General features: G+C 38.1%; 40 protein-coding genes (1 of these 40 only partly in view). 21 read left to right on the forward strand and 19 right to left on the reverse strand.

Going from position 1 to position 46192, the window contains the following annotated elements; all coding sequences use genetic code 11:
- From hemN to ACE1OF_RS04725, 4 genes are all read left to right on the forward strand, one after another.
- Nucleotides 1-454 carry the end of an oxygen-independent coproporphyrinogen III oxidase gene (gene hemN / locus ACE1OF_RS04710; protein WP_448893086.1) on the forward strand. The gene continues 947 nt to the left of window position 1, outside the view, so only the last 454 of its 1401 coding nucleotides appear in the window; its start codon lies beyond the left edge, outside the window; its stop codon occupies nt 452-454.
- 231 nt (nt 455-685) lie between these two features.
- On the forward strand, nt 686-1735 hold the full coding sequence (locus ACE1OF_RS04715; protein WP_448893087.1) for an NAD(P)/FAD-dependent oxidoreductase: 1050 nt from the start codon (nt 686-688) through the stop codon (nt 1733-1735).
- A gap of 45 nt (nt 1736-1780) precedes the next feature.
- Nucleotides 1781-2992, forward strand: coding sequence for an NnrS family protein (locus ACE1OF_RS04720; RefSeq protein ID WP_448893088.1), 1212 nt, complete (start codon nt 1781-1783; stop codon nt 2990-2992).
- A gap of 118 nt (nt 2993-3110) precedes the next feature.
- Nucleotides 3111-3275, forward strand: coding sequence for a CCGSCS motif protein (locus ACE1OF_RS04725; protein WP_448893089.1), 165 nt, complete (start codon nt 3111-3113; stop codon nt 3273-3275).
- A 15-nt stretch (nt 3276-3290) separates the two neighbouring features.
- Here the strand turns inward: ACE1OF_RS04725 and ACE1OF_RS04730 are convergent, their stop codons facing one another.
- Nucleotides 3291-4697, reverse strand: a complete 1407-nt coding sequence (locus ACE1OF_RS04730) for a sensor histidine kinase (protein ID WP_448893090.1) — start codon at nt 4695-4697, stop codon at nt 3291-3293.
- The gene (locus ACE1OF_RS04735) at nt 4694-5353 is read right to left on the reverse strand and encodes a response regulator transcription factor (protein ID WP_448893091.1); all 660 of its coding nucleotides are present in this window, start codon (nt 5351-5353) and stop codon (nt 4694-4696) included. Before ACE1OF_RS04735 ends, ACE1OF_RS04730 begins: the two co-directional genes overlap by 4 nt.
- A gap of 290 nt (nt 5354-5643) precedes the next feature.
- On the opposite strand from ACE1OF_RS04735, the gene ACE1OF_RS04740 reads away from it, so the two are divergent.
- The 4 genes from ACE1OF_RS04740 to ACE1OF_RS04755 all read left to right on the forward strand — a co-directional run bounded on the left by ACE1OF_RS04740 (nt 5644) and on the right by ACE1OF_RS04755 (nt 10526).
- Nucleotides 5644-7011 (forward strand): ferredoxin reductase family protein, encoded by a 1368-nt coding sequence (locus ACE1OF_RS04740; protein WP_448893092.1) that lies wholly within the window; start codon nt 5644-5646, stop codon nt 7009-7011.
- A 132-nt stretch (nt 7012-7143) separates the two neighbouring features.
- Nucleotides 7144-7542, forward strand: a complete 399-nt coding sequence (locus tag ACE1OF_RS04745; protein ID WP_448893093.1) for a PepSY domain-containing protein — start codon at nt 7144-7146, stop codon at nt 7540-7542.
- Between the two features lie 152 nt (nt 7543-7694).
- On the forward strand, nt 7695-8177 hold the full coding sequence (locus ACE1OF_RS04750) for a DUF2271 domain-containing protein (RefSeq protein ID WP_448893094.1): 483 nt from the start codon (nt 7695-7697) through the stop codon (nt 8175-8177).
- Nucleotides 8178-8249: 72 nt separating this feature from the next.
- On the forward strand, nt 8250-10526 hold the full coding sequence (locus ACE1OF_RS04755; protein ID WP_448893095.1) for a PepSY domain-containing protein: 2277 nt from the start codon (nt 8250-8252) through the stop codon (nt 10524-10526).
- Nucleotides 10527-10691: 165 nt separating this feature from the next.
- Here ACE1OF_RS04755 and ACE1OF_RS04760 read toward each other — a convergent pair whose 3' ends face one another.
- The 3 genes from ACE1OF_RS04760 to ACE1OF_RS04770 form a co-directional block, all read right to left on the reverse strand.
- Nucleotides 10692-12086, reverse strand: a complete 1395-nt coding sequence (locus tag ACE1OF_RS04760) for a sugar porter family MFS transporter (protein ID WP_448893129.1) — start codon at nt 12084-12086, stop codon at nt 10692-10694.
- A 100-nt stretch (nt 12087-12186) separates the two neighbouring features.
- Entirely contained in the window at nt 12187-13266 is a 1080-nt protein-coding gene (locus ACE1OF_RS04765) for a FecR family protein (RefSeq protein ID WP_448893096.1), read from the reverse strand.
- Nucleotides 13259-13831, reverse strand: coding sequence for an RNA polymerase sigma factor (locus ACE1OF_RS04770; protein WP_448893097.1), 573 nt, complete (start codon nt 13829-13831; stop codon nt 13259-13261). Before ACE1OF_RS04770 ends, ACE1OF_RS04765 begins: the two co-directional genes overlap by 8 nt.
- Before the next feature lie 805 nt (nt 13832-14636).
- Here ACE1OF_RS04770 and ACE1OF_RS04775 point away from each other — a divergent pair.
- The 3 genes from ACE1OF_RS04775 (at nt 14637) to ACE1OF_RS04785 (ending at nt 20707) form a co-directional block, all read left to right on the forward strand.
- Nucleotides 14637-17483, forward strand: a complete 2847-nt coding sequence (locus tag ACE1OF_RS04775; RefSeq protein ID WP_448893130.1) for a TonB-dependent receptor — start codon at nt 14637-14639, stop codon at nt 17481-17483.
- Nucleotides 17484-17558: 75 nt separating this feature from the next.
- Complete coding sequence (locus ACE1OF_RS04780; protein ID WP_448893098.1) at nt 17559-18308, forward strand: DUF6445 family protein; 750 nt, start codon at nt 17559-17561, stop codon at nt 18306-18308.
- Nucleotides 18309-18442: 134 nt separating this feature from the next.
- A complete protein-coding gene (locus ACE1OF_RS04785) occupies nt 18443-20707 on the forward strand; it encodes an Orn/Lys/Arg family decarboxylase (RefSeq protein WP_448893099.1) in 2265 nt (754 codons plus the stop codon).
- A 68-nt stretch (nt 20708-20775) separates the two neighbouring features.
- Here ACE1OF_RS04785 and ACE1OF_RS04790 read toward each other — a convergent pair whose 3' ends face one another.
- Nucleotides 20776-21687 (reverse strand): LysR family transcriptional regulator, encoded by a 912-nt coding sequence (locus ACE1OF_RS04790; protein ID WP_448893100.1) that lies wholly within the window; start codon nt 21685-21687, stop codon nt 20776-20778.
- Between the two features lie 104 nt (nt 21688-21791).
- On the opposite strand from ACE1OF_RS04790, the gene ACE1OF_RS04795 reads away from it, so the two are divergent.
- The 8 genes from ACE1OF_RS04795 to ACE1OF_RS04830 all read left to right on the forward strand — a co-directional run bounded on the left by ACE1OF_RS04795 (nt 21792) and on the right by ACE1OF_RS04830 (nt 30141).
- Nucleotides 21792-22238, forward strand: a complete 447-nt coding sequence (locus tag ACE1OF_RS04795; RefSeq protein WP_448893101.1) for a VOC family protein — start codon at nt 21792-21794, stop codon at nt 22236-22238.
- Nucleotides 22225-22860 carry a glutathione S-transferase family protein gene (locus ACE1OF_RS04800; protein WP_448893102.1) on the forward strand — a complete coding sequence of 212 codons (636 nt, stop codon included), beginning with the start codon at nt 22225-22227 and terminating at the stop codon, nt 22858-22860. Before ACE1OF_RS04795 ends, ACE1OF_RS04800 begins: the two co-directional genes overlap by 14 nt.
- Nucleotides 22861-23421: 561 nt before the next feature.
- On the forward strand, nt 23422-23862 hold the full coding sequence (locus tag ACE1OF_RS04805) for a hypothetical protein (protein WP_448893103.1): 441 nt from the start codon (nt 23422-23424) through the stop codon (nt 23860-23862).
- 221 nt (nt 23863-24083) lie between these two features.
- Complete coding sequence (locus ACE1OF_RS04810) at nt 24084-24806, forward strand: response regulator (RefSeq protein WP_448893104.1); 723 nt, start codon at nt 24084-24086, stop codon at nt 24804-24806.
- 10 nt (nt 24807-24816) lie between these two features.
- On the forward strand, nt 24817-26184 hold the full coding sequence (locus ACE1OF_RS04815; protein ID WP_448893105.1) for an ATP-binding protein: 1368 nt from the start codon (nt 24817-24819) through the stop codon (nt 26182-26184).
- Nucleotides 26185-26354: 170 nt separating this feature from the next.
- Nucleotides 26355-28070 carry a phosphoethanolamine transferase gene (locus ACE1OF_RS04820; RefSeq protein WP_448893106.1) on the forward strand — a complete coding sequence of 572 codons (1716 nt, stop codon included), beginning with the start codon at nt 26355-26357 and terminating at the stop codon, nt 28068-28070.
- 17 nt (nt 28071-28087) lie between these two features.
- A complete protein-coding gene (locus tag ACE1OF_RS04825) occupies nt 28088-28477 on the forward strand; it encodes a diacylglycerol kinase (RefSeq protein WP_448893107.1) in 390 nt (129 codons plus the stop codon).
- A gap of 134 nt (nt 28478-28611) precedes the next feature.
- Complete coding sequence (locus ACE1OF_RS04830; RefSeq protein ID WP_448893108.1) at nt 28612-30141, forward strand: ShlB/FhaC/HecB family hemolysin secretion/activation protein; 1530 nt, start codon at nt 28612-28614, stop codon at nt 30139-30141.
- 48 nt (nt 30142-30189) lie between these two features.
- On the opposite strand, the gene ACE1OF_RS04835 is transcribed toward ACE1OF_RS04830, so the two are convergent.
- The 10 genes from ACE1OF_RS04835 to ACE1OF_RS04880 form a co-directional block, all read right to left on the reverse strand.
- Entirely contained in the window at nt 30190-30696 is a 507-nt protein-coding gene (locus tag ACE1OF_RS04835; protein ID WP_448893109.1) for a Clp protease N-terminal domain-containing protein, read from the reverse strand.
- Entirely contained in the window at nt 30689-30928 is a 240-nt protein-coding gene (locus tag ACE1OF_RS04840; RefSeq protein ID WP_448893110.1) for a helix-turn-helix domain-containing protein, read from the reverse strand. Before ACE1OF_RS04840 ends, ACE1OF_RS04835 begins: the two co-directional genes overlap by 8 nt.
- Nucleotides 30929-31455: 527 nt before the next feature.
- Nucleotides 31456-32961, reverse strand: coding sequence for an IS66 family transposase (gene tnpC / locus ACE1OF_RS04845; protein WP_448893111.1), 1506 nt, complete (start codon nt 32959-32961; stop codon nt 31456-31458).
- 85 nt (nt 32962-33046) lie between these two features.
- The gene (gene tnpB / locus ACE1OF_RS04850; RefSeq protein ID WP_448893112.1) at nt 33047-33397 is read right to left on the reverse strand and encodes an IS66 family insertion sequence element accessory protein TnpB; all 351 of its coding nucleotides are present in this window, start codon (nt 33395-33397) and stop codon (nt 33047-33049) included.
- The gene (tnpA, locus tag ACE1OF_RS04855; RefSeq protein WP_448893113.1) at nt 33394-33699 is read right to left on the reverse strand and encodes an IS66 family insertion sequence element accessory protein TnpA; all 306 of its coding nucleotides are present in this window, start codon (nt 33697-33699) and stop codon (nt 33394-33396) included. The genes tnpB and tnpA overlap by 4 nt, the downstream gene beginning before the upstream one ends.
- A 203-nt stretch (nt 33700-33902) precedes the next feature.
- Nucleotides 33903-36038 (reverse strand): TonB-dependent siderophore receptor, encoded by a 2136-nt coding sequence (locus ACE1OF_RS04860; protein WP_448893114.1) that lies wholly within the window; start codon nt 36036-36038, stop codon nt 33903-33905.
- 313 nt (nt 36039-36351) lie between these two features.
- Nucleotides 36352-39429, reverse strand: a complete 3078-nt coding sequence (locus ACE1OF_RS04865; protein WP_448893115.1) for an efflux RND transporter permease subunit — start codon at nt 39427-39429, stop codon at nt 36352-36354.
- Nucleotides 39430-39443: 14 nt separating this feature from the next.
- Nucleotides 39444-40562 (reverse strand): efflux RND transporter periplasmic adaptor subunit, encoded by a 1119-nt coding sequence (locus ACE1OF_RS04870; protein WP_448893116.1) that lies wholly within the window; start codon nt 40560-40562, stop codon nt 39444-39446.
- A gap of 156 nt (nt 40563-40718) precedes the next feature.
- Complete coding sequence (locus tag ACE1OF_RS04875; RefSeq protein WP_448893117.1) at nt 40719-41984, reverse strand: ABC transporter permease; 1266 nt, start codon at nt 41982-41984, stop codon at nt 40719-40721.
- On the reverse strand, nt 41984-42715 hold the full coding sequence (locus ACE1OF_RS04880) for an ABC transporter ATP-binding protein (RefSeq protein WP_448893118.1): 732 nt from the start codon (nt 42713-42715) through the stop codon (nt 41984-41986). Before ACE1OF_RS04880 ends, ACE1OF_RS04875 begins: the two co-directional genes overlap by 1 nt.
- A 76-nt stretch (nt 42716-42791) precedes the next feature.
- Here ACE1OF_RS04880 and ACE1OF_RS04885 point away from each other — a divergent pair, with 76 nt between their 5' ends.
- Nucleotides 42792-43382 carry a DUF3299 domain-containing protein gene (locus tag ACE1OF_RS04885; RefSeq protein WP_448893119.1) on the forward strand — a complete coding sequence of 197 codons (591 nt, stop codon included), beginning with the start codon at nt 42792-42794 and terminating at the stop codon, nt 43380-43382.
- 61 nt (nt 43383-43443) lie between these two features.
- Here the strand turns inward: ACE1OF_RS04885 and ACE1OF_RS04890 are convergent, their stop codons facing one another.
- Together ACE1OF_RS04890 and ACE1OF_RS04895 are read right to left on the reverse strand one after the other, a co-directional pair.
- Nucleotides 43444-44115 carry a DUF1826 domain-containing protein gene (locus tag ACE1OF_RS04890; RefSeq protein ID WP_448893120.1) on the reverse strand — a complete coding sequence of 224 codons (672 nt, stop codon included), beginning with the start codon at nt 44113-44115 and terminating at the stop codon, nt 43444-43446.
- A gap of 44 nt (nt 44116-44159) precedes the next feature.
- Complete coding sequence (locus ACE1OF_RS04895; protein ID WP_448893121.1) at nt 44160-44555, reverse strand: MerC domain-containing protein; 396 nt, start codon at nt 44553-44555, stop codon at nt 44160-44162.
- A gap of 225 nt (nt 44556-44780) precedes the next feature.
- Here ACE1OF_RS04895 and ACE1OF_RS04900 point away from each other — a divergent pair, with 225 nt between their 5' ends.
- Nucleotides 44781-45794 carry a CobW family GTP-binding protein gene (locus ACE1OF_RS04900; RefSeq protein ID WP_448893122.1) on the forward strand — a complete coding sequence of 338 codons (1014 nt, stop codon included), beginning with the start codon at nt 44781-44783 and terminating at the stop codon, nt 45792-45794.
- Between the two features lie 91 nt (nt 45795-45885).
- Here ACE1OF_RS04900 and ACE1OF_RS04905 read toward each other — a convergent pair.
- A partial coding sequence (locus ACE1OF_RS04905) for a hypothetical protein (RefSeq protein WP_448893123.1) occupies nt 45886-46192 on the reverse strand: 307 nt, incomplete at its 5' end.

Genomic DNA, 46192 nt, shown 5'->3' on the forward strand with positions numbered 1-46192 from the left:
CTACTCCACCCATGCTGATAGTGATCTCCTTGGTTTTGGCATGACCTCAATTGGTCAAATAAATGATTGTTTTATTCAAAATCAGGCAACAGAAGACGCTTACTTTGCCGATATTGATAGTGATGGTTTAGCGGTAACCAGAGGGTATCGTTTAAATAAAGATGATTGTATTCGTCGCGATATTATTCAGTCATTAATGTGCCAAAACAAGGTGTCTATCAATGAAATAAATAAGCAATACAATATTAATTTTTTTGACTATTTTGAAAAAGAAATTACGGCACTATTTCCTATGGTGGAAGATAAACTGCTTACCTTTAATGAAAAAGAAATTTCTATAACCCAAGCAGGTCAATTGCTACTGCGTAACATTGCTATGATATTTGATGCTTACATTGAACCTATTGATGATAAAACACTCAACAGTAATGTGATATTTTCTAGAACGATATAACAACATGGTAGATAAAATATTAAAATACCCATTCGATGTTAAAAAGACATCAGATGTGATTCATATAAACACGGTTATTGGTTAATTTATTTTTATAATATTTTATCTATATGATTTTATAGGCTTTTGAATTATGGCATAGCTTCTGCTATCTCTATTTCATAAGTGTGTTCTAGCAGTTATCTATAAAACAAATAGTCGGTGTACGCTAATAGTACCAAGGAGGTATTTATGAAAACTTTAACAACAGACGTGGTAATTATTGGAGCAGGCCCTGTGGGTTTATTTCAAGTGTTTGAACTGGGGTTACAAGGATTAACCGCTGTTGTTATTGATAGCTTGCCTGAAATTGGTGGTCAATGTAGTGAACTATATCCTGATAAGCCGATATACGACATTCCTGCATTACCTAACGCCAAAGCGAGCGATGTTATTAATAATCTTTGGCAACAAGCAGCAACCTTTGACCCTACTTTTTTATTGGGTGAACGAGTTGAAAACATAGAGAAAATTTCAGATAGTTGTTTCAATGTAACAACCCACAAAAACACTACCGTTAACTGTCGTGCTGTGATTATTGCCGCAGGTAATGGTGCTTTTTCACCTGTAAAACTAAAAGTGCCGCTCATTGACAAGTTTGAAGATACACAGCTTTTCTACCGAATAAGTAACTTAGAACATTTTAAAAATAAAAATGTGGTTGTTCTTGGCGGTGGCGATGCCGCGTTAGATTGGAGTTTAACCTTACAAAAAACAGCTAAGAGCGTATTGCTTATTCATCGCACAACAAACTTTAAAGCATCAACAGCCAGTGTAAATCAGATGTATGCCTTATGTGAACAGCTAAAAATGCAGTTTTTATGTGGGCAAATAAGCGATTTTCAACAACATGACGACAAGCTCATTGGGTTAACTATTACATCAAAAGATGGCATAAACCGTAAGGTAGAGCTTGATGAATTGGTGGTTTGTTTTGGTATGTCGCCTAAACTTGGACCAATAGATAACTGGCATCTTGATATGCATCAGCATCAAATTAAGGTAGACACACAATCGTTTCAAACATCGGTAGCAGGCATTTATGCGGTGGGTGATATTAATTATTACCCTGGCAAAAGAAAGCTTATTTTGAGTGGTTTTCATGAAGCAGCGTTAGCAGCATTTTCTATTGCTGAAACAGTTTTAGAAAAAGAGCGTATTCCCACGTTATACACAACAACTAGCCCAGTAGTGCATAAACGAATGGGCGTTACTCACTCCTTAAAAAGCATGTTGGATTGATTTTCATGTTAAGCGTTGCAAAAAGTAAAAAACGAGGAAAGAAAAATGTTACAACCCGAAATTTTAGAAAAAGAACAAGCGATACCGCCTGTACTGCGCTTAGCATTTAGACCTTTTTTTCTATTACCTGCGCTATTTTCTATTTTAGCTTTGCTCGCTTGGATTTGTGTATTACAAGGCAAACTAAATTGGAACAGTTTGTTACCTGCTAACATTTGGCACGGCCATGAAATGATATTTGGCTTTGCTGCTACTGTAGCTGTGGGTTTTCTTTTAAGTGCGGCACAAACTTGGACAGGAATTAGAAGCATTAATAGCTGGAAATTAGCGATGATTATTGTTTTTTGGTTGATCGCTCGAATTTCTTTGTTATCAAGCTCTTCAACTGTACTGATTATAGGCACTGCAAGTGAAGCCTTGTGGTGGGTTGGCTCTATTAGCTACCTTGCTTATATGGTGGTTAAATCAAATAACCGACGAAATTTAATTTTTATACCGCTATTAAGTTTGATAATGGGCTTAGATATCGCAACATTAATGTTTGCGTTTGTCGGCAATTATAGCTTATCTACTCACTTAGCTTATACCGCCGTGTTTATGATCACCTGCGTTGTAACTATTGTTGGGGGTAGAGTTATTCCCTTTTTTACAACTCGCGCACTGAATCTACCAACCATTAAAGGAAATATTGTTTTAGAGCGCATCATTGCACTGGCGATGATTGCCACTCTTATCACCTTTTTCAGCAGTTACTTTATTAACACAGCTACTATTTTAATATTCTTATTTACTAGCACTGGATGTTTACAGTTATTACGAATGGCTAATTGGCAAACGGTTAAAACATTTAAAACCCCCTTACTGTGGTCGTTACATTTATCTTATTTAAATATGGGGATTGGTTTTATTATTATCGGGCTTAGCTATATAAATTCAGACGTTATTACCACATCGATTAACTTTTCCTCAGCCGTTCATGTTATTACCGTTGGTACCATAGGCACTATGATAATAGCTATGATGTCGCGCGTATCATTAGGACACACAGGTAGAGCACTGCAAATAAATATGTGGATCAGCTGCTCCTTTATATTACTACTCAGTGCAACATTATTTCGTGTTGTGCTACCAACCCTCGGCTTATTTAGCATGGGTTATTTACTTGCTGCACTTTGCTGGAGTCTTGGCTTTGCCATCTATCTAATTTATTACAGCCCTAAGCTATTAACCGCCAGACCAGATGGTCGAAGTGGATAGTAGTTATAGAGCCATTACGACCCTATAACCGACGACCGAATCACTGATTCAACTATTACATTTAAACACAGATTAATTACTATTAACCCCAAACCCTAAAAACCGAAAGGAAAATATTATGTTTAATATATTTAAAAAAAATACAGAGCAAACTTCAAACGAAGCAGCATCATCAAAGCCTGATCAATTTAAGAGCGCAGTTGATGCTAACACCCCAATACCTGAAAAGAAAAAAGTTCATGGAGAAGATGGCGTATGCTGCGGCAGTTGTGGTGGCGAGTAAGGTAATAAACGCCTATTATTTGGCAACTTTATCATTGGGTTTGATCATTAGCGGAAAACTTACTTTCACTTCAAACCCTTCCTTTCTGCCTGATGCAGGCGAATTGAAGGTCATGCTTGCCCCTATGCCAGTAGCAATAGCATCGGCTATTGCCAAGCCAAGCCCTGAGCCTTGAACCGAGGTATTAGCTCTAACAAAACGACGTCGTAACTGTTTAAGGGGTTCTTCAGGAACAATTTCAGCTGCGTTAACGATACTCAGCACGCCTTGTTCTGAAAAACCTACCACAACAGGTTGATTTTTTGTGCCGTGTTTAATGGCATTATCCAGTAGGTTTTGCACTAAAATAGCAAAAGCATCGGGGTCAATAGTCGACATAAATACGCCACTTTTTGGTAGCGTCATATCAATAACCAAGCCAGAAGTAGCGTTGCAAGTAGCAGAAGATCGTTTCTTATCATCAACAATCAATTTAAGCAGGCTAATCAAGTTATGCTGTTCGGTAGATAAAAGCCCCCCGCCTTCTGCTTTAGCCAACTGCATTAATTTTTCTGACAAATCTGATAATTTTCGTAAGGAAGATTCAACGTTAATCGCTCGTTCTCTCGCTTTTCCTGTTGGAACTTCTTGTTGTAACCGTTCAATTTGCGCGAGCGCTATCGCGATTGGTGTACGTAATTCATGAGCACTGTTAGCGGTAAACGAACGCTCTGCTTCCAATGCTCGTCGTAAACGCTCTAACAGGTTATTAACGGACTCTGCGATAGCAAGAATTTCAGTTGGCAAACCATTCACGTTAATGGGTGAGAGATCGCCACTACCGCGAGATTCGATGGCTTTACGGTAGGCAATAATATAGCGCAAGCTGTAACGCACCAATATCCAAGTACCCAGCAAACAAAGCGGTACTAGCAATAATAACGGCCATAAAAAAGAGAGTGCTAACTCGATTATCGCTTCTTTTCTATCAATTAGTAGTTCGGCAACCTCAATGTGTAGGCTATTTTGTACCGCCCAAGCACCATAGAATCGATGGGTTGTCGAGGAGCTAAAACCTTCGAGTAAGGTTTGATTAAAATCAGTCGGCTCTGCGTTATGAGATTGTAGTAATATCTTTCCAAGATTATCTCGTACCAGATAAACCAGTTGTTCATCATGCGCGGCAAAAGACATAATGTTTTGTGGCTGGGTTATACCTTCTCTATTAAGAATTTCAACAACGGCTAGCGGCATAATACGTTGTGCAGTTTCGGCTAACGCACTATCAAATAAGTCATTCAGTTTGATTTGTGAAACAAACACAGCCACTAATAGCGCCAGCATCCACAAAAAAGTCATCCCCAAAGTTAAACTGATGCTGAGTTTTTTTTGCAGGCTTGTTGGCGATCTGCTTTTCTGTACTCTTCCTTTTAATAGTTTCATAGTGAATTCATTCGATATCCTTGCCCGCGCACTGTTTCTAACTGGTCGCTACCCAGTTTCTTGCGCAAGCGGCTAACATAAACTTCAATCGTATTGCTTTCAATTTCAGAGCCAAAAGCATAAAGGTGATCTTCTAATTGTGCTTTAGAAAGCAAGGTACCAGGTCTTTGAATAAACGCTTCAAGCAAGGCCCATTCACGCGCCGTTAAATTGATTGTTGCACCATCGCGATAAACCAAGTGTTTGGTTAGATCAATGCCTAATGCGCCTATGTTAACGATTGGATTGGGGTTGCCAGCATAACGTCTGGAAACTGCGGCGATACGAGCAGAAAGCTCTGATAGGTGGAAGGGTTTAACAAGATAGTCGTCAGCCCCTGCATTCAAACCTTTTATGCGGTCAGAAATTTGATCTCTTGCGGTTAAAATAATCACAGGAGTTGTTTTACTTGAATGCCGTATTTTGGTTAACAAATCAAGTCCATTACCGTCTGGCAGCATTAAATCAAGCAATATTAAATCATAATCAACTGAACGTAGACTCGCATCGGCATGAGCAATGGTTAACACCCAATCAACGGCATGACCTTCATCCGTTATTTGCTCTCGTATAACCTCGCCTAAGCCCTCGGTATCTTCTACTAATAATATTCGCATTTTTTTACCTTTACACTTATATCGCTAACAACGCCAATAATACCGCAAATACCTGACAATAAGCTGAAAAAAATCCCTGTTTAGATACTATTTTCAAGCAAAGACAATATCCTCTGTGTAGGGCGTAATTTATTACGCTGTGTCAAAATTAATTTAACCTACCTTATGATATTTCAAGTCTTTTTTGTTTTTTAAGGTTGCTGTCAGGAATGTTCAATACACTTATGCCAAATTAATTAAATGCTCAATCAATTAAGCATTAAACACATTATTTGAGGCATGGAGTTAAAATGAAACAACACAAACTCAGTATAACACTCGCATTAATCACCGTTAGCATTTTCATTGTCTGGGGTTGGAGTTATACAATGAATACCATGGCAGCTTCCTTGCCATGGGAGATTTATGATAATAGTCTCTATCTTAGTGGGTTGTTGTCTATTGCGTTAATGTCAATAACCATGATGTTGGCTACCCGTCCAGCTTGGTTAGAAGCGCCATTCAATGGTCTTGATAAAATGTATCGTCTGCATAAGTTGACGGGGATTTTAGCGGTTGTCTTTGCAGCCCTACATTGGCTGATAGAAATGGGTGATGATGTCATTAAGGCACTCTTTGGCCGAGGTGGTCGTTTACCTGAAGAAGATTTTTCAGGTCTTTATGAAATGATGAGAGATGTCGCTGAAGACCTTGGAGAATGGGCTGTTTATTTAGTTTTTGCCATGCTGGTGCTTACCCTGTGGAAACGCTTTCCTTACAATATCTGGCGCTATGTACACCGTGCAATGCCAATACTTTACCTAGTGCTCGTGTTTCATGCGGCTTTGTTAGCGCCGTTAGCTTGGTGGCAACAACCCGTAGGCTTGTTGATGGTGTTGTTGTTAACTGGGGGAAGCATTGCCAGCATACTCTCACTCACAGGAAAAATAGGACAATCGCGTCGAGTAAAAGGCAATATTCTATCCGTTTCAGCGCCAGCGGCAGGTATTATTGAAGTTAAATGTCAGCTAGAAAAAAAATGGCAAGGACATAGTGCTGGGCAATTTGCGTTCGTTACCTTTGATAAAATAGAAGGTGCTCACCCTTTTACCATTGCCAGTTCGGATCACGGTGACAACCAAGTAACTTTTCAAATTAAGGCGTTAGGTGACTATACCAAACGTTTGGATCACAAACTAAAAGTAGGGCAATCAATCACAATTGAAGGTCCTTATGGGCGCTTTAATTTAAAAGCGAAAAAAACGACTGCAGAACAAATATGGATCGCGGCTGGTATTGGTGTTACGCCCTTTTTAGCAAGGCTTGAAGCGCTGCAAAATCAGTCTGAACTATCTTCTACGACTCAAGCTAAGTCTCCCATTCAAGTACGAGCACAGGTTCAAATGCATTATTCCACCAATGATAGTTCAACAGACCCGTTTGTTAAGCGATTACAACAAGCTTGTCTCGGCCTACCTTATATTCAACTGCATATACATAACAGTAATGAAGGCAAAAAACTCACTACCGACAAACTCCTAAACCAAGAATCAAAAAAAGGAGCGATGGAAGTGTGGTTTTGTGGGCCGACTGGCTGGGCAAAAGAATTAGAAAATGAATTGCGAGAAAAATTACAAGGCTCACTACTTTTTCATAAGGAGGCATTTGAACTACGATAAAGCTAGCACTAAAACAGTAGTAATAAGAATGATAGATAAGGGCTTTCTTTCAGCTTAATGTCAGGAAACCCGTCTACTATATATGATGTAATAAGTAATCTAATAAACAGTATAATAAACAGGAGAAAACCCATGCAAAAAAAACTAACAACATTTTTAGTCGCCTCTTGTTTGCTCAGTGGCACCGCATTGGCTGACCACGATGACTGTAATGATCCGGTATCAGCGTGGCAACCTCGTGAGCAACTGCGATTAATGGTAGAAAACAAAGGCTGGCAGGTTAAGCGCATTAAAGTCGATGACGGCTGCTATGAAGTAAAAGGCTTCGATCGCAAAGGCAACCGCTTGAAAGCAACTTTTTCGCCTGCTTCACTGAAATTGAGGGAGCTTAGTATTAAATTTGGCGACTCGGGTGACGCCAGCGATTACTTAGATTTGGGAACGCCGCCAACGCCTCTAACAACGCAGCCAACAGAAAGTAATAAGCCCCAAAATAAGCATAAAAACAAACCTAAAGTGACTATCGATTAACAACTTGCTTAAGGCAATTCGCTCAAAAAAAGAGTTACATTTACTGTAGGCCGGAATTTATGCCGTCAATGCCTAAAACTATGGCCTAAAATGATAGGCTAAAGCCCAACCTACATTAGATATTTTAAATTTAAGAGTAAGGAAATAACACCATGAAAAATTTATCCAAAACCCTGTGCTTGTTTTGCACCCTATTTTTTACCGCAGTAATAAGCACACAGGCTACAGCGCGTGAAGTTACCCTAACAACCGAATTACAAAGCTATAGCGGTAACGGTGCTTACCTAGCCATTTATGTAACCAATGCCGCAGATCAATATCAAGAAACACTGTGGGTCGCGGGGCAAAAATCGAAATATTATAAACATTTAACTGGTTGGGCGCGTGCCAGTGGTTTACAAGCCAGTGAATATGACGGACTAACGGGCGCCAGCGTTACCAGTGGTAAAACACTCACCATAACACTTGATCTAGCTGATGCTTATATTGATGCGGGTTTTCAGCTTAAAATAGATACCTCGGTTGAAGACAAGCGCGACAATCGCAATGATATCGTGGTGCCATTAACCACGGCAGGTGCTGGTAAACCTTCCGCTGGACGAGGCTACGTAAAAACCTTTTCTTACGCATTTTAAACGGATTACTTAAACAAGTTATTTATATAATCAATTTAAACAGATTATTTAAACGTCATCAAAGGTTTAGTTATGTTACGTAAATTTCACTCTTGGTCTGGATTAATAGCAGCACTACTCGTTGTAATGCTTGCTGTTACTGGTGCCGTGCTCTCAATTAATCCTGCTTTAGAGCGTGCTCAAGCCAAAATAGCAGGAACCTCTTCGATAAGTGTTGCTGAGCTAACGGGTAAGCTAGCATTAAATTATCCTAATGCAGAGCAAATACAGCGAACGCCTTCAGGCACTGTTATAGTCTATTACACCGACAACGGCAATGCCGGCGCAGATTTAATCAATCCTATAACGGGTGAAACCCTTAGCGATTATTCAACTTCACCTGTTATGGTGTGGGTTAAAAACTTACATCGCTCATACTTACTTGACACACCAGGACGAGTTGGCGCAGGCATAACCGCTTTTTTTATGCTGCTATTAACTACTTCAGGTGCCTTCCTGTTAACCAAACGACTTGGCGGTTGGCGTCAGATTTTTCGCCCTATTCAGGGTGATTTTAAGCAGAAATTACACTGTAAGGTGGGACGATTAGCCGTGCTTGCATTAATGTTATCCGCTATTACTGGCCTGTATATGTCAGCCGTAACCTTTGAATTACTACCTGAATATCAAGCTGCTGAACCTGCCTTTCCCGCCAATGTTAAAGGAAATTTGCCAGCATCCATCGACACACTTACCGCTTTAAAGGCTATCCCAGTAAGTGAACTCAGAGAGCTAGTTTATCCATATAAAGGCGATAGCACTGATGTTTATTCAATTACCACGCAGCAAGGCAGCGGCTTTATCGATCAATCAACAGGGCAATTACTCTCCTTTCAGCCTTTTGGCAGTGATCAGAAACTGTATGAATTTATCTATATGCTCCATACGGGCGAAGGACTTTGGTGGCTAGGATTACTACTAGGCTTGAGCGCATTAACCGTACCACTAATGGCATGGACGGGTATTCAAATTTGGTGGAGTCGTCAACAGTCAGCCACAATTATTGATCATAATATCGCAGCTAACCTTGCCGACACGGTAATACTGGTGGGCAGCGAGAGCAATAGTACCTGGGGTTTTGCAAAAACGCTTCATGATGAACTGAACGTAACGGGATTTCTTGTGCACACTAGCGCAATGAACAGCCTTGCAAGCAATTATGCAAAAGCTAAACGGTTATTTATTCTAACGGCGACTTATGGCGATGGGGATGCACCTGCCTCAGCCGAGCAATTTCTTAAACGCTTGGCATTGATGAAGCATACTGCTCCTCTTCCTTATGCCGTGCTAGGTTTTGGCGATCGTCAATTCCCAGCCTTTTGCCAGTTCGCAAAAGAAGTTGAGACCGCACTAAGCGCCAAAGGTTGGCCACAATTACTGCCGTTAGATACCATTAATCGCCAGTCGACTCAAGAATTCGCCCGCTGGGGTGAATCAGTGAGCACGGTAATAGATGCTGACTTAACACTAGCGTACACACCTATTCATCCACCCAGCACTAGCTTGACTCTTGTCGAGCGCGTAAATTACGGCGTTGCCGTAAAGGCACCAACAGCCGTGCTGCATTTTAAGTTACCTGAAAATAGCCATAAAAATTGGTTAAATCGACTGTGGAAACGCTCAGGTTTACCAAAATTCGACGCTGGTGACTTAGTCGGTATTATACCGCCGGGAAGCAACGTACCGCGATTCTATTCGTTGGCCTCGTCTTCAAGTGATGGTGAGTTAGAAATTTGTGTACGCGAACATCGCGGTGGCCTGTGCTCAAGTTTCCTTTATGCACTTAATGTGGGCGACACTATTGAGGCGTTTATCAAGCTAAACCCAGGGTTTCGCCCTGCGCTTACTAGTATCAAAGCTAATACAGGAGTTAAGGCAATAACAAAAACTAAAGCACCGATAATTTTAATCGGTGCGGGTACAGGCATAGGGCCGTTAGTTGGTTTTATCCGTCACAACACAGTGCATAATACCGCACATCGCCCAATGTATCTTTATTGGGGTGGCCGTTGTCCAAAGTCAGACTTCCTTTACGAGCCAGAACTGAACACCTACCTTAAGGACAAGCGACTGACAAAGCTAAATGCGGTATTCTCAAGGGTTACAGAGGGTTGTTATGTGCAAGATAAAATAGCAGTAGATGGTGAAGAATTACGCCAATTAATCGAATCAGGCGCACAAATTCTAGTATGCGGTGGTAGAAGCATGGCAAACAGCGTTATGCTAGCAATAGACGAAATCATCGCGCCGCTTGCTACTGACGTTATCGCCCTCAAAGCGCAAGGACGATATCGTGAAGATGTTTATTAGCTGAAGGTTGGTCAATAGCGATGATTGCTCAACGCCCTATTTGAACCAAATACAAACTGATGGCTACTCTTTTTTATTTAGATAAATAAATTAACCAGTTAACAACACCAATTAACTGTGCAAATAACACACAGCCAATTTGAATGATATAAAAATAACTGCGAACTACATTGACTCTAAACTAACACCTCGTGTTTCTTTTATATAGTTAACAATAAAAAATATGCTGAAAAATGCTGATACTGCATATAAACCATAAGCACCAACCAACCCTACACTGCCTAATAAAATGGGGAAGGTCATAGTAATTGTAAAATTTGCAAGCCATTGAGCACTTGCCGCTACGGCTAACGCTGCGCCACGAATGCGATTATTAAACATTTCGCCTAATAACACCCAAGCAATTGGCCCCCAACTTAAACCAAAAAATACCACAAATAAGTTCGCCATAATTAAGGCTAATGTGCCCATGCTTTCTGTTAAGGCAAGTTTACCAAATTCATCAAAACCTGCTGTACCAAAGATAAAGGTTAATGCACCTAAACTGATAAACATACCAATACTGCCAATAAGCAACAGTGGTTTACGACCCACTTTATCGACTAAGGCTATAGCAATGAAAGTTGAGACAATATTGGTGGTGCCGGTGAGAACATTAATAAGCAAAGATTGAGACTCATCAAAACCAGCGGCTCGCCACAGTTCAGATCCGTAGTAAAAAACAACATTAATCCCGACAAATTGTTGAAATACAGAAAGCGCGATACCGACCCAAATAATTGGATGTATTTTCTTCTGTCCTTCAATGAACAGATCGCTAATGCTCGGTTTTCTATCGCCGTGTAATGATTTTTTAACGTTTTCTACTTGTTCGCTAGCATTCTCGGCTGATATTTTTGTAAATACCTTTTGTGCTTGTTCAATGCTCCCTTGGGCAACAAGATAACGTGGAGATTCAGGAATAAAGAATACTCCAAATAAAAACAACACCGCAGGAATGAGTTCTACCCAAAACATCCAACGCCATGCAGCGATATCAAACATAAAGATGCCCTCAGCGCCGCCAGCTTGAGTCGCTATGATGTAGTTACTCAAAAAGGCAGCAAACAACCCTAGGACAATAGCCAATTGTTGCAAGGTAGCCAGCCGACCGCGTATGGCTGCTGGGGCAACTTCTGCAATATAAGCAGGCGCCAAAACAGACGCTGCACCGATACCCAAACCACCAAATAATCGATAAAGAATAAATTCAGTAGAAGACGTTGCAAAACCAGAGCCAAAAGCACTGATAGCAAAAATAATCGCAGTAATGATCATAATTGCTTTACGTCCGTGTTGATCAGACAAAGGCCCTGCGGCTAAAGCCCCTAAAGCACAACCTAACAAAACAGAGGCAACATTAAAGCCCGTAGAAACATCGTTTGAATTAAAAGCATGGCCTAACGCAGTGACAGTGCCATTAATTACGCCGGAATCAAAACCAAATAAGAAACCACCTATCGCAGCGATTGACGCAATAAAAAAGACATAAAAAATTGAGTTTTGTTGTTCAGACGACACTTGAAACGCTTTGTTAAATTCTTCTGTAGAAAGAGTTTTCACTATTCTATATCCTTGTTGTTATTATTGTTGTTTGCACAAGCCCATTAAAAGCGACTAGTTAACCTGCGTAATTTAAAATAATTTTATCGTTGCTAACTCTTTCATAACGTATATTAAAATTATTGCTTAATACCTCAAGCAACCCTGTTACATCACCCGTTTTAAACATGCCCGCAACTTGCACATTTTTTAGCGCTTCATCATCAGACAATTCAAACTTCATATTGGTATAACGACTAATTTCAGCCATTGCCTCAGCTAGTGATTCACCTCGAAATATCAAGTTGCCTGTACGCCAAGATAATTTTGCAGCCACTTCTACAGGATCTACTTTTATCACTTTTTCAACCGCACTCCCCGTTAAATCTAAGTCGATTTGTTCTCCTTTAGATACAGCCATAGAGTTTTGCGGCAACCTTTTAGCAATGTCATCAATATTCATTGAAGCAATATCGTTCTTTCTAACCGCGACTAAGACCTTGCCATCGGTAACGATAAGCTCAACTAGCTCATTTCGTACCTCAACATTGAATGCAGTTCCTACCGCTTGAATTACTTTACCTCGGGCAAGAACACTTAGCGGCCTAGACGTGTCATGTGCTACATCAATATGAATTTCCCCCCGTTGCAAATCGATAATTCTTGCTGTTGGCGTATAACGGACTTGTACAAAACTATTGGTATTTAAAACAACTTTGCTGTGATCTGGTAAATTAATCGTGTTACTTTCACCAATCCCTGTTTGATAATTCATTTGCATGACAACTACAGCTGATTGATTTAATTGATTAAATATTGAAAAATTAAAACCACTTTGGTAAAAACCTATACTAAAGACCAAAATAACGGATGCCGCCAAAGCACTTAACCATGTTGGATATTTTTTAAGTACGCTTGGCGATGCTTGTGGAAATAAATCAGATAAGCGACTTAAATCATCCATTTTATCCCACAAATGCGCTACTTCTAATAACACCTCGGTATTTTTAGTATTTAATGATAACCACGTTTTAAGCGCCGTCATTTCTTGAGTAGTTAAATCTCTATCTATTTTTGCGATCCAGTCACTGGCTTCATCTAAACGCTTTGCTTCTTCGTCAATGATATTTTTCTCATGAATATGATGAATATTACTCATAAGTGCCTCCTGGAAAGGATTGCGATGATGTCGCACTTCCTTTGATAATTTTATTTTGGGTCTTACGCATGAACAAGGTGCAACGTTTCATGCCGATTGATATATGTTTTTCCACAGTACTTTCACTAAGATTTAATTGAGCAGCGATTTCACGCTGCGAATAACCATAAACTTTTTTTAATACAAACACTTTACGACATTGAACAGGTAATAGTCTAACGGCTTCACAAAAATGAGAAAACTCACTCTCGGTTAACGCATTTTCATACATTTCATCTGTATGATGATTTGATAATAATTGATCTAAAACCTCCATATTTTCTACACCATCAACAAGTCGAACATTGGCTTGTTTCTGAAAATCTAACGCTAAATTTTTCGCCGTTTTGTACATAAAAGATTTAGGTGATGTAATATTTTCTTTATTTTCTATTTGGCAAATACGAACATAAGTTTCTTGAACGATATCTTCAATTTCATGGGGTGGCACAATACGAGCCACTAGCCGAGAAATGCTTTTTCTCGACTTCAAATATACTTTATAAAATAATGTATCGTTCGACATTAATCCCCACTCAATCACGGTTTTATTTTGTTAACCGATCTAACAATTTATCTGGTATATAAAAAGGACGATTGAGCCCTAAAAATCCGCTAATTAAAATAAAATTAATTTTAGTCTACTTTGCAATAAATTAAATTATGAACAAGGTGAAAAGCTTGTAATCAACAGGAGAAGTGTAATATGGTTTTTGATAATGAAAATATCAACAACATAATTGCGAACATACAACGTCTAAGGTAACAATAAAAATAACCTTAATAACAAATAGTTAAATCACAAAGTAAAATAAACAGTCGTTGTTCTGTTTATAAAATAAATGTCAAAAAATAAAACTATAAAGGCATAAATAAACTTAAACATGATTAATCACCCGATAAAATTTATTTTAAAAATAAAACAAAAACTATGGAGGAAAATAAAAGGCCAGTCGTCTTTGTTTTGTGTATGGCGAAAATCTATACGCTCGGAATATCAAAAATCACCTTTGCAGATTATTACTTTTATTCTGATTTTTAGCCTATCAAGTCGTTGGGCTATTGCACAAGAAAGTACTGAAAAAGTGAAGTTTAATATTCCCAGACAAAGAGCCGACTTATCACTAATAAATTTTGCCGAGCAAGCGGATATAACCTTGCTTTTTCCACTAGATAAACTAGAGGGAAAACAAACTAATCCTGTATCTGGAGAGTATTCAATGATGAATGCGTTACAAATGATGCTCAAGGATACCGGCTTGAAAACTGAAATTAGCGAAAGTGGGCAGTTATCTATTTTAATAGATCCAAGTTTTGAGAGAAAAGACAACATGGCTAATTATAAAAAAAATAAAATTTCAAGTGCAGTACTTGCAGTACTAGCTACCGTGGCAGCCTTACCTGCAGCGGCAGAAACTGAAACAAAAGAAATAGAAATCATTGAAGTTAGGGGGATTAGAGGTGCGTTAGGTCGTGCCATGGATGCAAAAAGAGAAGCTGGTGGGGTAGTTGACTCTATTTCAGCTGAAGATATTGGTAAATTTCCTGATACTAACTTGGCAGAATCTTTACAGCGCATCACCGGGGTTTCTATTGACCGCTCTGGCGGTGAAGGGCAATTAATCACAGTGCGTGGCTTTGGTCCCCAATTTAATACGGTATTGGTAAACGGTCGTCAAATGGCCTCTGAAAATCAAAGCCGTGCCTTTAGCTTTGATACTGTCGCCTCAGAATTGGTTAAAAGTTTAGACGTTCACAAAACCTCTACAGCAACCATACAGTCTGGTGGTATCGGATCTACCGTCAATGTGGCAACAGCGCGACCTTTTGCTATTAACGGCTTCAAATTTGCAGGCAGTATTAAGGGCGTTATTGATGAAAATAGCGAAGAAACGACACCCCAAGTTTCAGCATTAATCAGCAACACGTTTAATGACGATTCTTTCGGTGTGCTATTTGCAGTATCTCACCAAGAGCGCAGTACCCGCTTGAACCAAGCACAAGTAGATGGCTGGTTAGAAAATGTGGGGGTGCCTAATCCTAAAACAGAAAATGGCCAAGCTTATACTGGCAATATTTTCTCACCGCGCGATTATGATCATAAAGTCACTACAGAAGATCGCACTCGTACAAATGCCAACTTAGTGCTTCAATACGCCCCTTCAGATGATTTAATTGTTACCGCTGACGCCTTGTATTCAGACTTTGATGTTGACAGCACAACAACTTCTTATGGTCATTGGTTTACTGCGCCAAATATGGAAGGTTTTGGGGATGCTGTAGGCCCAACGGTTGATGCTAACGGAACCGTCATTGATTTATACCAAGAAGTTGGCTTAGCAACAGATATGCACGCAAAGAAATTTGATCGCTTAACCGAATCAAGCGCATTAGGGTTAAATTTTGATTGGGATGTTAACAACAACTTAAACATGAAATTTGATTTAAGCCATTCAAGTGCCGAACGTGCAGCAAATAATGGCGGTGGAGATCAACTATCCTTAATAGGTTACGCCAACCGAGTTCGTTTCCAGATAGATGATAATATTCTGCCTTACTCAAGCGAATTTTCCTCAGCCAACCCAAATATATACAGTGGCCAACAAGAGATTGACGGCGTTGCTTATAATCCAACAGTGACACCGGATGGCGTGTCAGATCATTTAGACCCTGCGAACAGTCGTGCTCATGTTATGCTCCGCCGTGGCTGGGCGGTTAAAGATACAGTTGACCAATTTCGTTGGGATAGCACTTGGCTTGATGATGCTGACAGCGGCTTAGTTGCCGTTAAATTTGGTGCCATGTACTCGACTGAAACTAAAAATTTAGATCGTTGGGACAATGAAGGCGTCGGTATTCACTGTGCCTTTTGTGGTTACCCAGATTCTCCAAACATGGATAGCCTTTCCCAATATGTCTTTGACGCTGGTAGCGATTTTTTAAGTGATGTTAGCGGCAGTGGTCGGATGCCAACGTCATGGTTAGCTCATAATGGTGAAGCTAACTTTGCTTTCTTAGAGCAATATGCCGCATCGCAAGGTAATAGTATTAGTTTTGATGCGGTAAAACGTAATAAGTCATTTAAAATCACAGAAGAAACGGCATCACTCTATGTTGAATTCGATTTTGAAACCGAATTGGCTGGCATGCCGTTATCAGCAACAACTGGGGTTCGTTATGAGTCAACTGATGTTGATGTCAATGGCACTGATGAACCAGTATCTCAACTAAACATTCTTGATAAAACGGAAATGTTAGCAAGCTTCGGGGCTGCCGAATCAATCACCAAAACCGCTAATTATGAGGCAATACTACCTAGCTTGAGTGTTAAATTAGAAATCAATGACGACTTAATTGCTCGGTTTGCGGCGTCACAAACCATTACTCGCCCAACGTTAGATAGTATGTCGCCCGTAACAGTTATCACTACCACTCGACAAGGGGGTAATTTAACCTCTAACTCTGGTAACGCTGAACTTGAACCCTTCACTTCAGATAATTTAGATTTATCTTTAGAGTGGTATTACGCTGACGCCAGTTATATATCTGCTGGCTATTTTAGAAAAAATGTAGCTAATTTCATTGTTAATTCAACCGAAGATCTGACCTTTGAATTAGCTAATGGCGGCTTACTAACAGACCCATCTACTGGTAATGATGTCGACAACCCTGACAGTGCAGATTCAGTGGCTGTATTTACCAACACCCTACCTAACAATAGTGAATCAGCCATTGTTGATGGTTGGGAAATTGCGTTGCAACATACCTTTGATAGCGGTTTTGGTTTTATGGCGAATGCAACACTCGTTGATAGTGATGCAGAACTTGAGCCTGCAGATATTACTCAAAAATTTGCGTTAACTGGGTTAAGTGATTCGTACAACGTAGTTGGCTTCTATGAAAATGGCCCACTACAAGTTCGTTTAGCTTATAACTGGCGTGACAGCTTTGTGCAATCATTAACACAATCTCTTGGTGATGGTGTCACTATTGTTGAAGCGTATGCTCAAGTTGATGCTAGTGGTAGTTATGATATCAACGATAATATTTCTATTTTCTTTGAAGGTATTAACTTAACTGAAGAATATGTTCACAAGCGCGGTCGTTTTGCTAACCAATTATTATTAATTGAAGATAGTGGTCGACGTTTTGCTTTTGGTGTACGTGGTACATTCTAACAACACCAAGTTTTCCTAAAACAAAGGCTTTTACTTGAACCAAGTAGAAGCCTTTTAATTTTGGCAATAAAAAACATGACTGACTATACATTGACTGATTGTATATTAAATAATTTTGCTTTAAATAAGCATGTCAGCGTAACTAAACTATCCATAGGGCGAGAGAAAACACCTTTATTGATTATTGATAATTTTATTGATAATCATCATAAACTTATTAATGAGGCAGGCGATGGCTCATTATTTCTTGCGGATAACAAAAATTATTATCCTGGTAAACGTAAGCTAATTAACGGTTATTACCCTAACTATATTTTCACTCATTATTTACCATTATTTGCCGCCTATTTTGGTTTTGAACTTACCCAAAATGCAGATAATATTATCTCAACATTTGCCATTTCTGACCAAGCACCACAGCAGTTAAAGCCCATACAAATGTTGCCACACGTTGATACTACACAAAACAATCAATTAGCAATAGTGCATTATTTGTGTAATAACGAACACGGAGGAACCTCTTTTTATCGACATAAAGCAAGCCAATTCGAAGTAATATCGGCTGAGCGGTTAGTCGGTTACAGCAAGCAATTAAAAAAAGAAGCCATGGCTAATCAAATACATCTAAATCCTAGTTATATAAACGGCAGTAATACCATGTTCGAGCAATTATATTCTGTCGAAGCTAAAATGAACCGAGCTATAATTTACCCAAGTAATATTTTACACTCCGGCAACATTAACCCCGTAATGGGATTATCATCAAATCCACAAAAAGGTAGGCTAACCATTAGTAGTTTTATTGAAATAAAGCACAACCACTAAGAGTAATTCTTGCATCTGACTTATAAAGATGGTCTGATCTCAAGGTTTATTTTTGGACTAGAAATAGGTTACTTCTGCAAGTAAATGACCCATTAACTAGTATTAGTCTCTATTTTTGTTTGAAGGGTAACAGTATGCGTTTTGATTTTCCTATCGTTATTATTGACGAAGACTTCCGTTCTGAAAACACTAGTGGTTCAGGAATTCGTGAACTTGCTGAAGCCATTGAAAAAGCAGATATGAAGGTAGTTGGATACACCAACTACGGCGATCTTTCCTCATTTGCCCAACAACAAAGTCGTGCAGCAGGGTTTATTTTATCTATTGATGATGAAGAATTTGGCGACGGCAGCTCTGCTGATACTCATTCCGTATTATCTCAGTTAAACACCTTTGTTGACGGTATTCGCCATCGTAATCCTGACATCCCTATTTATTTATACGGCGAAACACGTACAGCTCGTCATATACCCAATAATATACTACGTGAATTGCATGGTTTTATTCATATGCACGAAGACACGCCCGAGTTTGTCGCACGCCATATTATTCGTGAAGCGAAAAGCTATCTTGATACGTTAGCCCCACCTTTTTTTCGTGCCTTAACAAATTATGCTCAAGATGGATCTTATTCATGGCATTGTCCAGGTCATTCAGGCGGTGTTGCCTTTTTAAAATCACCCGTTGGGCGTATGTTCCATCAATTTTTTGGTGAAAACATGTTACGTGCCGATGTTTGTAATGCAGTAGAAGAATTAGGTCAATTATTAGACCATACGGGGCCAATTGCTGCTTCTGAGCGTAATGCAGCGCGCATATTTAATGCCGATCATTTGTTTTTTGTTACTAATGGCACCTCAACGTCAAATAAAATTGTATGGAACTCAACAGTTGCAGCAAATGATATTGTTGTGGTTGATCGAAATTGTCATAAATCAATTTTACATTCCATTATGATGACAGGCGCAATTCCGATCTTTTTAATGCCTACACGTAACCATTATGGCATTATCGGGCCAATTCCTTACAGTGAATTTCAACCTGAAAACATCAAGCGAAAAATGCAAGCCAACCCTTTTATTAGTGAAATATTAAAAGAGAACCCAGACGTTAAACCTCGTGTATTAACTATTACACAGTCTACCTATGACGGTGTTTTATATAACGTTGAAGAAATTAAAAACTTACTTGATGGTGAAATTGAAACGTTGCATTTTGATGAAGCATGGCTTCCTCATGCAGCATTCCATGATTTTTATGGTGATTACCACGCCATTGGTGAAGATAGACCCCGCTGTGAAACGTCCATGGTATTTGCAACGCAATCAACCCATAAATTACTTGCTGGGCTTTCTCAAGCATCACAAATTTTAGTACAAAATGCGAAAAATAATGAGCTTGATACCCATTTATTTAATGAAGCCTATTTGATGCACACCTCTACTAGCCCACAATATGCCATTATCGCATCGTGTGACGTTGCCGCAGCCATGATGGAAGCACCAGGCGGTACAGCATTAGTAGAAGAATCACTTGATGAAGCACTTGAATTTAGACGTGCAATGCGAAAGGTTGATGATGAGTACGGTAATGACGACTGGTGGTTTAAAGTATGGGGGCCTGACGACTTAACCGATGAAGGGTTAGATAAACGTGATGCGTGGACGCTGCAAGCAGATGAAAATTGGCATGGTTTCGGCGCTATTGAAGAAGGTTTTAATTTACTCGACCCTATTAAAGCCACTATTTTGACCCCAGGTTTAAATGTTGCTGGTGATTTTGAAGACTCAGGTATTCCTGCTGCCATTATTGCTAAATATTTAGCCGAACACGGTGTAGTTATTGAAAAAACGGGGCTTTATTCATTTTTTATTATGTTTACTATTGGTATAACCAAAGGCCGTTGGAATACCATGGTAACTGCATTACAACAATTTAAAGATGACTACGATAAAAATGTACCATTATGGCGTATATTGCCTGATTTTATTCAACAATACCCACAATATGAGCGTGTTGGTTTAAAAGACTTATGCGATAAAATTCACGCTATATATACAAAAAACAATGTTGCCAAATTAACAACCTCCATGTACTTGTCTGATTTAGTACCTGCAATGATCCCAGCCGATGCTTTTGCAGCAATGGCGCATAAAAAAATAGAGCGAATTGCCATTGATGATTTAGTAGGACGAGTGGCCGCGGTAATGATCACCCCTTACCCACCAGGTATTCCCCTACTGGTACCTGGTGAAGTGTTTAATGAAACTATTGTGAGTTACTTACGTTTTGCCCGTTTATTTAACGAACAATTTCCGGGTTTTGAAACCTTTATTCACGGATTAGTTACAGTTAAATCAGCAGGGGAAACCACCTATTATGTTGACTGCGTTAAATAACTATTTTGAATATAAAGAATGGAAAAAGCGAGAGCAAGTTTAATAATATATGAACCTAATAGAAGCATTTATGAAAATAACTCATCAATTTTATTTTTTAGTATTGGTGACGCAAAATCTAGAAAGCTTTTTATTTTTTTAGGCATGTATTTTCGAGACTTATATAGTAAATGCACGGGAACTTTAGCTGGTTCAAATTCAGGTAATATAATTTTAAGTGCTCCTTTGTCTATCGCACTTTTAACTTGGTAATGTAATTGTTGGGTTATACCTACTCCATTTACAGCAGCAACAACAGCCGATTCACTGTCTGTAACGGTTAATCTAGATAAAGTTTTTACATTAAAAGTGAAATTAGAGTCAGGAAGACGGTAGCTCCAATGTGGAATTGTCATCGCTGTATTTAACGATACACAAGAAAAATTAGTTAAATCATGAGGCGACTCTAACGTGTCATGTTCCTCTAAAACATGCTGATTAGCACAGGTTACAATGCGAATTGCTCCTACTTGCGTTGCTATCATTGAACTATCGGGTAATGCCCCTATTCTAACGGCCAAATCCACTTCATTTTCAAAAAGATTAATATTTCCATCAGACAACACTAATTGCACATTAATGTTGGAATATAGGGCTAAAAACTCGGTAATAATTGGCAATACATATAGCCTACCAAACATAACAGGGGCCGTTATAACTAAATCGCCTTTTGGCTCAGAGTATTCACCTTTTACCTCTCGTTCAGCTTCCTCAACTTGTTCAATAATTCTTTTACATGCGCTGATATAATCAGCGCCTGAATTTGTTAGTGATAACTTTCGAGTAGTTCTATGCAACAAACGAACACCAAGTTGATTTTCAAGTTCAGATACCTTTCGACTTAAGGTTGGCAGCGGTACATTCAATTCTTTGCTCGCAGCAGAAAAACTACCGACTTCGGCCACTTTTATTAACATAGACATTGCCTGCAATCTGTCCATAATTATCTCATTTATTGAAAATATCATTGTCAAATTTACAGTATTATCTTTCAAATAACAAAATGTCATAGTGTACTTACTTAAATAAGACTAGAAAAAACACTATGAACATTTTACCTTCTGTAAATTCTCAAGCTGCTTTGGCCTATGACCATGTTGGTATTAGAGTAAGTAACAGACAAAATTCAGTACACTTTTATGAACGTCTCGGTTTTAAGGAAACTTATCGAATTTCTGAAGGTGAAGCGAATGAAATGGTAACTCCCGCAGGTGTTCGAATTAATCTTATTTTTAATGGCGCAAAAATAAAAAACCAAAAAAATACGCTACTTGATGAGGCCATTAAAAAACCGGGAATTACACATCCTGCATTCATTATTAATAACATAAATGAATTTCAAGACTGGTTATCTAAAGAAGGAATAAAGGTTACTGAGGGGCCAAAACAATTAGGCCCAAGAAGAACCGCTTTGTTTATTCGTGATCCCGATGGAAATGTTCTTGAATTCAACCAACTACTGTCAGAGGAAGCAAAGAATGAAATTATATGACTTAGATTTATCAGGAAATTGTTACAAAGTAAGGCTATTTGCATCATTTATTCAAACACCATTAAATATTGTACCCGTTGACTTTATGCAAGGTGAGCATAAGGGGGATAAACTGATGCAGCTAAATCCTTGGGGGGAAATTCCAATTTTTGTAGATGGAGATGTTGTTTTAAGAGATGCGCAAGCAATATTAGTTTATTTAGCCAATAAGTATGGCGGCGAAGCATGGTGGCCTAGCGAAGCGTATTTACAAGCAGAGGTTATGCAATGGTTATCCGTAGCTTCTAATGAGATACAGCACGGACCAAATATGGCGCGATTAATTAAAAAGTTTGGTTTAGCAGGTGATCACGCACAAAGTGTAGAAAACTCAAAGAAAATATTAATGTTAATAGATAATCACCTTAGTAATAACTATTGGTTAGCAGCCAATCGTCCCACAATTGCCGATTGCGCGATTTACCCTTACATTTCGGTTGCCTATGAAGGCGACGTCAAAATAGATAAATACACGAATATTAAAGCGTGGATGTTGCGTTTAGAGCAATTGCCTGGATATATATCAATGCCTGGGAATAACCCAACTGATAATGGGAGCTTATCGTTTAATAATAAAAGCTGACATTTTCAAGCTTGGCAAAACTAGATTAAACGCCTAACTTGGTTTAATCTAGTGCAAACTACAAAGGAGTATCGTTAGGAAATAAAACTTAATATATTACGGATAGCGCCAATCTAATAAATCAATTTTTATCTTCAGCGATCAAATTTAAATAATAATAAAATCAATAATAGCTAGCAAGATACAAAGCATTATTAACGCGATGGAAGGCCATTTTATCCAATGAGTTTTAATTCATAATATATGTAAAAAATTCAAATTATTTAATTTTCTTAAAGCCCCTGTTTGTGCTAATCGAAGCAAATACATATAGACACCTGTTGCACTTAGTAAAGTTAAGCCAAGCCCAAATACTGACCAAAAGTAGCCAATAAAAATTAGGCTATCAGCGGTAATGAGTATTTTAAAAAGTGGCTAATGCTAAATTTTCTTTTTATTGAAGCAGATGAGGAAGAGATATTTAGAAAGCTGATCTTGATCGTTATGCACATCAATTATGTGCATTTGAGATTGAACTAATTTTCAACTAAATTTATCTTTTATTAAGTATAGAAATTGAACATGACTCAGATTACTACAAAAAATAAACGAGACTTTCTACATGTAGTCTCCAGTTCTGAATTAACAGCATATTCAAGTCCAATCGAAGAAACCCACTTGGTAGAGAAAGGATGTAAAGTTGAGGGAGTAAATGAGTTTGCTGATTTGATTAACTGGGACTCAGATACAATAGCAACAGTAATTAGAACAACGAAAAGCTCAATTCATAAAAACAATAATAAACGATTAAACAAACAGGTAACCGAAAATGTTCTTGAACTTGCTAAGCTATGCCAACTCGGAATTTTGTATTTTGAAGATACTTGTGCTTGGAAAAGGTGGTTAGAGACACCTAACATTCAGTTTGAATGTAAGCCTCCTTTGTGGTTTGTTGGTTCAATTCGTGGCCGTGAATTAATAAAATATGTAATTCGTAGATTGCAAAATGGTTACACTGCATAACTTAATACAGTAGTTTATGTTTTAAAATTGAGTCTTTATTGAAGTATTATTTCGTATACTCATCTTGTATCAGCTCATCTAAACTAGCGCTCATTTAATCTATGAAGATAGTAACAGAAAGAGGGCGATTTATAATAATTTTTATGCTTACGTTAGTTGTCATTCATAGTTTGAGCCTATAAGATTAATCAAACTATATCCATAAGCTACTTTTTATTTAAATGACCACAAACCCTCACATAGCAAATCTGTTAATTATAGAAGATGATGAAAAACTAGCCTTATTAACGAAAGAATATTTATCAAAAAAAGGTTTTAGCGTTAGTCACGCGGACGATGGATTTATGGGAATTAACTTAGCAAAAGAACTTAATCCAGAGTTAATTATCCTTGATCTGATGCTACCTAAAGTAGATGGGCTTACAGCTTGCCGAGAGCTAAAAAAATGGTACAGAGGTCCCCTATTAATTTTAACCGCAAGCGAGGAGGATATGGATCAGGTTGCAGCATTGGAAATGGGGGCCGATGATTATGTTTGTAAACCTATACACCCTAGGGTATTACTTGCTCGAATACGTATGTTGCTTCGTCGGTACGAACCAGAACTATCAGTAGAAGAGATAGAAAATAAATCCAACGAATTAAGTTTTGGGAAGCTCTATATTAACTTTGCTCGAAGACAAGTTTTGTATGCTGAAGATAAAATACAATTAAGTGAAAGTGAATTCGAACTGCTTTGGTTACTTGCTTCTAATCCAGAACAAACTCTTTCAAGAGAGGAAATAAACCAATGTTTAAGGGGGATCGAACATGATGGTTTAGATCGCTCTATTGATAATAAAATTGTCTCTCTTAGAAGAAAGCTTAATGACAATCAGGGGCCACCTCGGCGTATTATTACAGTGAGAGGGAAAGGGTACGTTTTTATAACGGATCAATGGTAGCAGCTTCACAATGAAAAAAAGACCTCTTAAAAAGTCTCTAATGCAATTGATTAAGTCAACAATAAATAATATTTCTAAGCCTATGTTTAGAGAATTTATTGGTATGTACTTGTCTTTAATTGCTTTATTTTTTATATATACGAACATAGCATCTCCATTATTTTTTGATATCTACCGTGACGATATTTATCAAGATCAAACCCATGATTATGCTGCGATTTATAGTTTATTAAAACGATTATACCCATTAACTTCAGAAAATCAGTGGCAGGAGCTATTAGCCGAAATAGACGGTAGTTCAAATATTCCAATTCAAACTGTAACTATTGACCAGCTTCTGCTAAGTGATGATCAATTAACATTGCTAATGAATGGGGAGTTAGTAATACCTGAATATCCACTCGATATACATTATCAATTAATCGCGCCAAATGTGGTTGCTAAAGTAGGCCCTATGGGAGATATTGATAGTGTGCAATATGCATATTTAATATATAAATTTCTCCCAATCGTTTTATTTGGTGGTTTTACGTTGCTTTGGATTATTGGCTTGCAGTTAAGGTTGTTAAGGTTAGAGCATTCCATGAGAGAATTTAGTAAAGGTCAATTTAATGCTAAAGCTTCAACAGGGCTCTGGGCGATAGGAGCTCTTAATCACGGTTTTAATCTCATGGCGATTAGATTAAAACAATATATTCAAAACCAGAAATATCTGACTAATGCTGTATCACACGAGTTTAGATCTCCTATTAGTCGCATGCGGTTCCAACTAGAGATGGCATTAGAAAGCACTAGTAGTTCTGAACGAAATCTTCATTTATTAGGTATCAGCGATAATCTCGATGAAATGGAACAGATGACACATGAAATACTCTCGTATGCAAAGCTCGAAAACGCAACTGCACCAGTCAATTTGCAGTCCGTCAATTTACATGATTGGATTATTCAACAGCATGCAATTCTATCTATGGAAACAACCATACCAATAGAATTAGCCGTGTCGAATGAAAAACACATTGTTTATATGGATCAGGTTTTGATGAGTAGGCTTGTTCGCAATCTTGTTAATAATGCAGATAAACATACTCATAGTAAAATTGTGCTGGGTGCGACTGTTAAGAATTATGAATGTCATATGTGGGTAGATGATAATGGGACAGGTATTCCAGAAGAAAAAAGACAAATTTTGTTCGAACCTTTCACTCGGTTAGATAGCAGCCGTAATAAAAAGACGGGGGGCTATGGTTTAGGATTAGCTATCGTTTCTAAGATAGCTACGCAGCATGGGGGGCATGCAAAAATTATAAATAGCCCACTTGGTGGAGCACGCTTTTTAATTTGTTGGCCTTCCAATTTAGCTAAAGTCTCTCCTGATTAAAGCATAAATATTTTCCAGTGAAGTAATTATATTACATAGTAATGGGGCATAGAATATATGCCTTTTACAGTTCCATACGTTTCATGACAAATATGGGACACTAACAAGACATAACTCCAAAAACTTAATAGGCATAATTTAATCCTGATTTTTAAATTGTTGGATTAAAAATGCTCAAAAATATACGTCAATGGGGACTAATTGATGTAAAAAAATGTATTCGTATCTTATGGGAAATCCCGCAGGAATACAGTGTTAGTTCTTCTATATATACTCTTTTCTTAGCTGGGGGGCTAATTTCTTTTTACAATGGTTCATTTTGGTATGCCACATTCAATGCAGGTTTGCCATTAAACTTTCGAACTCTAGTATTTTATTTCTCGATGTTCATCTTCTTGGTTGCTGCGCTTAACTTTTTACTTCAATTAGTTATGTACCCTTGTACACGAAAACTCTTAACTGTCTCCCTACTACTCATAGCTGTAATTGCCAGCTACTTTATGGACTCTTATGGAGTTATGTTCGATAGGAATATGATACAAAATACCTTAGAAACTGATGTATCAGAAGCAACAGAGTTACTCTCTGTGAACATGATCGTATACATACTTTTATTAGGCGTGCTTCCAGCTCTAATTATGTGTCGTATAAAAGTAATTCCTACCACATTAATGCAAGGACTCGTTAAGAAATTATACAGTATAATTATTAGCTTAGCGGTTATTGTCATAATCGCGGTCATTTTTTATCAAGACTACGCTTCCTTTTTTCGTAACAATCGGCATGTTAGGTATTTAATAAATCCTACTAACGTTATTTATGCTACTTCGACTTATTTTAGCCGTTCTTGGAAAATTCAAAACCGAGTTCTTCACCCAGTAGGTTTGGATGCAGAAAGGCCACAGAAAAACGCTAATTTAAAACCTAGTTTAACTGTACTTGTAGTAGGGGAAACTGCTAGAGCTGAAAATTTCTCATTAAATGGATACTCGCGAAATACAACGCCTAACCTTTCTTCATTGTCTGTTATTAACTTTCCTCAAATGACCTCATGTGGAACCGCTACAGCGGAATCTGTACCGTGTATGTTTTCACACTTTGCACGAAGTGAATTTAGCCAGAGCAAGGCTAAAGAACATGAAAACCTGCTTGATATACTAAAACGCGTAGGCGTTACAATTATGTGGCTTGATAATAACTCTGGTTGTAAAGGTGTATGTAAAAGAGTTGAAACAGAGCAACTAAGTAATTCTGAAAACTCAGAATGGTGTCAGGGAGGAGAGTGCTATGACGAGATTTTATTACACGCTCTTAAAAGTAAAGTAACGAATACAGATAAAGATGTATTTGTTGTATTGCACCAAAAAGGTAGTCATGGCCCTGCTTATTATAAACGTTACCCAAAGCCTTTCGAGCGCTTTAAACCAGTTTGTACTACTAACCAATTACAGCAATGTTCTCGTAAGGAAATTATTAACGCTTACGACAATACAATAGCTTATACAGACCACTTTTTGGCTGAAACTATTAAGTTTCTTGAAGTCCAATCTAAGTATTATGATACATCGATGATCTACCTCTCAGATCATGGAGAGTCACTGGGGGAAAATAACATTTACTTACATGGGACTCCCTATTTTATAGCCCCTAAAGAGCAAATTCATGTGCCTTTCTTAATGTGGTTTTCACCCTCGTATTTATCTAATAAAGGAATTGATAAAGACTGCCTTCTCAATAGAAGTCAAGCGCCTTTAAGTCAAGATTATTTATTTCACTCAATCCTTGGTTTGAACAAGATATCTACCAGCATATATCAGAAAGAGCTCGATATTTTTGAGCCTTGTCAAAGTCATTCAATTAACACAACCAGCAAAACTGAATTTTAAAATATAACAGGTGATATATGAAACAAGCTACTAACAAGCCAAACGGTAAAGGAATTAATCGTGTTCTCAAAGCTGGGCATTGCTCAATTATGGGGTTTAAGGCCGCTTTTAGATATGAATCAGCTTTTCGACAAGAATTAATGATGACAATTATTATGCTGCCATTTGCTTTTATTATAGGAGCTAACATATGGGAGTCTTTTGTATTGGTCTCTGCGTTGTTATTGGTTCTTCTGACTGAGTTAGTCAATTCAGCAATCGAAGCTGTTGTAGATAGAATTAGCCTAGAGCAGCATGTGCTCTCTGGCCGTGCAAAGGATATGGGCTCTGCAGCTGTTTTTATTTCCTTATTGATCTGTACGTTAACTTGGCTTGGCGCACTATTGTTACCAACAATGCAAAAATGATCCACTTCAGCAATTCAAACCATCAACGCATAAGCAGATTTTTAGATATGAACCTTAAAAGATCCAAAAATGTAACAATTGTTTGTTTATTCAACTGTAATATTGTTCTTGCACAGGGGACGAACGAACAGCATATGAATCAAATAGAATACTCTTTTGATAAAATACAAATTACTAGTCATGATATATTTGATGAAAGCCTACCTTCCAGTACGATTATTCATCACTTTGCTAACGCGTTACATATTAATACGCAGCAAAACACTATAAGGAAGCTCCTTCCTTTTTCAGACTCGGGAAAAGTAAGTGAAGATCAAATTAAAGAAGCAGAACGTATCCTCAATAAAACTAATTACCTTAGAAAGGCGACTATTAAACACTCCGAGATATGTCTCAAGAGTTGCAATCAGGTTCTAGAAGTTGATACATGGGATACTTGGAGTCTTCTTCCTACCGTAAGTTTTGGAAGGCAAGCGGGTGAAAATAAGTTTGCAATAGGTTTTAAAGACGATAATTTGCTTGGACTAGGAATAAGTTCATCGGTTAATTACAGACATAGACCTGAAAGGAATGGTTATGGCGCTGAGTTTAATCTTCCTTTAAGTTGGCCTGTGCGAAGTGAGTTCACAACCAACTTAGCTAATAATAGTGATGGAAAAATACGATTTTTTGAATTCAAAAAGCCTTTTCACTATCTTGATGATCCATATCAATATAGGCTTAATAACATGGAGCAAGAGCAGGTAGATGTTATAAATCAAAGTGGAGAAACATGGACTGAATTTAATCATAAAACAATATCTCAATTTATTTCTACAGGTTGGTCGATTAATAAATGGAATCGAAAGGCTCTTCGTTGGGGGATCACGTTTGAAAAACAAAATCATATATTTAATGCTATAGATAAAACAATTGAGAACACTCTGCCTGAAGATTATGGTTTCGATGCGGCAGGAATTACCTTAGAGTATTTTGATAGTGACTTTCAAATGTTATCAAATGTCAATTTAATTAATTACAGAGAAGACTTTAATCTTGGGTGGCATATTAAGGCACATATTCAACGAGATATTACTGTTCATAACAATTTTGAAGAATCGGGCGAGCATGCACAATTTTCTTTAACGAAGGGTTGGCAGTGGGGCAATTACTTAGCTCTATTCAATATAAATAGTCAACATTATTGGCGAAATGGTAATGATAATTGGCATAACACGCGATATAGTGCTGAAATTCATAATACAATTAATTTATACTGGAGTAGTTTTCATCTATTTCAGCAAGTATTTTCGAGTAACCAGTGGGAATATGAACCAACCGCCTTGGGAGGAAATTCAGGTGTGAGAGGCTATCCCAAAGATTTTCGTCATGGTGATAACTATTGGTCTCTTACAAATGAGATCAGATATAACCCTCATATTAATTACTTTCAAATGTTCAATTTAAGCTGGGCTGCATTTGCTGATAGCGGTAATACTTGGGGGGGGAACTATCATAACAACTCCAACGAAAGTACATTACATAGTATAGGAGTTGGTGCTAGATTATTTTCTTCCCACTCGAGTCAGAAGAATGTAGTGCACTTTGATTTTATCGTTCCACTATCCAATGAAAAGGGTGTCAAACAGCTAGAGTGGAGAGTTCAAGTAAAACACCGCCTATAATGTCGCCTTGAATAGATTTTCATTTTTCCTTAAAGAACTCCTTTTTCCCTATGGTAGAAGGAGTTCATCTTTAGCGGCTTTGGATAGTAACTCTCTATCAATCCCTAAATGTTCAAAAGCCCTTGTCACAACTCCATACTCTATTGTTGCTGCTGCTATTAATACATGGGCACTTTGGAGATGATGACTTTTATCAACTTTCTTCAGCTCATAAAGGCTATTTATTAAATATTGGCCAGACGGTTTTGATTTTAGTATGGTTCTATTTGATTTTATAGGTTCTAGTTTTGTATCAAAAGCATCATCACAAAGACCTATTTTAGTGAGCGCTTCTTTGTATTGTGCTGTTATCGCATTCTTAAATATATTGGCGTCGACACCAAACTTTGCAAGTGCTCTTTTAGCTGTCCCATCTTCCAGACAAAGTGCAGAAAGAACGAAGTGTTCAGCTCCGGGTTTCTCTTCTCCCATGATATTGGCTTGTTTTTCAGCTCCGGGGATTAATTTTCCCAGAGTTTTTATATCTTTAAAATATAACTTAAGGCGTTTAAACATCGTTATTTCCTTTCCGATTCAATGAGTTTTTAATGTATGCAGCATGTCGCTTATGAGCAGCTTGTTTTGAAATCCCTAGTGCTGTAGCAATTTGAGACCAGCTCCAACCTTGGGCTACAGCTTCGTTAACAGCTTTTCTTTCTAGTTGATCTGCCATATGTCGTAGAGCAACAACAGCCGCAAGAGCATCTTCTGGGTTACTTGGTGGTGGAAGTGATTTTATATATATCATTCGTCAATACTAATTGACGAATGATAGCTTGTCAATACAAGTTGACGATTGTTTGTTGTTCATAATACAAAGATATTTAAAAGTTTATCAAGCTTTCACATCTTTACTTCGAATATCGAAAGGTACAAAGACTTATTGCTTCAAATTGAGGTTCGTAAGCTATAAGCGGAGCACAATGCTCCGATGGTTCAGATACATAAAGCTTATATTGCTTGAAATTGTTATTCATAAGATATTAGCAGAGCACAATGCTCCGTTGGTTGCAAACAGGGTGCTTTCATAAATCATATTTAGCCGAAGTACAGTAAACGTCGGCTAAACCACACCTAAATTTTTTATTGAGCATTATTTGCAATGCGCTATTTTTATCCTACACTTATGTTGTTGGCAACAACACAAGTCAGGATGACTTGTATGGACGCTTTAGGGATTAAGTTTGGCAGCATGAAGCCGCTTAAGGACGATTGAAACAGGGAATGTTGTTCACGGATGATTTCCCCTGTATATCTGCCAATTAATCGTTATTTTTATTTGATTTCTTCTGCATTAATACTTTTAAGCTTAATATGCCAAGGTAGTAGTTGCTCAACATCACAATTGTGCTTACTCAGTGCTTCAAGACAATGTGCGATGTAATCAAACGGGGTTAAGCCATTGGCTTTCGCTGTTTCAATCATTGAGTACAGTATCGCACTGGCTTTTGCGCCGTTGGCTGTATTGGCGAACAACCAATTTTTTCTACCAATAACAAACGGCTTTATTGCTCTTTCTGCACGGTTATTGTCAATACTCAAGTGACCGTCTTCAAGATAGCGAATAAGTTTATGCCATTGATTTTGGCAATAACCGAGAGCTTGACCTAACGCGGTTTTTGGCACCACATTGGCTTTACTCAACCACTGTTCAAACTTCTCTAGCAGCGGCTTGGCTTTTTCCTGACGTACTTGATATTTTTCTTGTTCCGTTTTATTTTTTAGACTTGCTTCTATCCGATACAGTTTTTGTATCATACTCAGCGCCATATCAGCTTTACCCGTTTTCCCTTTAGGTTGAGCAGTTTGCGCTTCAATGAATTTACGACGCGCGTGTGCCCAACAACCCGCCAGTTTTGCGGATGTTTTTTCATACCCCACGTAACCATCGACTTGCAGGTAGCCTGTAAAACCGTCAAGGTAATCCACCGCACACTGGCCAGCCCTACCTGATTGGTAATCATAAAGTACAATGTTAGGTATCACACCCTGAGTGAGTGAATCACTGCCCGTGCAATATAGCCACATGTAACTTTTGGCTTTATCTTCTTTAATCACCTTAAGTGGCGTTTCATCCGCCTGAATAACACATTGTTGTAATAGTATTTCCTGCAACCGTTCATAAAGTGGTTTGAATAAGTGGCTGCTTTTTACCATCCAATCCGCCATGGTTTGTCGGCTTAATTGAACACCATATTGCTTAAACAGGCTTTCTTGACGATACAGTGGTAGTGCATACTGGTATTTGCTGGTAATGATTTGACTCAACAAGGTAGCTGTGGCGATACCTTTGGGGATTGGGCTAGGCGGTACGGGTGCAATGACTACGTTTGTGGTGGTGTTTTCTTTTTCACACGTACGACAACTGTATTTTAACCGTACATGTTCAATCACTTTAACTTGTGCTGGAATGAATTCAAGTTTTTCGCTACGTTCATCGCCCATTTGATGTAATTCATTACCGCAACACGCACACGTTTTATCTTCAATATCATGCACAATGACTTCACGCGGTAGGTCTTTGGGTAAAGGTTTACGTTTAGGCTTTTTCTTAACGGTTACGGTGCTAACTTCTTCTTGTGCTTCAACATCATCAAGCGTCACTTCAGCTTCGTTAAATAAATCACCTTGGGCTGGATGTGCTTCACTGCTCGCGCCAAAACGTTGCTGCTGTGCAAGGCGAAATTGCTCTTCAAGGAACATTAGCCTTGCCGCTTGTTTAGCGAGTAGTTTTTTTAGTAAAACCGGATCATCCGGTAGTGAATCAATCTCTTCAATCATGCTTTTATTTTATCAATAAAGAGCGTTAAGCACTTGGCTTTATTAAGATTATTTAGTGATCGATAAAGGCTGTTATGGTCTCACGTTATAAGGCAACGGATTCATAACTAACCGCTTGATGACCAAGCACATCAAAGCCATCAAACAACCAATGCAATTGTTGCTCAGACAAATTCAATGACTTAGTACTAAGCTTAGTTGGCCATTTGAATTTATCTTTTTCAAGGCGCTTGTACCATAAAGCGAAGCCTGTTTTATCCCAATACAGCACTTTAAGTTTATCGCGCCCTTTGTTGCAAAATACATACACACAGCCATTGAGTGGTGACAACTGCATTTGTTGTTCAACGATGGCGGCTAAACCATTGATGGATTTTCTAAAGTCGACAAAGTCACGGTACAGAAAAACATCAGGAACCTTGGTAAACATCTTCATAAACGCAGCTCATTGATTAACGAAGCTAAATAGGAGGGTGATGTTTGCGAAGGAAAAGATAACTCAGCTTTACCCATCGTTAATCGTATTGGTTTGACTTGTGTGGCGACTTCAACTGTTTGTGAAACACTCGCTTTGATAAAGGTATGCTCATCTTTAACTAATGAAGCTAATTCACTTTTACGTTGGTAAAAAGTTGATGGTGATATTTTTTGTTGAAGACAAAATTGCTTAATGGTTAAGGTGCTTTGAGCTTGTTGTCGAATAATGGCCGACCATTTCTGTTGAGTATTAACTTGCATTTTACTTTCTCCTTTTTGAATTGGGAGAAAGCTTAATGGTAAGTAGTCGTTAATGTTAGGTGTGGTTTAACCGACGCTTACCAAATACAAACCAAACATACCGAAATACCCAACTAGAAAATGTACCAAAAGGCAAAGGCTCTGCCGCTTCAGATATCCGAAAATGCCAAATTTTAAATACATCAAATAGTTAACGACTTACTTTAAAAGGTATAAGTGAGTTGAGCAATAACACTACGTGGGCTACCCGGAAAGTGACCATTACGCTCACTAAAACCGCTTACTGCATATTCTTTATCCAAAAGATTATTTACATTTACGCTTAATAATAGGTTGTCCCATGTGGTTGTCCAACTCATATCAAATACTGTAAACGGTTTCACTATTTGACCATCTAAACTGTATTGTTTACTAACGTAATTTAAACCAAAAGCGATAGAGGAATCTATAGATTCAATAGCGTATCTAGACCACAAACCTGCTTGATGTTTTGGTGCATTAGTAAATTTACTGCCATCACCAAAAGTATTAGTTATCGAATCTCCTGTAACACCTTTAATGACAATAGTATCGTTATACGCATAGTTCGCGGTAATCGTTAAATTATCATTAATATCGCCAACTAATGTGGTTTCAAAGCCTTTACTTTCTACTTCACCTAAATTAATTAATTCAGGTATTCCTACATCACCTGCATTTTCATCAGGATTAGACATTACTACATTTTGTTTATTTATACGATATGCAGCAAAGGTACTCATTATTTTTCCATCTAGCCAAAATTTTTTCATACCAATTTCAGACTGCTTGCCCGTTTCAGGCTCTAAAAGACCTTCTCCGATAACATCAGCTTGGTCGCCTGAAGAAACAGGATTAAAGCTTTCTGAATAATTAATATAAAAAGATAGGTTCTTTTGTGGTTGATACGTTAATGCAACTCTCGGCGTAACGCCTGAATCAGAATAACTATAACCAGAATCTTGGTTTCTTTCTTCAAAATGGTCGTAACGTAATCCTGCAATAAATACCCATTGACTATTAATTTTCATAACATCTTGTACATAAAAACCATAACGTTTAGTATCTAAAGCGTCACTTTTCTGAGGCGTTAATGTGTAAGTTAATGGATCTGTAATACCATAATTTAAAGTGAAAATATTCAAATTAGCAACGCCGTCATCTTCATACCTAGCCCGCAGATAATCATATTCTGTTTCAACTTTGTGTATATCTGTACCAAATAACAGTTGGTGCTCAATACCACTGCTTTCAATTGAGTAAACAAAATCAGCAGTTAAACTACTTTCTTTATTTGCTCTGTATTGTTTACGGTATTCACGACGAATTATTTGGTCATCAACATTTTCAACACCATCATTATCTGCATCTACCCAACTACGAGACTCATGATAGGCTTGATCACGCTCATTATCTAAATAACGTAGTGTGGTATTAACATAAAAATCATCGGTAAAATAATGCGTTAAGTTGGCCTGTAATACTAAAGCGGTCATATCCTGATAATCGAATTTTTCATTAGCGTTATATGAAGGATCAACAATGAAATTACCTTCATCATCTACGGGAACACCACGTAATCGATTACCACCGAGATCTTGTTTTATCCAATCAATCGTTGTAGTTAGCTCGGTAGCATCACTTAAATTAAAAATTAAGCCACCAACTATTTCAGTATTTTTAGCATCCGCATTATTTCTAAAGCTATCTTCTTGCTCATAAAACCCTCCTAGCCGATAAGCAATATCCTCAGACACGCCGCCAGTCATATCTAATGAAGCGCCAGAAGTAGCATAATCACCAATAGTTAATTTCAATTCCCGTTTTTCATTAAAGCTAGGTTTTTTAGTGACATAATTAATCATACCTCCTGGCTCACCACCACCATATAAAGCTGATGCAGGACCTTTCAGTACTTCAACCCTACTTACATTAAAAAGCTGTGGTACACCAAAACCTGAGTAAGGATCTCCTCTAACGCCATCATAAAACACATTCGCATCATCACGAAAGCCACGAAAAGTAACACCGGAGTAACTGAATTCACTTACCCCGGCAATAGAACGATAAAGGTCGGTAATATCTCGTGCCGCTTGGTCAATAATAAGTTGCTCGCTCAACACTTGCGCTGATTGAGGTAGTTCAATTAAAGAAAGGTCTGTTTTAGTACCAATTTTGCTTTCTGTTTCTAAATAAAATTGTTGCGCACGACCAACAACTTCAATAGTTTCAATTTTTTCACTCGTTTGTGCTGATAAATTTTCTGAAATAATAATGGTAGAAACAGCTAACAGAACCGACATTTTTTCTTTTGTAAACATCCAACCTTCCTAAAATAGAACAAACCAAAAACAAATAATAACAATAATGATAATGGTTATCACTAAATATATAGATTAATAATAGGATATCAATGGCCGGTAAACTCAGGGCAAGGCGCTTGATTAAGCAATAGCAGGCTTATGTGGATTGAGAGCAACACCCCCATGAGTATTTTAACCAGCACAAGTGGCAATAATTTAGTGAAATTGGTATTAACAACCATAATTTTTAAACTATGGCCGTTAAGTATTAAATAATCACTTTATAATCTTCAAGTAATGGAACATCATTATAGCAAACGTCATTTGCTCTTTAATGCTGATACTCTGCTTTTAAATGCAATGCTTTACTGTGATCTTTTGCTAAAAGCATATAGACCGAAGGTAATACGTAGAGTGTAAGTATGGTACCAATAGCCATGCCACAAACTAATACTAAACCAATAGCATTACGAGCGCCTGCACCTGCGCCGTCGGCAAATATCAGCGGAGTATGCCCCGCAATAGTCGCTATGCTAGTCATCATAACTGGCCGTAAGCGAATAATTGACGCTTGTTGTACCGCCTCTAATTTTGATTTTCCTTGTTCTTGCAATTTATTAGCAAACTCCACTACCAATATACCGTTACGGGCAATAAGACCTACTAAGGTTACCAAGCCGACTTGTGAATAGATATTCAGGGTAGTAGTCCAGCCGTCTGTCCAATAAGGCATAGGCGCAGGAATTTTTAAAAAAGTAAAAACCATGGCACCAAATAAGGCTAGGGGTACCGAACCACCTAAGATCACTAAAGGGTCACGAAAGCTATTAAACTGCGCTGCCAAGACTAAAAATATCATAGTAATAGCCATTAAAAAGGCGGGTAAGAAAGAGTTTCCTTCCAAACGTAACTGCCGTGACTGACCCGTATAATCAATACCATAACCTTGCGGCATAATCTTACGTGCTTCAGTTTCCATATAGGTCAACGCAGCGTCTAACGAGGTAGTCGGTTGACCACTAATTTTTACCGAGTTCATTTGTTGTGTACGGTTAAGACTACGAGGTACAGTATTAACTTCAATTTCAGCGATATCGGCAACACGAATCATATTACCACCTAAGCCAGTAACATACAGATCTTTGATATCATTAGGGTTAAGTCTGGCTTTACGTTTTACTTGCGGGATAACTTTATAACTGTAACCCTCCATATTAAAACGGTTAACATAATTACCACCCAACAATACCGCCAAATCACGGGTAATGGTTTGCATATCCAATCCCAACTCTGCAACTTTATCTCGATTAATTTTTAACCGAGCATCAGGCTGGTCAATTTTTAAATCAATCATTGGCGGAAAAGCGAACATTCCACTTTCCATTGCTTTATTCACAAGAATCTGCGAAATCTCAAATATTTGTTCAGGTTCCGCTTGTGAGGTTAATACAAATTCGAATGGAAAGCTTCCGCCGCCAGGTAATGCTGGTGGTGTAAGTGGGAAGATCCTCACCCCACTAATACCAGCCAGCTTTTGTTGTACTTCTGGCAAAATTTCAAACACACTGCGTTCACGCTGGTCCCAAGGTTTAACCACCATGCCAGAAAACCCACCACTAGGAAACGTGAGTAAGAAGGTAAAATCGGTTTCTTCAATACTTTGATAGGCATCATTGGCTTGATCAACATAAAACACCGATTGATCAATTGTGCTGTTGGCTGGTGCCTCGGTAATACCAAAAATAACACCTTGATCTTCATTAGGAGCCAATTCTGTGGGTGACATTGTGTACATTACCACAGCCAAAATAGCAACAACCACCCAAAATAAATACACCGCAGGACGATTTTGCAAACTACCCGTTAAAGTACGGCTATAAAAATGTTGAAATTTGTCAAAAATTGGCCCTAATGGCGCTTGAACCTTTTTATGGGTTTTAAGCCAACGAGAACCCAACATAGGTGATAATGTTAAGGCAACTATGGCTGAAATACTCACGGCTCCCGCTAAGGTTAGGGCAAATTCACGAAACAAAGTGCCCGTTAAACCACCTTGAAAACCAATGGGTACATATACCGACACTAAAGTCACTGTCATGGCAATAATAGGTCCGCCTAATTCTCGCGCACCTAACAGTGCTGCCTGAATAGGTGTTTTGCCCTCTTCGATGTGCCGTTCAATATTTTCCACCATAACAATGGCATCATCTACCACAAGGCCCACACTGAGAACAATAGCCAGTAAAGTCAGCAAATTTAAGGTAAAGCCAAACATTTGCATTAAAAACAGCGCACCAATCAAAGATAAAGGAATGGCAAAGACTGGAATAAGTACAGAGCGACTAAAACCTAAGAATAAGAAAATCACGATAATGATGATGATCAGGGTCTCAGTCAGCGTTTTTATCACTTCTTCAATGGCAGTTTCAATGTATTCTGTTGAATCGTAAGATACAAGTGCGTCTAACCCACTGGGTAGTTTCTCGCGAATTGCTGCCATTTCGTCCCGTACTGCCTTCATAACATCTAAGGCATTTGCTGTGGGCATTACCCACACGCCCATAAACACCGCGGTTTGTCCTGAGTAACTCACATCAGTGTTATAATCTTCAGCACCTAACTCTACATCAGCCACATCAATAAGGCGTATTATACCTTGCGTCGTGCGTCTAATAATAAGTTGCTGAAAATCCTCAACTGAATTTAAATCGGTGTCGGCACTTAAGTTAACTTGAGTTAACATACCACGGGTTTGACCCAAGGTTGCTTGCACATTATTGGCTGCCAAAGCCTGACTCAACTCAGTGGGTGTTACATTCATCGCTTCCATGGCTTGAGGTTTGAGCCAAATACGCATAGCAAAAACGCGCCCACCTAGGGTTTCAGCTTTTTGCACACCATCTATAGCGGCTAAGCGGGGTTGAATGGTACGAAGTAAATAATCTGTAATTTGATTTTGTGATAATATGTCAGAAGTAAAACTCAAGTAAGCAGCGGCAAATTCACTGTCAGCAGAAATGATACTCAAGGCGGGTACTTCGGCTTCTGGCGGTAGCTCTCCTCTAACTGAATTAACCTTGGCATTGATTTCTGACATGGCTCTAATTGGATCAAAGTTCAATTTTAAGTGAATTTTAATATCAGAAAAGCCCAAAGAGGAGCTTGACTCTACATAGTCAATCCCTTCAGCGGAAGCAACGGCACGTTCCAGTGGGCTAGTGATAAAACCTTTAACCAGTTCCGCACTAGCACCAATATATGCGGTTTGAATATTAATTACTGACACATCGCTTTTAGGGTATTGACGAACAGTCAAGTTAGAGGCGGCTTGAAATCCAGCCAGCAATATTAAAATACTGATAACAATAGAAACGACAGGTCGTTTAATAAATAGATCGGTGAAGTTCATAGTAGTGTATATACTCAGGAATCAGTTGGTTGAGGGGTGAGACTACGTGCGGGTTCAGCATTCTTACTTGTCACTACAGACATGCCGTTAAATAATTTAAATGCGCCTGCACTGACTACTTGCTGTCCAGCTTGCAAACCTTCTTCAACCGCAACAAAATCACCTCGGGTACTACCAAGTTTTACAAACTGCTGCCTTACGGTAGCTGGTTTACTCTCTTCACTCTTCTCAATGACAAATACCGTGTCGCCGTACGGGGCATAAAGCACCGCCGTATTAGGAATTACCAATACCTGTTGTTCATCAGGCAAGGTTACTTCCAACTCCACTGACATACCAGGTAATAGGGTATGCAAAGAGTTATCAATTTGGGCTTGCACATGTAAATTACGGGTTTGGCTATTAATTTCAGCAGCAGTGGCAATGATTTCACCACTGACACTATCATTTGGTTTAGTACCAACAACCACTGAATAACCAGATTTGATTTTGTTTACCCATTGCTGTGGAACGCGAAAGTTAACCCGTAATTGTTCAACTGATTGTAACGTCACTACTTCAGTACCTTTGGGCAAATCTTGTCCCAAATAGACTTTACGTATACCTAGCCGACCATTAAAAGGAGCAACAATACGTTTTTTTGCTAAGGTTATGTTCAGATCGTCCACTTGACCTTGGGTTGTATCAACTATTTGTGCCGCTTCATCCAAGGCACTTTGTGATACCGATTGCTTTTCGCGAAGTGAATGCAAACGTTGCAAATTATTTTTAGCCAAAACCAATCGTGCCAAAGAAGCCCGTAATTGCGCTTTTTCATTGCCTGACTCTTGTTCAATTAATAAATCACCAGCTTTTACTATTTGCCCCGAATCAAAATGGATCTTGGCAATGCGACCATCGACTTCAGCGGTAACAGTTAATCCTTGCCAGGCTTCGAGTGAACCAACGGCCGTCAGGGTATTTGGCCAGATTTGTTGTTCTACTATACTAAGACTAACCGTTTCAGGTGGTTGAGCATAAGCAGCACCACTATCGATCATAAAACCAATTTGTTTTGCTTTTATACCACCAATGACAACAATGATAACAACTAATAAAGCCACTGAAAATAAGATGGCAACTCTACGAGACATGACAATTCCTTTTAAAGACTAAACGTGTTTGGGTAAAAACGTACTAACTGTATATACATCCATACAAAAAATAAAGCCTTAAATTGTTAAAATTTGTATTTTATTAGATTAGTTCTTAATTATTTTTAAGCAACTACATTTTTACAAAACTGTCATCTATCCCCCACACAGCTGAGAATGCAATGCTTTTTTATATGCCTCAATTCCTGGTATCAATGCTGTCACAATGGTAGCCCCCAGAATAATTACCGATAACATGAAGGCGTCTGTAGTGAATAAGCTTTGATTTAAAAACAAACCATATTCGGCAGTTAACCACGGGTCTAACATTGTTAGTAATAATGAAACCAACATCAACGAGCAAATTAAAGCCAAACCGTTAATAATTAATGCTTCTAAAATAATTAGCGACACTATCAGTTTGGGAGACGCTCCTAATATTCGAAACACCGTAATTTCTTTTTGTCTTTCGTTCATGGTAGCTAACAGCATAGTGGTCAAACCAAATAATGAGGCTAACAAAACCAAGAAACCAATAATTTGTAGTACTTTTTCAATGTTACCCATCAGCCCCCATAATTGATTCATTACTACCCCAGGCAATATGGCCATTAATCTATCTTTTTGGTAATTATTTATTTGTCGCTGCAAGGTAAAAATGGAAAATTTATTATGTAAGCCTAATAACACTGCAGTAATCTTTTTAGTTGAATGTTCATCTTCATGAACATGTGCTTGCCCATAATCGTGCTTATGAGGCTCTTCTACTCGTTCTTTTAATTGCTCGCGAGGTAAATGAATCGCTTCAATAGCAGCTAAATTAACATGTACCGTTTTATCAATAGGGGTGCCCGTTGCACCAATAATTCCACTTACGGTAAAAGGGGATTTATTATGATGAATAAAACTTGTGTGCCCTAAACCATGGGACAATACAATATTATCACCTAGTTGATACCCTAAAGATTTAGCGACATCAGCGCCAAGAACGGCATCAAAATGACCTTCAAAAATATGGCCTTTTGTCAAAATAATGGGTTGCTTATTAGCAAATTCATAATGCTGAAAATAATCACTGTTGGTGCCCATGACTCGAAAGCCTTGATGAGAATCACCTAAACTAATAGGCACAGCCCAAGCAACTGACGGATTAGACTTGAGCATAGTGAAACTATCATAGTCAATATTATTGGTGGGGCTACCCATTCTGAAAATTGAATACAAAAGTAAATTCAACTCACCGCTTGGTGCACCTACAATTAAGTCAACCCCCGATATAGTGCGATTAAAACTTTCTTTCGCTTGTAAACGAATATGCTCAACACTGAGCAACATACTGATACTCACCAGTAAAGATAAAAAAGTCAGAAAAACAGTTTTACGGCGACTCACTAAACTGCGCCATGTAATCGAAATCAGCATTAGCACTCCTCCTGCTGCACAACGACATCACACAAAGAAGACATTGGGGTATGTACTGAAAAAAAACGTTTTAATTCAAGATCATGACTAACAAAAATCATAGTGGTGTTATTAGCCTGACACATAGCTATTAATAGGGTCATAAAAGCTGCTTTGGCGGTATTGTCTAATGCAGAAGTGGGTTCATCTATTAATAATAATTTTGGTAAATTGATAAAAGCCCGCATAATAGCGACTCGCTGCTGTTGCCCTACACTTAACTTTACCACTTGAGTATCTAATATTGTGCTTGGCAGTCTTAATACCGCCATTAATTGTTTAATCGATTCAGACATTTTCTGCTTAGATGATTTAGCCAAATACACCGCTAATTCAATATTTTGAGCCACGCTCAGATAGGGAATAAGATTAAACTGTTGAAACACCACCCCTATATTTTCAGCGCGAAATCGGTCACGTTTACTATTTGACAGCTCACTCATTTCAGTACCAAATAAATTAACACTACCTTGTTGAGGCGTCAAAATGCCAGACAACAAATTTAACAGTGTGGATTTTCCAGAGCCTGAATCACCATACAGAAAAACTTGTTGCCCTATTTCAACTGACCAATGATTAAAACGTAAACACTGATTTTGGCACTTACCATAGGCATGCACCAAATTGTGTAATTCAATCGCAATGGGTTTATTACCACTGCGCAATGGTTGATTATTGTTGTTAGTTGTCATAAATACACTATTTAAGTGGTATCGAATATAACTGTTATGTTATAACAATTATATCTATTGGTTATACAGGTTAACGATGAAAAATAATCCTTTTTTTGCCCTTTGGTATATTTCCATCACGTTTTTTTTACTACACTTTGCTATGCCTACTTATGCGGCAAAAGATTCAACCTATCAAGAAATTGAATGGGTACAATTGATGCCAAACGATGATCTAGCCGCATTGCTTAATCCTCCTGATTATTTATCTAACATTGAAGATGGCAGCGTTCAGGATTCTATCGAGGCACTGTCTAATGCACTATCCGATTCACCCACAACAAACGATACTACCCGTCGCTTTCAACAAGCATTAACATCTGTGCGCGTCATTAAAGCATTTAACAATAAAGCGATAAGGATCCCAGGCTACATGGTGCCTCTTGCCTCTGATGAACGACAAAATGTAACTGAATTCTTTATCGTTCCTTATTTCGGCGCCTGTTTACATATGCCGCCGCCTCCTCCTAATCAAATGATATTTGGTAAAATTGCCGAAGGATTTAAACTTACAGGATTAACAGAGGCTTTTTGGTTTGAAGGCACCATACATATTGAAACTACTGACACCGAAACAGGCACATCAGCTTACGGTATGACCATAAACAATATTCATATTTTTGAATAACCATTCCGTGATATGAAAAGCACTATCAAAAACTACTCATAGTAAGGCTCAATAAGCCTTACTACAGTATATCTAATGTCATTAACAATCGTTTTTCGCCCGAACAATATGGGGGCGAACGGTGCACAACCGCAGTGTTTTCATTACCTATCCATGCAGAGCCTTTTAACAAAGCAACATCACCCGCGGTCATGTTTTCTATGAGTGCATCAGTTGGATAAAGACCAGATTCACTATCATCAAGCCCTTGGTTTCCGGAACCTAATTTACTTCTGTCTATGTTGTTATTATCTAGCCACTGTGTACCTTGTCCAGAAAAAGTAGTTACTAGTCGACAAGGTACTCGGTCAATATGAAATCGAGGGCACATAGGTAAGTCAAGAAGTCGAATACGAAACCCCACTTGCTCAAGATCAAACAAAGTACAAAACATATCAATCAATTGACTGGTATTACTGATAAAAGCATCACCTAAAATAGTAGTGCGCAACTCGTCTCGAATATCTTCTTCAATATGCTGCGCTCTAATAAAAGCAGAGCGTTCAAGGTGTGATGCAGTATTAATAAACCTAGTAACATCAGCTTTAACTTCGCTAGTCAAATTACGCTGCCACAATGCCACATTCACTGATTCATCATAAATATTGGTGAAAATACTAGGCTCATCTGAAGAAACCGAACCTCTAATAAGGTTACGGCTAATTTGCTCTTTTAAAACAGCTTGTGACTGCATACATTACTCCAATCTAAACGTTAAAATACGATTTGCTTGTTTTACTATTGGCATTGACTTCGTAGCTTGCGGCTTTTAAAGTTTTTAATATGGCCATATGCCACTAAAATAGACCCAAAAACAGATGCTATTACTTCACCTTTGTCACCCAAAACAGCGTGACCTAAAAACGCGGTTAGTACTAAAATACTTATGCCAATAGATGTAACTAGCACCACAAACAAATTTCGATGATGAAAATACCCAGACACCAAGGCAAATGCACTTATTGGGATCACTACATACAATAACCAAGTGTGAAAACGCTCATCACTAAAAAACGTAATACTGGTTAAAGTAGGCAATATAATTAAAATAATCGGCAATACTAAACAATGGATCATGCACACCGTAGACAAAGTAATAGCTAAACGATCGGCTGTATTCAGTAAAACTTTCAAAACCTTAACTCCAGATAACATTGATAAAATAACGACGGAAAAATAAGAAACCACACCCTAATTGTTATAATATAACACAATACACCAATTGTTACACTATAACATTATAAGGAAAACGTATTACTTCTGGTTATCTCAATGGTATGTTAGTGTTTCATCAATAAGATGATGGGCTAGATGGCTAACATATCACAAATCATTATGAACAAGTTTAACGAGAGCCGAATGCAAAAAATTGAACAAGTACCCACAAATATTATTACTGGTGCCCTAGGTGTGGGTAAAACTACACTCATCCAATCTTTGCTAAAACAAAAACCTAGTAATGAACGTTGGGCGGTTCTAATCAATGAATTTGGTGAAATTGGCGTTGACGGCGCATTACTCGCCAATTCAGAAAACAAGAGTATTTTTATCCATGAAGTACCTGGCGGATGCATGTGTTGCACCTCTGGTGTACCAATGCAAATAGCATTAAACCTTTTGTTAAAAAAAGCTAAACCTCATAGATTATTAATAGAACCAACTGGCTTAGGACATCCTAAAGAAGTACTACACACACTCACTGAAGCACACTATAAAAATGTGTTAGATGTACGCGCTACCTTAGCTCTAATTGATATTCGCAAACTAGCAGATAAACGTTGGAGAGCTCATAAACCCTTCCAAGAACAACTAGAAATAGCCGACCATATAGTAGTAACTAAGTCAGACTTATACCAAGAAGATTTAATGCCTCAACTCACAGATTATTTAAATGAAGTTGGCGTAGAAAACATACCAATAAGTTATGCTAAAAATGGTAAAATTGTCCCACAATTACTGCTTACTAAATCAAAATATCAACGACCAAGTGGTCTGCATACTCACTCACTCCCACCTTCTAAAAATCATATGCATACAATAACAGCACCAGAAACTGACTGTATTAAAGTAGAAAACAGTACTGAAGGTTATTACTCATACGGTTGGATTTGCGCACCAACAAAAATTTTTGACTTAAAAACGGTTATGAATACCTTAACACCGTTAAGAGTAGAACGCTTGAAAGCAGTACTGATTACTGAACAGGGTGTACTCACATGTAACTTAAGTGATGGTTGTTTATCCGTAGATAAAACAGCGTTAGATAAGGTCGCAGATTCAAGATTAGAGTTTATTAGTCATGACCAAACACTCGCCGAAGAAACTTGCTTAACACTTGAGCTTGAATTTAACTTGCTAGAAAATGACTCATAAAAAGCTTTACTGAGAAAAACCTCACTAATACCAATCTCACTAACTATGTGATCATTTCTACTTGCTAAAACCACCAACTACATAGTTATTATTATTCTTTTAACCTTAATATAGATTTTAATTGTTCATCGTTGAGTAACTCATTTAAAATATTTATTGAAGGTTCTTCAAATGGATGTTCTTGAAATAATTTTGTGTGATATGTCTCTTTAATATTATCTAAATCATCAGACTTTTGAACTAAGTTATCCTGTATTTTAGTTATGAAATTGCTATTGAATTCTAATTTATCTGGATTTACATATCCTACTTTAATAAAACCTTTGGTTTTTTTGCTACATGAGCAGGGATTACTTTTGTTTACTAAGCTGCATTTATTATTCATGAAGTTGAATAAT

It is taken from the genome of Colwellia sp. E150_009 (genome assembly GCF_053543955.1).

Bases quoted from the DNA above. Each gene is read 5' to 3' on its own strand.
- ACE1OF_RS04715 (WP_448893087.1), top strand. From the start codon at position 686: ATGAAAACTTTAACAACAGACGTGGTAATTATTGGAGCAGGCCCTGTG.
- ACE1OF_RS04720 (WP_448893088.1), top strand. From the start codon at position 1,781: ATGTTACAACCCGAAATTTTAGAAAAAGAACAAGCGATACCGCCTGTA.
- ACE1OF_RS04725 (WP_448893089.1), top strand. From the start codon at position 3,111: ATGTTTAATATATTTAAAAAAAATACAGAGCAAACTTCAAACGAAGCA.
- ACE1OF_RS04730 (WP_448893090.1), bottom strand. From the start codon at position 4,697: ATGAAACTATTAAAAGGAAGAGTACAGAAAAGCAGATCGCCAACAAGC.
- ACE1OF_RS04735 (WP_448893091.1), bottom strand. From the start codon at position 5,353: ATGCGAATATTATTAGTAGAAGATACCGAGGGCTTAGGCGAGGTTATA.
- ACE1OF_RS04740 (WP_448893092.1), top strand. From the start codon at position 5,644: ATGAAACAACACAAACTCAGTATAACACTCGCATTAATCACCGTTAGC.
- ACE1OF_RS04745 (WP_448893093.1), top strand. From the start codon at position 7,144: ATGCAAAAAAAACTAACAACATTTTTAGTCGCCTCTTGTTTGCTCAGT.
- ACE1OF_RS04750 (WP_448893094.1), top strand. From the start codon at position 7,695: ATGAAAAATTTATCCAAAACCCTGTGCTTGTTTTGCACCCTATTTTTT.
- ACE1OF_RS04755 (WP_448893095.1), top strand. From the start codon at position 8,250: ATGTTACGTAAATTTCACTCTTGGTCTGGATTAATAGCAGCACTACTC.
- ACE1OF_RS04765 (WP_448893096.1), bottom strand. From the start codon at position 13,266: ATGAGTAATATTCATCATATTCATGAGAAAAATATCATTGACGAAGAA.
- ACE1OF_RS04770 (WP_448893097.1), bottom strand. From the start codon at position 13,831: ATGTCGAACGATACATTATTTTATAAAGTATATTTGAAGTCGAGAAAA.
- ACE1OF_RS04775 (WP_448893130.1), top strand. From the start codon at position 14,637: ATGGCTAATTATAAAAAAAATAAAATTTCAAGTGCAGTACTTGCAGTA.
- ACE1OF_RS04780 (WP_448893098.1), top strand. From the start codon at position 17,559: ATGACTGACTATACATTGACTGATTGTATATTAAATAATTTTGCTTTA.
- ACE1OF_RS04785 (WP_448893099.1), top strand. From the start codon at position 18,443: ATGCGTTTTGATTTTCCTATCGTTATTATTGACGAAGACTTCCGTTCT.
- ACE1OF_RS04790 (WP_448893100.1), bottom strand. From the start codon at position 21,687: ATGGACAGATTGCAGGCAATGTCTATGTTAATAAAAGTGGCCGAAGTC.
- ACE1OF_RS04795 (WP_448893101.1), top strand. From the start codon at position 21,792: ATGAACATTTTACCTTCTGTAAATTCTCAAGCTGCTTTGGCCTATGAC.
- ACE1OF_RS04800 (WP_448893102.1), top strand. From the start codon at position 22,225: ATGAAATTATATGACTTAGATTTATCAGGAAATTGTTACAAAGTAAGG.
- ACE1OF_RS04805 (WP_448893103.1), top strand. From the start codon at position 23,422: ATGACTCAGATTACTACAAAAAATAAACGAGACTTTCTACATGTAGTC.
- ACE1OF_RS04810 (WP_448893104.1), top strand. From the start codon at position 24,084: ATGACCACAAACCCTCACATAGCAAATCTGTTAATTATAGAAGATGAT.
- ACE1OF_RS04815 (WP_448893105.1), top strand. From the start codon at position 24,817: ATGAAAAAAAGACCTCTTAAAAAGTCTCTAATGCAATTGATTAAGTCA.
- ACE1OF_RS04820 (WP_448893106.1), top strand. From the start codon at position 26,355: ATGCTCAAAAATATACGTCAATGGGGACTAATTGATGTAAAAAAATGT.
- ACE1OF_RS04825 (WP_448893107.1), top strand. From the start codon at position 28,088: ATGAAACAAGCTACTAACAAGCCAAACGGTAAAGGAATTAATCGTGTT.
- ACE1OF_RS04830 (WP_448893108.1), top strand. From the start codon at position 28,612: ATGAATCAAATAGAATACTCTTTTGATAAAATACAAATTACTAGTCAT.
- ACE1OF_RS04835 (WP_448893109.1), bottom strand. From the start codon at position 30,696: ATGTTTAAACGCCTTAAGTTATATTTTAAAGATATAAAAACTCTGGGA.
- ACE1OF_RS04840 (WP_448893110.1), bottom strand. From the start codon at position 30,928: ATGATATATATAAAATCACTTCCACCACCAAGTAACCCAGAAGATGCT.
- tnpC (WP_448893111.1), bottom strand. From the start codon at position 32,961: ATGATTGAAGAGATTGATTCACTACCGGATGATCCGGTTTTACTAAAA.
- tnpB (WP_448893112.1), bottom strand. From the start codon at position 33,397: ATGAAGATGTTTACCAAGGTTCCTGATGTTTTTCTGTACCGTGACTTT.
- tnpA (WP_448893113.1), bottom strand. From the start codon at position 33,699: ATGCAAGTTAATACTCAACAGAAATGGTCGGCCATTATTCGACAACAA.
- ACE1OF_RS04860 (WP_448893114.1), bottom strand. From the start codon at position 36,038: ATGTTTACAAAAGAAAAAATGTCGGTTCTGTTAGCTGTTTCTACCATT.
- ACE1OF_RS04865 (WP_448893115.1), bottom strand. From the start codon at position 39,429: ATGAACTTCACCGATCTATTTATTAAACGACCTGTCGTTTCTATTGTT.
- ACE1OF_RS04870 (WP_448893116.1), bottom strand. From the start codon at position 40,562: ATGTCTCGTAGAGTTGCCATCTTATTTTCAGTGGCTTTATTAGTTGTT.
- ACE1OF_RS04875 (WP_448893117.1), bottom strand. From the start codon at position 41,984: ATGCTGATTTCGATTACATGGCGCAGTTTAGTGAGTCGCCGTAAAACT.
- ACE1OF_RS04880 (WP_448893118.1), bottom strand. From the start codon at position 42,715: ATGACAACTAACAACAATAATCAACCATTGCGCAGTGGTAATAAACCC.
- ACE1OF_RS04885 (WP_448893119.1), top strand. From the start codon at position 42,792: ATGAAAAATAATCCTTTTTTTGCCCTTTGGTATATTTCCATCACGTTT.
- ACE1OF_RS04890 (WP_448893120.1), bottom strand. From the start codon at position 44,115: ATGCAGTCACAAGCTGTTTTAAAAGAGCAAATTAGCCGTAACCTTATT.
- ACE1OF_RS04900 (WP_448893122.1), top strand. From the start codon at position 44,781: ATGCAAAAAATTGAACAAGTACCCACAAATATTATTACTGGTGCCCTA.